The sequence below is a fragment of the Curtobacterium sp. MCPF17_003 genome (genome assembly GCF_003224385.1).
GTDB classification, from domain to species: domain Bacteria; phylum Actinomycetota; class Actinomycetes; order Actinomycetales; family Microbacteriaceae; genus Curtobacterium; species Curtobacterium flaccumfaciens.
This window is the reverse complement of record NZ_QKLC01000021.1, coordinates 1-49959: the sequence shown is the minus strand read 5'-3', so window position 1 is coordinate 49959 and position 49959 is coordinate 1. Positions and strand designations below refer to the sequence as shown.

Here is a 49959-nt window from a genome sequence, read left to right as displayed (position 1 = left end):
GGGTCGGGTCGGGGGCATCGGTCGGGTCCGTTGCGCCGCCGGCGTCCGCCTTGCCGCCGGCGTCCGCCTTGCCGCCGGCGTCCGTCTTGCCGCCGGCGTCCGTCTTGCCGCCGGCGTCCGTCTTGCCGCCGGCGTCCGTCGGGTCTGTCCGGTCCGTCGGGTCCGTCGCGTCCGCCGCCGGACTGGAGGCCCGGATCGCGTCCGCCTCGTCGGTCACGATCGTGCCCGCCTCGATCCGCACGGTGTGCGCCGCCAGCTTCGGGGGCACGTCACCGAACACAGCGGCCGTGATGAGCACCTGCTCGTAGTCGGCGACGGCGTTCGCCAGCCGTTCCCGGCGTGATTCGTCGAGCTCGGCGAACACGTCGTCGAGGATGATGATCGGGTCGCCCAGGTTCGACTCCGCACGCAGGATCGAAGCACTCGCGAGCTGGATCGCCAGCGCGAAGGACCAGGATTCGCCGTGACTGGCGTACCCACGGGCTGGTAACCCGTTGAGCTGGAACAGAACATCGTCCCGGTGCGGTCCCACGAGGGTGAGTCCACGGTCGAGTTCGTCCCGGCGACGTCGCTCGAGCGCGGCGGCGAAGGCCTCGGCCGCCGACGCCACCGTGACGGGCTCGTCGGGGGTCCCGAGGACGGGATCGGTGGCCGCCGCGGACTCGGGGTCGCCACCGCGGATCGACAGGACACCGGTGATCGAGGCGTCGTGGTGCTCGCCGGCGACGGTCGCGTAGGCCTCGGCCACGAAGGGTGCGAGCCGCCGGGTCAGGTGGTCACGGGCCGCGACGATCTCGGCGCCGAGTCCGACGAGCCGGTCGTCCCAGACGTCGAGCGTCGACAGGGCGTTCGCCTTCGCACCGGTGGCACGGGCCGACTTCAGCAGGGTGTTCCGCTGCCGGAGCGTGCGGTCGTAGTCGGCGAGCACGCCCTGCATCCGCGGTGCGATCTGGCCGAGCAGCTCGTCGAGCATCCGGCGTCGCCCGGCCGGTTCACCGCGGACGAGCGCCAGGTCCTCCGGAGCGAAGAGCACGCTCGTGCAGTAGCGCGGTAGCTCGCGCGGCTTGATCGCCGACCGGTTGACCTGCGCACGGTTCGCACCGGTGCGGTTGATCTGCACCTCGGCGAGGATGCTGCGTTCCTCGTGGGCGAGCCGTGCCCGGACGATCGCGGCGTCGCACCCCTGACGCACCAGGGCCGCGTCGGTGGGGACGCGGTGCGAGCCGAGCGTGGACAGGTACCCGATCGCCTCGACCAGGTTGGTCTTGCCCTGGCCGTTGCGCCCGACGAACAGGTTCGGCCCGCGTGCGAGGTCGACATCCGCCTCCCGGTAGTTCCGGAAGTCGGTCAGTTGGAGATGGTCGACGTGCACGCGGGCCGAGTCCGGGTTCCCCCGGGAAGTCCTAGGACTTCTTGACGGCGTGACCGCCGAACTGGTTGCGGAGCGCCGCGACGGCCTTCATCGTCGGCGAGGCGCTGCCCTGGCGCGAGACGAAGCGCGCGAAGATCGACGCCGAGAGCGCCGGCATCGGCACGGCGAGCTCGATGCCCTCTTCCAGCGTCCAGCGGCCCTCGCCCGAGTCCTCGACGTAGCCCTCGAGCTCGTCGAGCTTCGGGTCCTCGTTCAGCGCGAGCACCATCAGGTCGAGCAGCCAGGACCGGACGACCGTTCCACGCTGCCACCCGGCGAACACGGCGGGGACGTCGGTGATCAGGTCCTTGGCCTCGAGGAGCTCGTAGCCCTCGCCGTACGCCTGCATGATCGCGTACTCGATGCCGTTGTGGACCATCTTCGCGTAGTGGCCGGCGCCGATCGGGCCGGCGTGCGAGAAGCCTTCTTCGCGGGGGCCCTCGGGGCGCAGGGCATCGAAGACGGGCATCGCGAACTCGACGTCCGCAGCGTCACCGCCGACCATGAGGCCGTAGCCGTTGTCCTTGCCCCAGACGCCACCGGAGACGCCGACGTCCATGTAGCGGATGCCGCGCGCACCGAGCTGCTCGGCGTGCGTGGTGTCGTCCAGCCACTTCGAGTTGCCACCGTCGATGACCAGGTCACCCTCGCCGAGGACGCCGGCCAGGTCGGTGATCACGTCGTCGGTGATCTTGCCGTGCGGGACCATGACCCACACGAGACGCTTGCCCTCCGGGAGGGCAGCGGCGAGGGCGCCGAGGTCGGCGACGTCCGAGACGGCGGGGTTGGCGTCGTACCCGGTGACCTCGATACCTGCGTTGCGGAGACGGGCACGCATGTTGTTGCCCATGCGACCAAGGCCGACAAGACCGATGTGCATGATTTCCTCTTCTGTTCGTCGTCGCGCTGATGCTGCCGGTGGTGTGCGCCAGCGCAGGTTGCCTGTTGCGCCTATCGCAGCAGCAGGTTCGGCTGCAGCAGGTACCGGTATCCATCGGTCGCTGCGGCCTCTTGCGAAGTCTGGCCGGTGATCAGCACCGGGCCCGGCTTGTTGGGGTTCTCCGTCTTGGTGAAGGAGATGCGGACGAACTCGGAGTGCACCGCGTTCAGTCCGTCCAGGAGGAAGGCGGGCTTCAACGAGACCACCGTTTCCTCGCCGGTCAACAACGCACTGATCGACTCTGACGCCTGCGCTTGTTCGGATCCGATCGCCTCGAGCGTGAGCCCGTCGACCGTGAAGGAGAACCGGAGCGCCGCTTCGCGCTCCAGGACGAGGGAGACCCGTCGGACCGCCTCGACGAGCTCCGCGGTGTTGATCACCGCGTGGTCGTTGACGGTCTCGGGGAAGAGGCGGCGGACCGGCGGGTAGTTGCCCTTGATGAGCAACGACGTCACGGTCTTGTCGTCGGCGTGGAACGCGATGAGCTCGCGGTCGGAGTTGCCGCTGATCGACACCGACACCGTGGACGCCGAACCGAACGTGCGGCCGACCTCCTGCAGGGTGCGGGCCGGGACCAGTGCGTGCAGGGGGTCCGAGCCGACTCGGCCGGAGTCCCACGCGATGGTGCGGACGGCGACGCGGTAGCGGTCCGTCGCGATGAGGGAGAGGTCGTTGTCGCCGACCTCGAGCTGCACGCCGGTGATGACGGGGGTGACGTCGTCGCGGCTGGCGGCGACGGCCACCTGCGACACCGCTTCGGAGAACGCGTCGCCGGGGATCACACCGGTCTGCGGGCCGATCTCCGGCAGCGTCGGGTACTCCTCGACCGGCATGGACAGCAGCGTGAAGTGCGCCGACCCGCAGGAGACGGAGATCCTGGCGTCCTCGGTGGTGAACGACACGGGGGCGTTCGGCAACCGGCTCGCGATGTCGTTCAGCAGTCGACCGGAGACCAGGACGGTGCCGGGCTCGTCGATCTGGGCCGAGATGGACGTCTGCGCCGACACCTCGTAGTCGAACGACGAGAGCGTCAGACGATCTCCGTCGGCGTGGATCAGGACGCCCGAGAGGATCGGGAGGGTCGTGCGCTGCGGGAGGAGCTTCACTGCGAAGGAGACGGCTTCGGAGAAGACGTCCCGGTTGACCTCGAACTTCACAGCTGGAACCCCTGTCGATCGGCTTGGACTGTCCGGCCGCCCCATTCTGGCACAGGCGGACGGGGGCCGGATTTCTTGTCATCCCGCCGTCCACAAGGTTGTCCCGCAGAGATTGATCGTTAACCAGGAGTAATGGTGTTAACGCCTGTGCACACTGTGGATAACCCTGTGCATCCCGCTCCGCAGTAGGGAACTACACGCTTGTGACTTGTGAGCGGCGTGTGAGCGTTAACGGGATGAATGAATCTCATCTATCCACTTCCATCCCCAGTCTCCACAGGTGACCCCCCACCTGTGTACAACCGGGCGGCGTGTCCTCCACAGTTATCCACAGGCTATCCACACTGTGAGAACTCCGGCCCATGGAACCGTCTCAGATGGTGGATGGGGCGGGGAACGGGCCGATCTCAGCGGTAGCGGCGGTCCTGCTTGATGCGGCTGGTGAGCTCGGTGACCTGGTTGTAGATCGACCGACGCTCCTTCATCAGCTCGGTGATCTTCTTGTTCGCGTACATCACCGTGGTGTGGTCGCGGTTGCCGAACAGCTGCCCGATCTTGGGCAGGGACAGGCTCGTCAGCTCACGGCACAGGTACATCGCGATCTGTCGTGCCGTGGCGATCGCCTGGGAGCGGGACGACCCGTACAGGTCGTCGACGGAGAGCTTGAAGTACTCCGCGGTGTGGTTGATGATGTCCGTCGGCGCGACGACGTTGTCCTCGTCGAGGGTGATCAGGTCCTTGAGGACCGTCTGCACGAGGGCCATGTCCACGGCCGTCCGGTTGAGGCTCGCGAACGCGGTGACGCGGATCAGGGTGCCCTCGAGCTCGCGGATGTTGCTCGACACCTTCGACGCCATGAACTCGAGGATGTCGTCGGGCACCTGCAGGTGGTCGGACTGTGCCTTCTTGCGGAGGATCGCGATGCGCGTCTCGAGCTCGGGCGCCTGCACGTCGGTGATCAGGCCCCACTCGAAGCGCGATCGCATCCGGTCCTCGAAGCCGGTCAGGTGCTTCGGCGCGACGTCCGACGTGATGACGACCTGCTTGTTGTGGTCGTGCAGCGTGTTGAACGTGTGGAAGAAGGCCTCCTGCGTGGAGTCCTTCCCCTGCAGGAACTGGATGTCGTCGATCAGCAGGATGTCGATGTCGCGGTACCGTTGCTGGAACTGGTTCGAGCGGTTGTTCGCGATCGAGTTGATGAAGTCGTTGGTGAACTCCTCGCTCGACACGTACCGGACGCGGATCCCCGGGTAGAGGCTCTCGGCGTAGTGCCCGATGGCGTGGAGCAGGTGGGTCTTCCCCAGCCCGGAGTCCCCGTAGATGAAGAGCGGGTTGTAGGCCTTGGCCGGTGCCTCGGCGACGGCGACCGCTGCGGCGTGGGCAAACCGGTTCGACGACCCGATGACGAAGTTGTCGAAGTTGTACTTCGGGTTGAGCCGCGACTCGGGGCGCCCGCTGGTGCCGGGAGAGTCGATCTGGCTCGGCACGAACGGCGCCTCGATGTACTGGCGCGGCGCGGCACTCTGCTCGACGGCTTCCTGCACGGGCTCGGCGTACTCGGGGACGTTCGGGTCCACGCGTGGCTCCGATGCCATGTCGGGGTTCACCGTGATGGCGAAGTTCGCGACCGAGTCGTCACCGATGCGGGCGACCGCCTCGGTGATCGGGATGCGGATGCGCTGTTCGAGCATGCCCCGGGTCAGGTCGTTCGGCACCTCGAGGTACAGGGTGCCGGCGAGCACGCCCTTCGGCTCGACCAGGTTGAGGAACCCGTGGAGCTGCGGCGTGATGCGGGGGTCCTCGGCGAGGAGTCCGAGTACGGATGACCAGAGGTCCTCGACGGGGTCGGCCGGCAACGTCATGTCGCGCTCGTCTCCAGGGGTCGTGTCGTGCGTTCGCTGCCGGACGAGGGTGCGTCCTGCGGGGTCGGACATGCCGTGGCGTCCTCGGTGACCGCACTCGGGACCAGGTCGTCGCCGGCGGATCGTCGGTGGCTCCGGGGGCTTCGTCGACGCCTCGTTGCCGCGGAGGTTCCCACAGGGTTGTCCACAGTGTTGTCCACGACCACCTCGAGCCGTCTGACAGGAGTACTTCCCTGTCGTACCGGCCATCGGGGGGATCGATCACACCACTGTAAAGGACCGGACCGAGTCCCACCGAACGGAAGTTGTCCCCAATGTGGAGAATGGGCTCGAGGGACGTCAGACCCGGCGGCGACGGTGCGACCGCTCCAGGCGGGGTTTGACCTGCTCGCCGCTGTCACGTACCGTTAACCAGTTGACTGCGGCCCTTTGGTCGCGCCCATCTGCGTCGTTCGACACCCGGACGGCTACACATACGTGACGGCTCGCCGCGAGCAGCCGTGTGGAGAACATCATGAGCAAGCGCACCTTCCAGCCGAACAACCGCCGCCGCGCCAAGAAGCACGGCTTCCGCCTCCGCATGCGGACGCGTGCCGGCCGCGCCATCCTGTCGGCGCGTCGCGCCAAGGGCCGTACCGAGCTCTCGGCCTGATCAGGTTCATCGCCTGATCCGGTCCTCGGTCTGACCCCGGCGTCGCAGTGTTGGCCAGCGCCAACCGCATCGTGCGCGGGGATGACTACCGGAACGTCGTGCGTCGTGGTCGCAAGAGCGCCACGGCGCACGTCGTCGTGTCCGTGGTCCGTCAGCCGGCAGATCGCAACGGACCGACGCGGTTCGGCTTCATCGTCGCGAAGACGGTGGGGAACGCCGTGACCCGGAACCTGATCAGGCGGCGACTCAAGGCGATCGCGCACGATCTGCTCGTCGAGTGCCCGCAGGGCTTCGACGTGGTGGTCCGTGTACTGCCAGCCGCATCGCAGGCCGGATGGCCTACCCTGCTCGAAGACGTCACGCGCTCCTTCGCGCGCGGGGTGGAGAAGGCAGCATGAACCGCACTCTGTGGACCCGGCTTGCCTGGGTCATCGCGTTGCTCCCACGCAACGCGTGCGTCGTCGTGCTCCGGGCCTACCGTGCGGTGATCTCCCCGCTGTACGGCAACGTCTGCCGCTACCACCCGTCGTGCTCCCGGTACGCCCTCGAAGCGATCCAGCAGTACGGCGTCGTGCGCGGATCCGCCATGGGCGCCTGGCGCATCGCCCGTTGCAACCCCTGGGCTGCTGGCGGCATCGACGACGTCAAGGAACGCCGTCACCCGTTCGTCGTCAACCGGTTCGGGTTCGTCCTCGCGCCGATCCCGCAGCAGCCGCACCCCGCGGTCGGAACGGCCCGGCCGGTCCTGCTCCCCCAGCGCACTCGAAAGGCGTAGCCGTCCCCATGGTGATCATCAACACGATCCTCTGGCCACTCAAATGGGTGGTCTCGGCCATCCTCGTCGGCTTCCACTGGATCTTCGAGAGCCTCGGCATGGACCCGAGCGAGGGCATCACGTGGGTGCTCTCGATCATCTTCCTCACGTTCGTCGTCCGCGCAGCGTTGATCCCGATCTTCGTCCGGCAGATCAAGTCCCAGCGCCGCATGCTCGAGGTCGCGCCGCAGCTGAAGAAGATCCAGGACAAGTACAAGGGCAAGAAGGACCAGTTCTCGCGTGAGGCCATGAGCCGCGAGACGATGGCGCTCTACAAGGAGACCGGGACCAACCCGCTCAGCTCCTGCCTGCCCCTGCTGCTGCAGATGCCGATCTTCTTCTCGCTGTACTCGGTGCTGCACGAGGCCCAGATCAACAAGACGGGCATCGGCCTGCTGACGAACGACCTCGCGGCGTCGTTCGGCAACGCGGCCCTGTTCGGCGCTCCCCTGCACGAGACGTTCACGAACGCCTCCGGGTGGGAGGTCCGTGCGATCGCGGGCTTCATGATCGTCGTGATGACGGCGTCGCAGTTCATCACGCAGCTGCAGCTCGTCGCCAAGAACATGTCGCCGGAGACCAAGGAGTCTCCGATGTACCGCCAGCAGAAGATGATGCTGTACATCCTCCCGCTGGTCTTCGTGATCTCGGGTCTGAGCTTCCCCCTCGGCGTCATGTTCTACTGGCTGGCCTCGAACGTCTGGACGATGGCGCAGCAGTACTTCGTCATCCGCAGCATGCCGACGCCCGGCTCCGAAGCAGCACTGGCTCGTGAAGCCCGCCTGGCCAAGAAGGCACAGCGTCGCGGGACCGCCACCCCGGTCCTCGCCGAGGCCGGTGCCGGCGCCGGTGCGACGGAGATCGAGCCCGTGCGCGTCACCACCCAGCGTCAGCAGCCGGTCGGCAAGCAGCGCCAGAAGAAGAACGGGAAGAAGTAAGTGACCGAGCAGGACACCGCAGCCGCCGTCGAGACGACGGACACCGAGACCGAGGACGCCCGCGACGAAGCGGACATCGCGGCGGACTACATCGAGGAGCTCCTCGACATCTGCGACCTCGACGGCGACATCGAGATCGAAGAACGCGCCGGTCGGGTGTACCTGTCGGTCACCGACGACGGTGAGGCACTCCGCGTGCTGTCGAAGCCCGACACCGTGACGGCGTTGCAGGAGCTCACCCGGATCGCCGTGCAGGCTGAGACCGGCGAGTTCAGCCGGCTCATCCTCGACGTCGGTGGCTCGCGGGATGCCCGTGCTGACGAGCTGCAGCGGCTCGTGGACACCGCTGTCGAGCGCATCGAAGCCGGTTCGTCGTCGGCTGCGCTCCCCCCGATGTCGTCCTACGAGCGAAAGCTCGTCCACGACCTGGTCGCTGAGAAGGGCTTCCACTCGGAGTCCGAGGGTGAGGGTCGGGACCGCCACACGGTCGTCACCCGATGACGGACACACCCGTCCCGACGGAAGCAGCACCGGTCCTCGAGGCTGAGCCCGCGGCGGCTGCAGCACTCTTCGGTGACCAGATCGAGGTTGCGCGCTCGTTCACGAACGAACTTGCGCGACGGGGTGAGGAGCTGGGCCTGATCGGCCCGCTCGAGCTTCCGCGCCTTTGGACGCGACACATCCTCAATTCCGCGTTGCTGGCACCGCTCCTGGAGGCCCGTGGTCGCGTCGCCGACGTCGGCTCGGGGGCAGGGTTGCCGGGTCTCGTGCTCGCGATCGCCCGTCCGGACGTCGAGTTCGTCCTCATCGAACCGATGGAGCGCCGAACGGACTGGCTTCGCAACGAGTCCGACCGGCTCGGCCTGCAGAACGTCGCGGTGCTCCGCGGCCGTGCTGAGGACGTGGCTGACGACGTCGTCGTCGACCAGGTCACCGCACGGGCCGTCAGTGCGCTGTCGAAGCTCATTCCCCTCACTGTGCCCCTGGTCCGCTCCGGCGGGCAGCTCATCCTGATGAAGGGTGCACGCGTCGACGAAGAAATCGAGAAGGCCCGAAAGGTCATCCTCCGGAAGCGCCTCTCCGATGTCGAGGTGCTCGAGCTCGGAGAAGGTGTGGTCGACGAGACCACCCGTGTCTTCCGGGCTACAGTTGACTGACGCTGCGGCTCGGGCCGGGTCATCCGGCCGCCAGTGGCTCCGCGTTCCACGTGAAACATCGAACCGGGGAAGAGGCACTCGTTGAGTTCATCGACCGACTACGACGCGTCGACACCGCTCGCTCGCGAGATCGCCGACCTGAACCGGCGCCGACGTGCGATCGCCACGCAACAGTTCCCGCTGCCTTCTGAGACACGGATCATCACCGTCTCGAACCAGAAGGGTGGCGTCGGCAAGACGACGACGACGGTCAACCTGGCAGCGGGTCTCGCACATGGTGGAGCTCGTGTGCTGGTGATCGACCTGGACCCGCAGGGCAACGCCTCGACGGCGCTCGGCGTGGACCACCAGGCGGAGGTCGCGAGCATCTACGACGTGATCGTCGATGAGGCACCGATGGCCGACACCGTGCAGACCTCCCCCGAGTCGGACACGCTCTGGTGCGTGCCGGCAACGATTCACCTCGCCGGCGCCGAGATCGAACTCGTGTCACTGGTGGCCCGTGAACAGCGGCTCCGGACGGCGCTCGACATGTACCTTCAGTCCCTGGATGAGCCGTACCACTACGTCTTCATCGACTGCCCGCCGTCGTTGGGTCTGCTGACCATCAACGCGTTCGTTGCCGCACAAGAGGTACTCATCCCGATCCAGTGCGAGTACTACGCGCTCGAGGGTCTGAGCCAGCTGCTGCGGAACATCGAACTGATCGAGCGGCACCTCAACCCGAACCTCCGTGTCTCGACGATCCTGCTGACCATGTACGACAGCCGGACGAACCTGTCGAACCAGGTGGCGAACGACGTCCGTGAGCACTTCGGTGACCAGGTGCTCAAGGCCATGATTCCCCGCTCCGTCCGCGTGAGCGAAGCACCGAGCTACGGCCAGAGCGTCGTCGCCTACGACGTGAACTCCACCGGGTCGCTGTCCTACCTGGAAGCGGCCGCCGAGATCGCAGCACGAGGAGCGAAGCACTGATGGCACCGAAGCGAACCGGACTCGGCCGAGGCATCGGCGCCCTGATCCCGACCGCAACCGATCAGCAGGACCGTCCCGTCGACGTGTTCTTCCCGACCGGTGGCTCGCCGGCATCCGCTCCGACGGCCGACGAGTTGGTGGCCGTACCGGGAGCCCGACTCGCGAACCTCAATCCGCTCGACGTGATCCCGAACGCGCAGCAGCCGCGAAAGGAGTTCCGCGAGGAGGAGCTCCAGGAGCTCGTCCACTCGATCCGTGAGATCGGCGTGCTGCAGCCCATCGTCGTCCGGCCCATCCCCGGCGCTACGGGTACCGAGCCGCAGTACGAGCTCATCATGGGTGAGCGTCGTCTGCGTGCCACGAAGGAACTCGGCCTGAGCACGATCCCGGCGATCGTGAAGGACACCCCCGACGACGCGATGCTGCGCGACGCTCTGTTGGAGAACCTCCACCGGGCGCAGCTCAACCCCCTCGAGGAGGCCTCTGCGTACCAGCAGCTCCTCGCGGACTTCGGGATCACCCAGGAACAGCTCGGACAGCGCATCGGCCGATCGCGCCCGCAGATCACGAACACGATCCGACTCCTGCGGCTCCCCTCCCCCGTGCAACGGCGGGTCGCTGCAGGCGTGCTCTCTGCCGGACATGCTCGTGCCATCCTCGCCGCTCCGGACGCGGAGGCGATGGAGTACCTGGCCGAGAAGATCGTCAACGAGGACCTGTCCGTCCGTGCTGCTGAGGCGATCGCCCAGCAGCTCTCCGCCAAGACTCCGCCGGCGAAGCCGAAGGCCGAGCCGTCCAAGCGCCAGGCGCACTTCAACGATCTCGCTGAGCGGCTCGGCGATCGCCTGAACACGCGGGTGAAGATCGCGGTCGGCGCTCGCAAGAGTTCCGTCACGATCGACTTCGCGAACGGCGATGACCTCAACCGGATCCTCGGGGAGCTCGGCGTGCAGGACCTCGAGGGCTGAACCTATCGCTGTGCGCCCCTGTGCGCCCGTTTGAGCCCCTGTAACGGCCAGGCCGGGTGCGAACGTGGGCCGGTCGTTTCGGTGGCTCCAGCGAGTCCGCAGCTCGACCGGGCGGGGTTGCAACAGCCGCGATCGCAGTCTGCCTCAGGTGAGATGGTGGAACAGCGGTTCGGCCTTCGTGCCAGTGGTCCGAGGGACGTTCTACCGGGCTGTTGATCCGAGGTTCCGCGACTTCGCTGTAGCGGGATCACGGTCGTCGGGCCGGTACTCGAGCGCGCACCAGCCCACGTTGTACCGCAGCTCCTCAGTTGTCGGAGTCCGTGCCGCGATGATCATCCAAAATGACGTCCGGCCTGAGGCGGTGGAGATCGTCGCGATCGACCTCGAGGCGTCCGGCATCGTCGCCCTGCGCGATGTGAACGCCTTGGAGGCAGTCGGCATCGACTTCGAGGACGCCTTGGCGCCTTGGCAGGCCATCGCCGAGTCCGGGGGGACACCTCGCTCGTGGACGGTGCGTGATCGCCTCATCGAGGGCGGTGCGATCGGTTTGGTCGACCCGTCGCGGAAGAGCCCGGGCCTCTGGCACCTGGTGCTGTGTCGGTGGAACGTGGCGGAGACGCACCGCGAGTCCGTCTGCTCGATGGACACTGCCTCGGCGGGTGAAGCGACGTTCCACGTGGAACATCGAAGCTCGCCCACCGAGCAGGCGGGACACGAGGTGCCGGTGTTCCACGTGGAACATCGGCAGCCGGGGTCAGGCGCGGTGGTCCCGGATGGCCTGCTCAGCGAGCTCGGCGTAGGTCCAGCCGAGGTCGAAACCGGACGCGGACAGCGCCTGCGGGAGCAATGACGTCTCGGTGAGCCCGGGGAGCACGTTGGCCTCGAGGAACCAGGGCGTCCCGGCCCCGTCGATGATCAGGTCGACGCGTGACAGGTGCCGGAGTCCCAGTGCTGCGTGCGCGGCGACCGCTGCCTCCGCGGCTGCTCCGGCGAACTCGTCCGAGAGTCGCGCGGGCGTGTAGAAGGTCGTCTCCCCCGCGTTGTAGCGCGCCTCGAACCCGTAGATGCCGTTCCGCGGCACGATCTCCACGGCGGAGAGCGCAACAGGGCCGTCTCCGGTGTCGATGATCCCCACGGCGACCTCGGTGCCGCGGATGAGCTGCTCGACCACGACGTCGTCGCAGTACGTGTACGCCGTCACCATGGCCCGGGGCAGGTCCTTGACGTCGTCGACCAGGGTCACGCCCTGTGCGCTTCCGCCTCGAGCCGGCTTCACGGCGAGCGGCACCGGGTGCTCGGTCGCGATGGCCTCGAGGACTCCGACGGCACCGAGCTCGCGGAAGACGTCGTGGGAGAGCGTCACCGAACGAGGGGTGCGGACGCCGGCGCGGGCGACCAGAGCTGACGCCGTGGGCTTGTCCCATGCCAACCGAGCCGACGTCGAACGTGAGCCGACGAACGGGATGTCCACGGCCTCCAGGATGCCCCGCAGGGCCCCGTCCTCACCGGAGGCGCCGTGCAGTGCCGGCCACACGACGTCCGGGCGTGATTCGGTGAGAGCCGGCAGGAGCATCGCGTCAGCGTCACGCAGGTCGACCTGCCAGCCGTAGCCGGTCAGTGAGTCGGCGACCCGACGGCCGGAGCGGAGGGAGACGTCGCGCTCGTGCGAGATGCCTCCGGCTACGACGACGACGTGACGACGGGTGAGCTCGGCCATGCGGGGTCCTCCGATGTGGAACTGCGGTGCTGTGCGAGCAGCACTGAGGAAAAGCGCTGATCAGGAGATGTTCGGCGGCGGTGCGCTGACGGAAGACGTCTGTCGGACCACGGTGTTCGGGCGGGTCGCCGGGCCGAACGTCTCGATCAGTTCGAGTTCGTCGTTGACGACGTTGGCCAGACGCTTGACACCCACCCGGATCTGCTCCGGCGTGGGGTAGCAGAACGACAGACGGATGTGTCCGCCTCCGCGTCCGTCGGCGTAGAAGGCCGTCCCCGGGGTGTACGCCACGAGCTCCTTGACGGCGCGCGGCAGCATGCCCTTGGAGTCGAGCGACTCGGGCAGGGTCAGCCACACGAAGAAGCCACCGTTCGGCTTCGTCCAGGACAGGTCGGGCAGGAACTCCCCCAGCGCGGACAGCATGGCGTCACGGCGCTCGGCGTAGATGCCCCGGAACGTGTCGACCTGACCCTTCCAGTCCGCGGCGTCGAGGTACGCGTTCACGACGTACTGGCCGAAGGAGTTCGGCGCGAGTACGGCCGACTCGTTGGCGAGCACGAGCTTCTCGCGGATGGCGTGCGGCGCGAGGGCCCAGCCGACGCGGAAGCCGGGTGCGAGGGTCTTCGAGAAGGAGCCGAGGTACACCACGCCCTCTTCGTCGATCGATCGGATCGCCTGCGGTGCCGGCTCGTCGAACCACAGGAGCCCGTACGGGTTGTCCTCGAGCACGAGGATGTTGTTCGACCGGCAGATGTCGAGCACCTCGATGCGGCGCTCACGGCTCATCGTGACGCCGGCCGGGTTGTGGAAGTTCGGGATCGTGTAGAGGAACTTGATCCGCTTGCCCTGGGTGCGGAGGTTCGCGATCGCCTCGCGCAGCGCCTCGGGGACGAGACCGAACTCGTCCGTCGTCACGTGCACCGTCTCGGCCTGGTACGACCGGAAGACGCCGATCGCGCCGACGTACGACGGCGACTCGGCGAGCACGACGTCGCCCGGATCGATGAACAGCCGTGTGACGAGGTCGAGGGCGTGCTGCGAGCCCGTGGTGACCACGACGTCCTCGGCGCTGGCACGGATGCCCTCGAGGCTCATGACGTCCACGATGTGCTCACGGAGGGACCGCAGACCCTGTCCGCCGCCGTACTGGAGCGCCATGGCGGCGTCCTCGTTCATGACACGGTCCAGGGAGCCCGTGACGAGCTCTCTGGGCAGCGCTGAGACGAACGGCATGCCGCCGGCCAGCGAGACCACTTCGGGGCGCGAGGCGACGGCGAACAGGGCTCGGACCTCGGAGGCGCTCAGCCCGGCGGTGCGCTGGGCGTAGGAGTCGTACCAGGGGTCGAGGCTGTTGCCGTTCGTCATCGAGTGCTCCGTTCAGTGGGACATTCCCGCCACACTACGACATCAGCCCGGGGAACCAGGGTTCGGCGACGGAGCCGATCGTCATCCGGTGGCTCCGGACGAGAACGGCCCCGCCCTCCGGGGAGGGCGGGGCCGTTCGGGTGGGGCGACCTACGCGAGGAACTCGGCGAGGTCGGCCTCGAGCGCGGGCTTCGGCTTGGCGCCGATGACGGTCTTGACGACCTCGCCGCCCTTGAAGACCTTCATCGCCGGGATCGACGTGATCTGGTAGTTCATGGCCGACTGGGGGTTGTCGTCCACGTTGAGCTTCACGATCTCGATCTTGCCGGCGTGCTCTTCGGCGATCTGGTCGAGGATCGGCGAGACCGCGCGACACGGGCCACACCACTCGGCCCAGAAGTCGACGAGGATCGTCTTGTCGGACTTGAGGACCTCGTCCGAGAAGGTGGCGTCGGTGACAGCCTTGGCGTTGGACATGTGTGCTCCTTCGAGAAGTCGTTCAGGGGGTACAACGGCGATGCCGTCGTGGTATTCCGAGGCGGGTCAGGCCCGTGCGGCGATGACGTCGACCATGGCGGGCTCGGTCGGACCGACGCCCTCGGCCTCGTCCGTCAGTGCGTCGTCGAGCTCGGCGAGGTACTTCTCGGCGTCGAGCGCGGCGACCGTGCCCGAACCCGCAGCCGTGATGGCCTGACGGTAGGTCGGGTCGATGACGTCACCGGCGGCGAAGACACCCGGCAGGTTGGTCTTCGACGAGCGGCCCTGGACGGCGATCGTGCCCTCGGGCGCGATGTCGATCTGGCCGTGGATCAGGTGCGTGCGCGGGTCGTTGCCGATCGCGATGAACAGGCCGTCCAGCGCGAGCTCGGACTCCTCGCCCGTCACGGTGTCCTTGAGCGTGACGCCCTCGACCGCGGAGTCACCGGTGATGCCGGTGACTTCCTTGTTCCACGCGAACTCGATCTTCGGGTCGTTCATCGCACGGTCCTGCATGATCTTCGACGCACGCAGGGAGTCCTTGCGGTGGATGACCGTCACCTTGTCGGCGAAGCGGGTGAGGAACGTCGCCTCTTCCATCGCGGAGTCGCCACCGCCGACGACGGCGATGTTCTTCTGTCGGAAGAAGAAGCCGTCGCAGGTCGCGCACCACGAGACACCGTGGCCGGACAGGCGCTCTTCGTCGGGGAGGCCGAGGTGACGGTAGGCCGAGCCGGTGGCGTAGATCACCGCGAGGGCCTCGTACGTCTCGCCGGAACCGACCGTGACCTTCTTGACCTTGCCGGTGAGGTCGACGGAGACGGCGTCGTCGTACAGGACCTCGGCGCCGAACTTCTCGGCCTGTTCCTGCATCTTGATCATGAGGTCGGGGCCCTGGATCCCCTCGGGGAAGCCGGGGAAGTTCTCGACCTCGGTCGTCTTGGTGAGTTCACCGCCCGTCTCGACACTGGAGGCGACGATGAGCGGCTTGAGCTCTGCGCGCGCTGCGTAGATGCCGGCGGTGAACCCGGCCGGGCCGGAACCGATGATGATGAGCTGGCGCATGCCTGATTGCCCTTCCGTTGCGTCTGACCGGGTCAACCCATCGTACCGGCGAGGCATTCCACACGGCCCGTGAGCGTGCGGCGTCCGGCAGGGATCAGCGGCCGAGCTTGCTGCGGAGCATCCGGACGGCGTTGCCGATCTCACCGTTCTTCGCGACGACGAGGGCTCCGAAGTACACGGCCACCATCACGGCGCCGGTGAGGATGATCGTGATGAGGGCACCGGTGCGGTCGGACATCGCGAACCCGGCCTCTGAGAACGCGCCGAAGAAGTTCACGACGAGGAGCCCGACGACGCCCGAGATCAGCGCGGCGATCACGAACTGGACGTGCGACCGGGTGATGACCGGTCCCTCGATGCTGCCGAGCCGCTTGCGGACGAGCACGAGTGCGACGATCGTCTGCGCCGACCCCGCGATGGTGGTGCAGGCGGCGACCCCGATGCCGATGACCGAGGTGGGGAACGTCGACACCGCCAGGGCTCCGATGACGAACAGCACCGACTGGATGCACTGCATCAGGAACGGCGTCCGGTGGTCGTGCATCGCCCAGAAGACCCGCTGGATCACGAACAGCATGCTGAACAGGACGAGTCCGGGCATGTAGGCGACGAGCACGGCGCCGACCTGCAGGGCGCTTTCGAACGTGCCCTCGTACAGGCGGCCGAACGGGACGGCGACGACGATCAGCGCGACCGAGGCGAAGACGGTGAAGAGCCCGACGATGCGCAGGGACAGCGACAGGTTGCGGCGGACGGCGTCGAGGTCGCCACGTTCGGCGTCGTGGCTCATGCGGGTGAAGTACGCCGTCGCGATGGAGACCGTGATGATCGAGTGCGGGAGCATGAAGATGAGCCACGCGTTGCCGAGCACGGCGTTGCCGGGCCCGTCGTCCTGACCCTTCCAGGCGACCGCAGACTGCACGATCCCGGCGATCTGGGTCACGAGGATCATCGCGAAGAGCCAGCCGGCGGCGGTGCCCGTGGACTTGAGACCGACCCCGCGCCAGCGGAAGTCCGGTCGGAACGACAGGCCGGCGCGCTTCCAGAAGAACGGCAGGAACGCCGCCTGGGCGAAGACGCCGAGGGACGCGCTGCCCGCGAGGACCGCGATCTTGACCGGCGTCCACTCACCGACGTCACTGTGCCCGCTGCCGAACAGCGCGATGAAGACGATGAGGCCGGCGATCGCGATGACGTTGTTCAGCAGTGGTGCCCACGTGAACGGCCCGAAGACCTGCTTCGCGTTGAGGACCTCGCCGAGCAGGGAGTACATCGCGTAGAAGAGGATCTGCGGGAGGCACCAGAAGGCGAAGGCGATGGCGAGGTCGGTGGCGGCCGGACCTCGGCTGTCGGACGACGTCGTGTACAGCCGCACGAGGAGCGGCGCGAGTGCCGTCGCCACGATCGTGATGACGATGAAGACGGAACCACCGAGCGTCACGATCTTGTTGACGTACGCCTGCCCGCCGTCCGTGCCGGTCTTCATCGCGCGGACGATCTGCGGGATGAGCACGGCCGACAGCAGACCGCCCGCGATGAGCGCGTAGATGTTGTTCGGCAGCTGGTTCGCGACGGCGAAGGCGTTGGCCGAGGGGCTCGCATTCTGCCCGATCGCGTACGCCAGCACGAAGGTCTTCGCGAAGCCGAGGATGCGGCTCACCATCGTGCCGGCGGCGAGCATCGCGCTCGCCCGGCCGAGGCTGCGCTCGGCGACCGGCTCGGCGTCGACGTCGGGCTGGGGCTGGCTGGCGCTGATGGTCGGCTCCTCGGGGTCGCGGTCGTCCGCGACGGTGTTGCGTGCGGCGTCGGACGGGAGGCCCGGCTCGGCTCCGGCGCGCGCGATGGCGTCCTGCAGGGGGCCCTGGTCCACCGCCGCGGTCGGCGCTGCGGTTGCCGCCCCGGCAGTGGACGCGGCCGCGCTGGGAGTGGGGGCCGCTCCGGAGGGGTGATCCGTGCCTCCAGGCCGGGTGGTGGCCGCCTGCGCGCCCCCGACCGTCGGCTGGACCGCCAGGGGGCGGTTCGGGTCGTCGTCGTCCTCGTCGTCGAGCTCGCCGTTGCGGCGGCGGATGCGCTTGCGGATGCTGCGGAAGATGCCGAAGCCGAAGATGCCGATCAGGGCGATCGCCGCGACCGCGGTGATGACCGTCTCCCACTGGGCCTGCACGTTCAGCTCGACGGTCGCGGGCTGGGCCACGGCGACGCCGGTCGGACTCGAGAGCGACATCGTCAGCTCGACCTTGCCGTTCGCGACCGACTGCACGGGGACGGTGGCGCGGGTGGAGGAGTCGGGCTGGATCTCGACGACGATGTCGTTGCGGACGACCCGCAGCGCCGAGTTGGACGGCTGCACGGACAGGTGCACCGTGACCGGGTAGTCGGAGCTGTTGCGGATGGACACCGGCAGGGACGACCGGTCGCCGAGCAGGGTGAGGCTGCTCGAGTCGACGATGCCGACCTCGGTGGTGCTCTTCGCCCAGGCGGCCGTGCGGGCGTCGACCGCGGCGGCGAACCCCTGGTCGTCGTCGCGCCACGCGTTCGAGGCGAGCGCGAGCAGACGGAGCCGGGCCGGGGCGGTGAGCTGGTTCGGGTCGCCGAGGACCGTCGCGAACGCGGAGAGCCCCTGTTCTCCGCGCACGAGTCGCCGGAGCTGGTCGATGCGGGCCTCGCCTGTGGACGCGCTGGCGAGCGTGAGCGATCCGGCGACGGCCTCCGAAGCGGTGGAGAGGTCGGCCGGGGCGACCCAGGCGGTGCTCTCGAGGGCGTCCAGCGCCTGGCTGAGCCGCGTGGAGTCGGACGGCCACTCGCGCCCGAGGGTCAGCAGGATCGGGCCCGTGGCGGTGGCGGCTCGGGCCGAGGTGGCCAACGTCGCGGTGAGCTCGGACATCGCCGACGAGAAGGTCTGCCGGTCGGTGGCGGCCGCGGCTCGGCGGAGCATCGACGACATCGACTGGTCGGAGACGAGCACGTGGTCGTCGCCGATCTTCTCGGACGCCGTGATGGTGGTGTCCGCGCCGGCCGAGGTGTTGCCGCTCGAGACGATGGTGGTCTTCGTGCCGGCACGCTCGAGCGCGGGCAGGTCGGCGGAGGACACGGTTCCCTCGGTCGGCCAGGCGATCGAGTCCATCGAGTACGGGAAGTCGAGCAGGGACTCCGTGGTCGGCAGGGTCTCCTGCGCCTGGTCGGCAGCGTCGCCGGTCGTGGCGCCGTCGCTCGAGGCCTCGGTGGGCGCCGGGGACGAGGTCTGCCCCGGCGTGGCCGTCGGTGTCGGGGCCGGGGTCTCGGCGCCGGGGAAGTTCTCGGACTCGACGGACTGGTCGAGGGAGATCGGCGACAGGATGCCGTCGGATCCGGCCTGACGGAGGCCGGTGACGTCAGCGTCGGCGTAGGGCAGCGCGAAGGTCTCGTTGCGCAGTGCTTCGAGACGCTGCAGCCAGGTGGTCGCGCTCGACGGTGCGTTGTCGCCGAGGATCCGGATCGAGGCGATGATCCGAGGGTCGACGGCCACGGCGACGTTGTGGTCCTCGGCCGCGTCGAGCTGCTGCGTGAGGGTGCCGTCCACCGAGGTCGCGGCGGCCAGCACCGGGGCGGTGAGGACGCCGTCGGTCGACTTGGGCACCGTGACCGGCATCGCGACGGAGACGCTGACCGGGGCCTGTTCGAAGTCCGGGTACCAGGTGATCGCGGAGCGGTCGACGGCGAAGGCGTCGCCCGCCGTGTACTCGGCAGCGATGCGGCGGGCGCCGAACGAGGAGTACCCGCCGAGCGCGACGTTGCCGGAGACGATGTCGACCGAGTCGATGGTGATCGAACGGTGCGCCGGGATCGCCGGGATGTCCACCGAGTCCATCGGGGCGCCGAGGTAACCGGTTGTGGTGGTGTCGCTGAGCCAGCTCGCCAGGACATCGCGCGTGCTCACCGAGCGGAAGATGTCGAACTCCGCGGTGCCGGCCGGCAGGGCCGTGTCGGTGTCGTTCGTGACGGTGACCGACAGGGTGAGGTCCTGGTCGCGCTCGACGACGCCGCGGTTCGCCGGGGCGATCGAGATGGTCGCCTTGCCTGCGTCGGCGGCGGCCGGGTCGGCGACGTGGCTCTTGGCCGCGGACACCGTGGCGGCCGAGGCGTGATCGGTGGTGACGGGCGCGACGACCAGGCCGAGCGCGACGAGGGTCGACGCGGCTGCGGCGAGCGTGGTGCGGAGCATCTGCATACGGGGAGCGGGCCACGGGGTCGGTTCGGGCCGAGCACGAGTGTATGAGGCGCGACCATGAACAGGTCCCGTGCGCGCGCGGCTCGTGGAGAACTCGGGCCTCGATCTGGGAGGATGAGCACCGTCATGCAGTCCGTTGCCCAGGCCGTCGAACGACTCGACGCACTCGCCACCACCGAGCCCGTCGACCTCCTCGCTCGGGCCTTCGCCGACGCCGGACACGAACTCGCCCTCGTCGGCGGCCCCGTCCGTGACGCGTTCCTCGGCCGTCCGGTGACCGATCTGGACTTCACCACCGACGCGCGGCCGGACGACATCCTGCGGATCGTCGAACCCATCGCGAGCGCCACCTGGGACGTCGGTCGCCAGTTCGGCACCATAGCCGCACGGGTCGCCGGCGAGCAGGTCGAGATCACCACGTACCGCAGCGACGTCTACGACGGCGAGACCCGCAAGCCCGAGGTCGCGTTCGGCGACACCATCGAGGACGACCTGCTCCGTCGCGACTTCACCGTCAACGCGATGGCCCTGCGACTGCCGGCTCGCGAGCTCGTCGACGTGCACGGCGGCGTCGAGGACCTGCTCGCCGCACGGCTCCGGACGCCCCAGACCGCGGTCGTCTCGTTCCGCGACGACCCCCTGCGGATGATGCGCGCCGCACGGTTCACCTCACAGCTCGGTTTCACCGTCGACGACGACGTGCGGGCCGCGATGCAGGAGCTCGTCGCGTCGATCGACATCGTGTCCGCCGAGCGGGTCCGCGACGAGCTCGTCAAGCTGCTCAACACGGACGACCCGGTCCCCGGCCTCCGGCTGCTCGTCGACACCGGGCTCGCCGAGCGGTTCCTGCCGGAGCTGCCCGAGATGCGGCTCGAGGTCGACGAGCACCACCACCACAAGGACGTCTACGAGCACTCGCTCACCGTGCTCGAGCAGGCCATCGGGTACGAGGCCGAACGGCACGCCGGCGATCCCCCGGACACCGTGCTCCGGCTCGCGGCGCTGCTGCACGACATCGGCAAGCCCGCGACGCGCAAGCTCGAGCCCGGCGGCGCCGTGAGCTTCCACCACCACGACCTGGTCGGTTCGAAGATGGCGAAGAAGCGACTCCGTGCGCTCCGCTTCGACAACGACACCATCGCCGCGGTGTCCCGCCTGATCGAGCTGCACCTGCGCTTCTTCGGGTACACCGAGGGCGCCTGGACCGACTCCGCCGTCCGCCGTTACGTCCGTGACGCCGGACCCCAGCTCGAACGGCTGCACGAGCTCACCCGGTCGGACGTCACCACCCGCAACCGCCGCAAGGCCGACCGGCTGGCGTTCGCCTACGACGACCTCGAGGACCGCATCAAGACCCTCTCCGAGCAGGAGGAGCTGGAGTCGATCCGTCCGGACCTGACCGGCGACGACATCATGCGGATCCTCGACATCCCGCCGGGGCGTGCCGTGGGCGAGGCCTACCGGTTCCTGCTCGAGGCCCGGATGGACGAAGGACCCCTCGGGCCGGAGACGGCCGAGGAGCGCCTGCGCGAGTGGTGGGGCGCCCGAGGCGACACCGGCGCCTGAGACAACAGCGCCTGAGACGCGACCGCCTGACGGGCGGAACCGCTGTCCACAGGCCGGTGGCGCGCCTCCAGGCAGTCCGGTAGGCTACCCAGGTTGCCCCTCGCGCACCTACGTGGTCTGGGGCACATGCATCAACCCTCCTGCCCCGGGAACCGCCCGGGGCCGCTGAGACCAGAGGAGGTGGGTTCCGCATGCACCAGTACGAACTGATGGCGATCCTCGACCCCGAGATCGATGAGCGCACCGTCGCTCCCAGCCTGGACAAGTTCCTGGCCGTGATCCGCAACGCGGGTGGCACCGTCGACAACGTGGACGTCTGGGGCCGTCGCCGGCTCGCTTACGAGATCGCGAAGAAGTCCGAGGGCATCTACGCCGTCGTCGACTTCACGTCGACGTCCGAGGCCGCCAAGGAGCTCGACCGTCAGCTCGGTCTCTCCGAGGCCGTGCTCCGCACGAAGGTCCTCCGCGCTGAAGAGGGCATCGCGCAGGTCGCCGCCCAGAAGCAGCGTGACGAGGCTCGTGCGGCCCGCAAGGCCGCCAACGCCTCCGCAACCGCGACCGCGAGCGCCGAGTAACCCGTGGCCGGCGAAACCGTCATCACGGTGGTGGGCAACCTCACCGCGGACCCCGAGCTGCGTTACACGCAGAACGGGCTCGCCGTGGCGAACTTCACCATCGCGTCGACCCCTCGCACGTTCGACCGTCAGGCGAACGAGTGGAAGGACGGCGATGCGCTGTTCCTCCGCGCGAGTGTGTGGCGCGAGTTCGCCGAGCACGTGGCGGGGTCGCTGACGAAGGGCTCGCGCGTCATCGCGCAGGGTCGTCTGCGTCAGCGTTCCTACCAGGACCGTGAGGGCCAGCAGCGCACGAGCATCGAGCTCGAGGTCGACGAGATCGGCCCGTCGCTTCGCTACGCGACCGCACAGATCACCCGTGCAGCGGGTGGCAGTGGCGGCGGTCGTGGCCAGGTCGGCGGCGGCGGCAACGCCCCCGCGGGCAACGGCGGCGGCAACTGGAACAACAACGGTGGCGGTCAGTCGGACGCGCCCTGGTCTCCCCAGGGCGGCCAGCAGGGTGGCGGCAACGCACAGTCGAACGACGTGTGGAGCACCCCCGGCGGCAACTTCGACGACGAGACCCCGTTCTGATCCTCCCGGTTCCGACGGACACACAACTTTTCTTCTAAGGACAAATCACTATGGCTGGAAAGAGCACCGGCGACCGCCGGAAGCCTCGCGGCAAGGGCGGCAAGAACGCTGCTCCCGCGAAGTCGATCAAGGTCGGCGTCATCGACTACAAGGACGTCGCGACCCTTCGCAAGTTCATCTCGGAGCGTGGAAAGATCCGCGCCCGTCGCATCACCGGCGTCTCCGTCCAGGAGCAGCGCCTCATCGCCCGTGCCGTGAAGAACGCCCGTGAGATGGCGCTCCTCCCCTACGCCGGCTCCGGCCGCTGATCGGAGGTCGACACATGTCGAAGCTCATCCTCACCCACGAGGTCTCCGGCCTCGGTTCCGCTGGTGACGTCGTCGACGTCAAGAACGGCTACGCCCGCAACTACCTCATCCCCCAGGGCTTCGCTGTCGCGTGGTCCAAGGGCGGCGAGAAGCAGGTCGAGTCGATCCGTGCCGCGCGTACTGCGCGCGAGCTCGCCACCATCGAAGAGGCACAGGACCTCAAGATGAAGCTCGAGAACGCGACCATCACCCTGTCGGTCAAGGCCGGCAAGGACGGTCGTCTGTTCGGCTCCGTCCGTCCGGGCGACGTCGCTGACGCCGTCCAGGCGCAGGGCGTCGGCTCGCTCGACAAGCGCAAGGTCGAGGTCCCCGCGACCATCAAGACCGTCGGTGACCACGAGGCCACCGTGCGCCTGCGCGAGGACATCACTGCCGTGATCTCGCTCAAGGTCGTCGCTGCCAAGTAGCACTGACGTTCCGCTCCACGACGGGCGGGTCTCCTCCGGGAGGCCCGCCCGTCGTTGCGTTCCGGGGGCGGTCGCGCGGCTTGTCCTACGGCTGTCGCCGACATGGTCACGGGCCTGGAGGCGCGGCTCGACTCGGGCTGGCTGGTTACGGTTCAGACGGGGTCGCGCTGGCTGGGAACAGGCCGAGAACTCTCCCCACAGGAGGGGTGCTTGTCAAGTCGTTTTACACAGTGGAAACGTGTCAAATCGGAACCTTCAAGGGGTACTTGAATCCCACTTTTCCACACACGGTGTGCACCAGGAAACCCCAGGTCAAGCGGTCGAAAGTGTGTTCGCACACCGCTTTTTCCACAGGCTCGTCCACAGTTCTCCACACAGCGTTCCGGCGTGTTCCGCAGCCTCTCCACAGAGTTATCCACAGGGCCGTTTGTTGGGGATAACTCCGGGGCCGTAGCTTGGGCCAGCGACTCGGGGATGTCGGTCGCCGAGGGTAGAAACAGGGGTGCGGGTTCCCGCCGGTGGGTGCTGTCCCGCCGGTTCAGGTCCGTGTCGTCAACAGAGGAGAGCGTGTGTCGATCGCACATCTTGAGCCCGCACCGCAGGACTACGCGGAGCGCGGCATGGAACGCACCCCGCCGCACGACATGCTCGCGGAGCAGTCGACCATCGGTGGCATGCTCCTGTCGAAGGACGCCGTCGCCGACGTCATCGAGACCGCCCGCGGTGTGGACTTCTACGTCCCCAAGCACGAGGTCATCTTCGACGCGATCCTGTCGCTCTACTCGCACGGTGAACCCACCGACGTCATCGCCGTCACCGACGAGCTGACCAAGACCGGTCTGCTGTCCCGTGCCGGGGGCGCCGAGTACCTGCACAGCGTCACGAGCATGGTGCCGACCGCCGCGAACGCCGGCTACTACGCCGGCATCGTCGCCGAGAAGGCCGTGCTGCGTCGCCTGGTCGACGCCGGCACCCGCATCGTCCAGATGGGTTACGCGTCGGAGGGTGAGGTCACCGACCTCGTCAACAGCGCGCAGGCCGAGGTCTACAACGTCGCCGGTGGTGTGCAGACCGAGGACTACGTCCCGCTGACCGATGCCATCTCAGCCGCGCTCGACGAGATCGAGGCCGCCAAGGGCCGCGACGGCCAGATGACCGGCGTGCCGACCGGGTTCGCGCAGCTCGACGGCCTGACGAACGGGTTCCACCCCGGACAGCTCATCATCGTCGCCGCCCGACCCGCCCTGGGTAAGTCGACGCTCGCACTCGACCTGTGCCGTGCCGCCGCGATCAAGCACGACCAGACCGCCGCCTTCTTCTCGCTCGAGATGGGCCGCGCCGAGATCGCGATGCGTCTGCTGTCCGCCGAGACCAGCGTGCCCCTGCAGAACATGCGCAAGGGCACCGTGGACTCTCGCGACTGGACCACCATTGCGCAGACCCGCGGTCGCATCAACGACGCCCCGTTCTTCATCGACGACTCCCCCAACATGACGCTCGTCGAGATCCGTGCCAAGTGCCGTCGACTCAAGCAGCAGCACAACCTGAAGCTCGTGGTCATCGACTACCTGCAGCTGATGACCTCGGGCAAGAAGGTCGAGAGCCGCCAGCAAGAGGTCTCCGAGTTCTCGCGTGCCCTGAAGCTGATGGCCAAGGAGCTCCAGGTCCCCGTCATCGCACTGTCGCAGCTGAACCGTGGTCCGGAGCAGCGTGCCGACAAGAAGCCGGCGATCTCCGACCTTCGTGAGTCCGGCTCCATCGAGCAGGACGCCGACATGGTCATCCTGCTGCACCGCGAGTCGGCGTACGAGAAGGACAACCCGCGTCAGGGTGAGGCGGACCTGATCGTGGCGAAGCACCGTAACGGACCGACGGACACCATCACCGTGGCGTTCCACGGGATGTTCTCGCGGTTCGTTGACATGCCGCAGTAGGCGGCTTCTGTTGTCGGTGTCCCAGCTAGATGGTCTCTCCGCCTAGGAGATGGTCCCTTCCTGTGAGACTGACCATCTGCAAGGCGGACGGTGACCCGATGATCGGATGGGACTGCTGCAGGTTTGGTTGACTCCTGACAGGTAGGGGCGTTGGCTCCTGCTGGAAGGATGTGCGCCATGGTGAAGGCGTATCCGGAAGAGTTCCGCCGTGATGTGATCGCGGTCGCCCGGAAGGGTGAGACGTCGGTGCGGCAGGTCGCGAAGGACTTTGGTGTGTCCGAGTCCTGCCTGGCCCGCTGGTTGCGGCTCGCGGACCGTGATGATGGCGTCGGTGTCGCGGCGGTGCCGTCGGTGAAAGCGGTGGAGCAGGCGGAGCTGCGGGACGCGCAGAGACGGATCCGGCTCCTCGAGCAGGAGAACGAGATCCTCCGCCGGGCGGCCGCGTATCTGTCGCAGGCGCATCTCCCAAAATGATGTACCCGCTGGTCCTCGAACTCGCCGCAGACCGGATCCCGGTCGCGGTGGCCTGCCGGGTGCTGGGCTTCTCGAAGCAGGCCTTCTATCGGTGGCGTGCTGATCCGGTGACTGAGCGCGACTGGGACGACGCGCACCTGACCAACGCAGCGATCGATGCGCACCGCGACGACCCAACGTTCGGGTACCGGTTCATCGACGACCTTCATGCTGCCGGCCACCGGGTTTCGGAACGGCGGGTGTGGCGGCTGTGTTCACAGCAGCGGCTGTGGTCGCTGCACGCGAAGAAGCGTGGCCTGAACCGGAAGGCCGGGCCGCCGGTGCACGACGACCGGGTCCGGCGTGCGTTCACGGCGCCAGACCTCGACAAGCTCTGGCTGACCGATATCACTGAGCACCCGACTGGTGAGGGCAAGCTCTACCTCTGCGCGATCAAGGACGCCTGCTCGCGCCGGATCGTGGGTTACTCAATCGGCGATCGCATGCGGTCCTCGCTCGCCGTCGCGGCCCTGCGGATGGCGATCTCCCGCCGGAATCCGTCAGGGACGGTCGTCCACTCGGATCGGGGTAGTCAGTTCCGGTCGAAGAAGTTCGTCCGGGCGCTATCGGACGCCGGGCTGCTCGGATCGATGGGGCGGGTCGGCGCGTGCGCGGACAACGCTGCGATGGAATCGTTCTTCGCGCTCCTGCAGAAGAACGTCCTCAACCGGAGACGCTGGGCGACTCGGGAAGAGCTCCGGCTCGCGATCATCACCTGGATCGAAGCGACCTACCACCGGAAACGGCGGCAACGAGGTCTGGGGAAGTTGACCCCGATCGAGTACGAGACGATCATCAACCCACAGGTCGCACTCGCGGCCTAAACAAACGAGTCAACGAAACCTGCAGCAGTCCCTTCCGCGTGAACGGCACCTTCGCGCAATCGAAGAATTGGACGCGAGGCGGCGGCACCCGCTACTGCCCAACGTGCCTGCTTGAGCGGCCCGGTGTGTTCTATACCGAGTGGCGGCTGTGGTGGTGCTTCGTCTGCGAACGACACAACGCCGTCCTCCACGACTCGTGCCCCGCCTGCCATCAACCGATCGTCGAAGCATCTCCTCGCGAGACCGAGTGTCGCGACCCATCCCTGTGCTGGGCCCTCTACAGTGAGAGTGACTACTGCCGCCATCCGCTCGCACAGACATGGCGCGAGGAGCGCTGACGGCAGACTCTTCCATGCTCCTCGCTCAACGAGCGATCTCACGCCACTGGCGTCCCGGGACCTACGATAGCCCGAACATCCCCGCCGCGACGTTCCGAGGCGCCGCGATCGCGCTCCTGTCGGCGGGTCACCATGACACCATCTCCAAGCTGTCCGGCGTCGACGAATCTGAACTTCAGGGGCTGTTCGATTACAGCGTCCGCATCGGCACCTCTCCGCCCAAGGAACCCCTCGCGATGGGCGCGCTCCTCGGAGCGGCGTACCGACTCATCACGGATGACGAGCTGACGGTCGCCCCGACGATCCGACAGCTCACCTACGACCGATCGGCTCGCACCGACAAAGAAGCGCCCGCACCGTGGAGCGCCCGGAACTTCCTCGACGCCTGGCCAGGCATCGACTCGCTGAGGCGCAGCCGAGTGATCCGTAGTCTCGACAACGACCTCAGCCCAATTCAGCGCCTCGTACACGGTTCCGCAGCTTCAGCAGCCGCATGGGAAGGCTTCGAACTCATCCGCCGAGCGGGATGGGAAGCGCCCGACGCGCACCCTGAATCGTTCGTCGCCCTGATGAACGCCGCCGACTCACCCACCAGCGTCACCTGGGCGGCGTCCGCCATACCGCCGCTGCTGTGGCCATCATGGGCCGCACCCCTCGGCATCGACCCCAGAACAGATGGCATCACGCTGCAACACGCGCTCGCTGAGGCCCTCCGTATCGCCGGGACCGGGGCCCTCCCGGACTACGAGGCGATCGCCGGGATCGGCCGGAAACTGCGCCCCAGCATGCTCGGTACCCCAACGCAGACCACATCGATATTGCGCCAACTCACTGAGCTCGCCCTTGCCCTGAGAGCTACTCCGGGACCCATCGACTATCTCCAGCGGCGGCAGCTCGATACGTCACGGCTCCTGGAAAGAGCCCACTGGCAGCTCATCTGCGCATCCGTGGGTCACGACGCAGGCCGATCCCGCCGCCACCTCAACGCTCAGCGCTACGCATACATGCGCATCACCGCCACGGCACCCTCGGCATTGCCCGCCCGGCTGCGGTTCCGAGGCCACGTCCCCGACGCGGCGAACTACACCGAGTTCCTTCTCCAAATGACCGCGGAGCTCAAAGCCGCGATCGACACGTACCTCAGCGCCTGGCTTACCGTCACTGCACCACCCCACCCGTCGATGCCGGCTAACTCGCCGCTTGTCACCTGGAGTCCTCCACGCTTCGCGCACCCCGGTGCCAGCCTCGGCCATGAACTGCGCGACATCGACCTCGAAATGCTCCACGACCGCCTCAGGATGAACGCGCCTTCACTGAAGGCCCTCGCCGTCGAGCTGGGCCGGCCGGTGCGACACGTGCGGTGGGCGGTCGCGGCCTTCCCACCACCGACAGGAAATCGTTGCGCGCCGATCGACTGGCTTGAACACCTTCCGGCAGAGCAGTCCTCGCTTCGCTTGCCCTGACGCGAGTCCGAACGCACGATCAAGAAGCAGTTCCGACACCCCCCGCATCTGTCACAAGGAAGGCTCGCTTTCGACTAGCGTCAGATTGACCTCACGAATGGGCTTCGATCATGGCTGCGCCGCCGCTACTCACCTTCCTGCTCGACACCAACGCGGTGATTGCGCTGGAACCGTACGCAGGCTCCGACGACGAGCAGAGCCCGGCCCTTGCCGACCTGCTCCGCCTCGCGCGCGAACACAATCACCACGTCGTCGTCCACCCGGCTAACTTCGACGACCTCCGCGAGACCGCAGACGAGGGACACCGCAGCGCGAACCTCCGGGCGCTACGGAAGTACGAGCTGATCGGCGAGCCACCGATACCTGACGATCTGCGCGATGCGTTTGGCAGCGTCGTCGACGGGTCAAATGATCATCGAGATCTGCGACTACTCGCCGCCGCCGCTGCAGGAGCGGCAACGCACCTCGTCACGAACGACCGCCGACTCCTCCGTCGTGCTGCCCGTGCTGATCTCGAGGAACAGGTCCTTCGACCCGCAGAAGCACTAACACTTCTCCAGACCTTGTACCCGGAGGATCCGGCAGCACCGCCGCAGGTGCACCGCCGGATGGCAGCCGAACTCAGGCTCGACGAGCCGATCTTCGACTCCCTGCGACGTGACTACGCCGAATTCGATCAGTGGATCCGCAAGACAGTCGCACCCGACCCGAATCGTCGCGTCTGGACCGTCGAGGATGCTGACGGCGGCTACCGCGCGATCGCGATCGTCAAGCTCTCCGATGACCACCCGCTCGTCCCCAATCGGAAGCTGATGAAGATCTCCACCTTCAAGGTCGACGAACGAGCTGAAGGAGAGAAGCTCGGCGAGTTGCTCCTAAAGACGGTACTCGGCTGGGCCGCAACGAAGCGGGTCGAGGCCATGTTCGTCACAGTGATCAAGGACGAAGCGAAGCAACTCCTCGTTCGCTTCCTTGAAACGTTCGGGTTCGAGGAGGCTGGTCAGCTGCCCGATGAGGAGAATGAGTGGGTGTTCGAGAAGACGCTGCAGCCCGAATCCGGCACTGAGATCGATCCTCTCGCTTACCATGTGAAGTACGGGCCACCAGCGATCGCTCCACACGCGGATGTATTCGTCGTGCCGATACAACCGCACTGGTACGGCGGGCTCTTCCCGGATAGCCCCGCCGAGGAACCTGACGCAGCCGCCCTGTTCGAGATCGCCGAGCTCCTCCCGTTCGGCAACGCACTACGGAAGGCGTATCTCAGCAACTCCAAGCGACGAGCACTCCCCGCGGGAGCCGTGCTCCTCTTCTACCGGTCCGCTGGAGACAAGTCGGGCAGCGGGGCAGTGCGCGCGATCGGCGTCGTCGAACGCACTGTGCGCAGCTCGGATCCCTCCGAGGTGCTCGCCTTCGTCGGGCGACGTACGGTCTACAGCGCGGAAGAAGTCGCTGGCATGTGTCACAGTGGCGTCATCGCGGTCCTGTTCCGCCAGGACCGCTTCCTGACGGAACCGTGGACTCTCGACGAACTCATCGAGATGCGAGTGCTCAATGGTGCTCCTCAGGCGATCACGAAAGCAGCATCAGAAGAAGGACGAGCATGGGCACTGCAGCAACTGAGCGCGTAGCGGTCATGGCAATCCACCCCCGCTACGCCTACGCAATCTTGGACGGGGAGAAGCTCGTCGAATTCCGAAAGCGGAAGCTCGCCGACGACATTACTACGGTACTCATCTACGCGACAGCTCCAGTACAGCAAGTAATTGGGGAGTTTAGTCTGAAGAGAACGGATGTAGATGAGCCAGCGGCGATCTGGGCGAAGTACGGTCGGGCTGGTCTGATTGATGCGATCGACTTCGACAGCTACTACGCCAACTCCGGTCACGCTGTTGCGCTGCTGGTTGAGAAAGCGATTCGTTACGACGAGCCGCACTCCCTTTCTGCTTTAGATCGTCAATCAGTCCCTCAGAGTTTTTACTACGTGGATCGGCCCAAACAGAACTTCGAACATATATCATTGTCAGCCTGGGATGCCCATCGTTCCTCCCCGCTCCCCAAGAAGCGCGAGTCGACGAGATTGCTCGTGTCGAGCTCCCGCCGACGAGGCGGATCGGGTGAACTTGGTCGAACCGTGCGATCGCAGCTTAAGCAACAAGGTACGGAGAAAAAGTGACCGAGATTGCGACGAAGGTACTCCTCGAGTGGCGCGTTCCGGGCCTCCCGGGGAGTCAAATGACGCCCATCCAGGCGGTAGCTGGTCAGCACACGACCATCGTGGGCGCAAACGGCTCTGGTAAGTCTTCTCTCGGTTTCTGGCTAAGTAACCACAGTGACTCTGTCAAAGTCTCGAGGGTCATTGCCCATCGCAAGCTCTGGTTTCAAGCCGCCGGCCCTGCGATCACAGCAGCTGATCGAGTCACTTACCAAACGAATATCGACTACTGGTCGTCCACGCCTGACTCACGCTACGTCGACAACGCTGACGCACAGCGCACCAATATTGTTCTCTTCGATGTGCTGGGGGCGGTGAACGCCTATAACGCTCGCGCTACTGAGCTCTTCGTCAATGGGGCGTCGACTGAAGTCGTCTCTCAAGAGCTAGGCAAGCCTCCGCTGGCCAGGTTGAACGACATACTAATTGCCTCTGGTCTTGCAGTAGTTCTTGAGGTCAATCCCGAGGCACAGACGTTCGACGTTGTGAATATCTCCGGTGCGCGGTACCCAATTTTTCAGATGTCCGATGGTGAAAAGAGTGCCGTACTTCTGGCATGCGAAGTCCTTGTCGCGCGGAAGTCATCTATCCAAATCATCGATGAACCGGAGCGCCATTTGCATCGATCGGTGTCATCTGGTCTGATCAGGGCGATTCTAAACGAGCGGACAGACTGTCATTTTGTCGTGGTCACGCACGATCTAGAACTAGCTGATGCGCTGTCCGTGCATCCCGGAAATACCTTCAGTTTGGCCAAAACCGAGTGGACGGCCGGAGATGCAACGGGCTGGGATCTGCGTAGGATCGAAGCTGATGAGGCGTTACCGGACGCTGCAAGGAGGGCGATCCTCGGTGGCCGTAAGGATATTTTATTTACGGAAGGCGTCGCCTCGAGCCTAGATGCCGAGCTCTATCGTGCACTCCTGCCAAATTGGGAGATTCAGCCATCTGGCGGTGCGGATCAGGTAGTGCGGAACGTCAGAGGGTTAGGGGATAATCCTTCATTGCATTGGGTCAACGCGCGCGGCCTCGTTGACGGAGACGCGCGCTCAGATGAAGAACGGGCGTCGCTGGCAAAGAGGGGCATCGTCGCCCTAGGAGTCAGCGAGGTAGAGAACGTTTACTTCTTGCCTGCTCTTATAGATGCTGTAGCGCGGTCGCATGCCGCGACCCTTGGGAAAGATCCTGAAGAGACCAGTTCCTCTGCTCTTGGGGCAGCGTTGCAAGCGCTCACCGCGGAAGGGACTTTAGAACGTCTCGCTAAGAAGCTGGCTGTAGCCGCTATACGTCGCCGTGCTGTGGATTCTATCCCGGACGACCTCGATACTGGTGAATCCTTTGTCGAGATTAGATTCGAGTCTCCCTATCCGGAAATACTCGCTGAGTTGGAAGCGGCCGCAGACCGCGAGGACCTAGATCGGCTCGTTTGCCTCCTACCAGTGCGAGATACCTCGCTTCGCTCCCAAGTTGCGCGGTCTCTCGGATTCCTGTCCCCGGCCGATTATCAGGGCGCCGCTCGTGTGGCGCTGAGAGACAACGCAGCGTTAGCTGGCGAGATACGTCGGGTTATCGGCGTGGACGCTATTGGACCCTAGTATCCGATTCACACCTGATACTTAGTCTGATCAGTTCAAGCCTCCACGGACCACTTTCCGGCGGAACGTACCAAGCACCTCAGATTCGTCCGCTCGTACGGGAGTAGCGGTCGTCCTGAGAGCGAGCGTTGAGAGTCAACTTCGACAGTGAGGTGTTCAACTCGGATCGATCGATAAATCTTCGCGGCCTGTACAGGGCCTCCTACGGAGGTCCACGCCGGATCGATCGTTTGGAGATACAGGTACTCCAGGGGATGATAGTCCAAGGCTCCGGCGATGCTTCCGCTGTTGTATGCCTTCGCTAATGAGCCAGTGAGGCCAGTGGCTCCATCTCCTATCGCTAGGTACTGCCTCCCTCGGCCGGCCGCTTTGATGCTTCCGGGCAGCCGTTTTGATACCGCGTTAGCAGTGAAACGCCAATTCTTCCGGTCGAACGAATACCGATAAATAAAAAAGTCGTTCAAGGTCCAAGACCAACCTGCGAGGAGAAACTCACAGCCTGGCGGCTCCTTCGAAGCTGTTCCTGTCGCTTGAGCAAGGACGGTATTTAGTACTCGCTCAAGGTGACCAGCAAATTGAGGAAGATCCAAGGTCTTCAAGGCGGAGCCTTCGTAAGAGCGAGTCGTGGCGACAGCTTGTAGTACTAGAGGTAGCGCGCGCCAAGTGTCGCCAGCGAACGCGAATACCGCGTCCGAGCGGCCAATATCAAAGATTTTGGCGCATGCGTCCCATGCTTCTCCTCCGCTCAGTCGGCTATCGCTGGCGACTATGAGTTCGGAAAGTTCCCCTGCTTGGCGTTCCCAAGCGACGACCGTCGTCATGTGCTGAGGCTATCGTTTCTCGCTGCTAAGCTCCAGACTCCTTCAAGGTCTGTAGGTGCAACTATGGCTAGCAAGGGGTGGCCGCAGCAGCGGTGGCTTCCGTCGTGCGTGATGTCTGGTCGCCTGCTCGCGTAAATGGCGACATGGACGCAGTCTTCTCTGCAAAGGGCAGAAACGTGACCACCAAAGATGCCACTGGACAGACAGACCGTCAGCGAGGCGGGGTTGACGGATGAACTACTGGCGGGCGGTTGGCTGGTCGGGCTGATACGGACCAACTGTCTCATCGTTCGACATCCGTCGTGTGAAGAGGGCGGCGAAACTGTCCGGAAGTGACACGAAGTGTCTGTTTCGTCCCCTGTTTGTCCGTGACGCTGTGCTGGTGTTGTCGGTTCTAGGATTCGACCGAGCGCCGTGGAACAGAGCGAGCGCCTCAACGAACAACCTTTTCCCACCTCGCCTGCCGCACGCGTCCACGACGTGGCGAAGGCACTCGGTCCATTGAAGAGCCGCGGCGCTCCCTTGCGATGTCGGCGCGGCGTGGGACAGTGACGAGGAAGCGTTCCGCACCCGACGGGACGGCGCCCTGGGGGACAACATGATCACGCGTGTACGCATCCGCGGCTACCGGAAGTTCCGCGATCTTGATTTCCGGCCACACGCAGCCTTCAACGTCTTGGTCGGGAACAACCAGTCGGGTAAATCCACGCTCCTAGAAGCGATCGGTCTCGCCGTCACGGGCCGCGTCAACGGGCGCTCCGCTGCCGAAGAGCTGAATCCGTTCTGGTTCAACCGCACCGACGTTGCGGCCTACCTCGCCGCGAGCGCCGAAGGTGCCCATCTGCCGCCGCCGGAGATCAGTATCGAGGTGACGCTCCGCGACGATCCCGCCTTCGCTGCTCTCGTCGGAGCTGACGACCTCAACGCACCGGTCGGGCACGCCCCCGGCCTTCGATTTCGAGTGCGGCTGAACGAGGAGTACCGGAAAGAGTTCGACGCCTACGTGGCCGACAGGGACACCCAGCTCGTCCCGACCGACTACTACACCGTCGACTGGCGCTCGTTTCAGAACGTGCCGCTGCTGCAGCGGCCGCGGGCACTGAAACTCGCCGTCATCGACGCGCGGACCGTCCGCTCAGGCGCCGGCGTCGACTACCACCTCCGACAGGTCATCGGCGATCACATCAGCAGCGACGAACGCACCACCGTCTCCGCCGCGTACCGCCGCGTTAAGGAAACCCTCGCCGCCAAGCACCTCGCAGGCGTCAACACTGAACTCGCCGGCGGCGACGAACTCCTCGACCGCGGCCACGTCTCCCTCGCTATGGACCATTCCTCGCGAACGTCGTGGGACAACAGCGTGGTGCCCCACGTGGACGACGTCCCGTTCGCATTGGCGGGGCAAGGGCAGCAGGCCGTGGCGAAGATCGTCCTCGCGATGCGCCGTCACGCGGAAGCCGCCGGCGCCGTCATGGTCGAGGAGCCGGAAAACCACCTATCCCACGCAAACCTCAACGTGCTCCTCGACCGTGTGAACACGCTCGCGCATGCCGACCAGCAGGTCTTCATCACGACCCACAGTTCGTTCGTCCTGAACCGGCTGGGCGTCGATCGGCTTCGACTCGTCTCTGACGGCACCGTGCAACCCTTCGAAGCGTTGCCGTCGGACACGGTGCAGTACTTCCGGCGGCTCCCCGGGTTCGACACGCTACGACTCGTCCTTGCGAACCGGCTCGTCCTCGTCGAGGGACCTTCCGACGAGGTGCTCTTCGAGCGGTTCTACCGCGACCGGTGGCATCATCGGCCCATCGAGGACGGCATCGACGTGTTCTCCATGCGTGGCTTATCGCAGCGCCGTTTCCTGGAACTCGCGAAGCTGTCCGGGAAGCAGTGCGTGATCCTCAGCGACAACGACGGCAAGTCCGAGGAACAGATCGGCAAGGCGCGGGCTGACCTCGGTGATCTCCTCGACGACCGTCGGAAGCTGCTGTTCGGCGCCGTTGAGGAGGGACGAACCCTCGAACCACAGATCGTGCACGCCAACGATGAGGAAGTACTCCGCTCCGTGCTCGGCATCACTGATGCGGCTGGCGTCACCACCTGGATGGGCAACAACAAGACCGACGCTGCACTGCGGATCGCCGATTCCCCGATCCAACTGAAACCACCGTCGTACTTCGTCGACGCGATGGAGTTCATCCGTGAGCGGCGGTGATCTCGTCCTCGCGGTCGCAGGATCGCGAAAGACGCAAGGCATCATCGACGCGTGCACCGCTGCCCCTGCTGGCGCGAGGATCCTCGTCGTCACCTACACCGTCACCAACCAGATTGAACTGCGGCGCCGGCTCGCGCAATCGAACCTCGCCGCGGACGTGGACGTGGTCGGCTGGTTCACGTTCCTGCTCCAGAACGTCCTCCACCCGTACCTGCCGTTCATGTTCCCCGGGCAGCAGATCACTGGGATGGACAACGAAAGCCCCTATCAGCGCGGTGTGTCTGCGGAAGCACGGAACCGATACTTCACCCCAACCGGGCTCGTACGCCGAGTCCACCTGCCCCACCTCGCTGCGCTCCTGATCGAACGGGCGAGAGAGTTGCCGCTGCGACGGCTCGAAGGCGCCTACGACCACATCTACATCGACGAGGTGCAAGACCTCACCGGTCATGACCTCGACCTCCTCGAGGCGCTGCTGCGCTGCACTGTCCCGCTGACGATGGTGGGCGACGTGCGTCAGGCGGTGCTGTCCACGAACCGAGAGGAACGGAAGCACCCGCAGTACAAGAACATGCAGATTTGGCACTGGTTCCGGCTGAAGGAGCGGCAGGGGCTGCTGCGGATCACGCATCGTGAACAGACGTGGCGATGCCATCCCGCCGTCGCGTTGTTCGCCGACTCCCTCTTCGATGGCACATGGGACTTCCCGGCGACCGTGTCGAAGAACCAGCACCGCACAGACCACGACGGGATCTTCCTCGTTCACACCGACCACGTGCACGCGTACGTTCAGGAGTTCGCCCCGCAGCCGCTTCGCTGGGACAAACGCGCACTGAAGTCCCACGACCACCTCGACTTCCTGACCTTCGGAAACGCGAAGGGGCTGACCCGGTATCGGGTCCTCATTGTCCCCACGGCGAAGATGCGACTGCTGCTACAGAAGGGCACCCCGTTGGAGGATCTCACCGCAGCGAAGCTCTACGTCGGCGTCACTCGTGCAGAACAAAGCGTGGCGTTCGTCCTCGACGACCCCGGGAACGCCGCACACCCGTACTGGGCACCCACCGACGCAGCGGCGGAACCGGTCACCGGGTCCGAGTGAAGGGCTCCTTCCACGAGGACCGGGCACCGAAGAGATTCGCCCGGAGGTCGAAGTATCCAAGTGGAAGCGCCACCTGCCGCTCGTCGAACAACGCGGTCCGCACCACACCTCGAGCAGGTCGGTCAACACGCAGCGGATAGTGCAGATGGAGACGGAGCCCCCTCGCTTCATCTGGACCGAATCCTAGGGCGTCGGAGCTCCGGCACGCCTGGCGGTCAAGGCGCATTGGGCGCCTGAAGTGACGCAGTCGTTCGTTACGGTGAGGTGGGCACGAGAGAGGGCACACTTCGAAGATGAGCGCGAAAGATGATCGCCACCAAGCGCTTCTTGCTGCGTTGCAGCGGCAGCAGACCTCGAGCGTTGCCGAGCTTGCTCGCGCACTCGACGTGACCGAGATGACGGTTCGCCGAGACCTCGAGGCCCTCGAGCAAGACGGACTCGTCGAACGATTCCACGGCGGCGCCCGCCTGACGCCGAGTGCGAGCTTCGAGCCGCCGTTCGTCCTGCGCGAGCGGATGAACGCGTCGCAGAAGCGTGCCGTCGCAGCCGCTGCCGCAGGCTTGGTCCATGACGGTGAGACCGTCGTTCTTGATGGTGGGTCGACCGGGCTCGCCCTTGCCGCCGAGCTGTCCACCCGGCGAGTGACCGTCTGCCCCCTCAGTCTGCGCGTAGCTTGGGCCTTCGAACGGTCCACGAGCGTCACCCTGCTGCTCCCGCCCGGTGTTGCCCGTCGCGGGGAACTCAGTCTTACCGGATCCGAGACGATCGACTACCTCGGACGGCACCACTTCGATCGTTACCTCCTGACGGCGAGTGGCTTCACCATCGCCGAGGGCTTCACGGAGTGGAACGCCGAGGACGCAGCGGTCAAGCGCGCTGCGCTTGCCAGCGCCGCGACGTGCGTTGCGGCAGTGGATGCCGGCAAGTTCGGGCGCCTCGCGTTCGCCGACGTGTGCGCGGTCGCCAAGCCGGACTGCGTCGTCACGAGCGCAGACCTGCCCGGTGACGCCTTGGCCGCTCTCGAACAAGCCAGTCGGTCCGTTCTCATCGCGTCGTAGCCGCGCTCCGTGAGCTCTGGAACACAGTCGTAACCAGGCGGAAACACCGAAGCGAACATTCGGCCGGTCTAATGAACACTTCCGATGTTCGAACTAACGCTCGATCTGTGCTAGCTTCTCTCGCACCGGCAACGACGCCCACCCGATGGAGACCTTCATGACCACCAGCGACGCTCAACGAGTTACGGCCGGCACGGACCCGGCTCCCAACACCATCTCGACCGATCTCGGTACCGGTTCGATCGGCCTCGGCGGAGCGCTGATGCAAGCCATCGCGCAGATCTCGCCGACGCTCGGCATCTTCTACACGATCGCGTTCACGACCTCGCAGGCCGGCCGAGCCGCCCCGCTGACCTACCTCGCGGCCTTCTTGATCTGCCTCGTGCTCGCAGCGCCCATGGTCGGGCTCGCACGGCACCTGCCTTCCGCGGGCGGCTTCTACACCTACGTCTCCGCCGGCATCGGGCCGAAGTCCGGCTTCATCGTCGGCTGGCTGTACGGCCTGTCCGTCGCGATCGTCCCCGCCGCACTCGCCGCGTTCACCGGCTCCGTCCTCGAGAGCGAACTCTCCGGCAAGTACGGCTTCGGCGTCCCCTGGTGGGTGTACTCGGCAGTGATCCTCGTGATCTGCTTCGCCTGCGCCTACCGAGGAATCACCATCTCGGTCCGATTCCTCGTCGTCATGACCTGCTTCGAGATGGTCGTCGGCCTCGGGCTGGCAGTGACCGGCCTGTTCTCGCCCGGCCCCGGCGGGGTCAACGTCTCCGGCTTCAACCCGACGAGCATCCCGAGCTCCTCCGGCTTCTTCCTCGCCGTCGTGCTCTCGATCTTCGCCTTCACCGGGTTCGAAAGCGCAGCCGCAGTCGGCGAGGAATCCCGCGATCCCAAGCGCATCATCCCGAAAGCCATCATCGGATCCCTCATCCTCATCGGCGTCTTCTACGTCGTCACCGCGTGGGGACTGCAGATCGGCTGGGGCACCGACAAGCTCGACTCCCTGGCAACGTCAGCGACCGCTCCCGCCTTCGTTCTCTCTGACCGGCTGTGGGCGGGCGGCTCGATCATCGTCCTCATCGCCCTGGTGAACTCCGGCCTCGGCGTGTGCATCGCCTGCACGACCAGCGCGACCCGCACCCTCTACGGCATCGCCCGCACCGACGCTCTCCCCAAGGCGCTGACCATCGTGCACGAGAAGTACCGCACCCCGCTCGTCGCCGTCGTGCTGCAGTCCGCGGTCGCACTCATCATCTGCCTCGGCGTCGGAATCCCGCTCGGACCGGTGAACCTGTTCAACATGCTCGGCACCACGGGCACGTTCGTCTACATCCCGATCTTCATCATGATGAACATCGCCGCCTTCCTCTTCTTCCGGAAGCGTGTACCCGGCGAGTTCAGCATCTGGGCGCACGTCATCGCCCCGATCATCTCCACCGCCGCGCTGATCCTCATCGGGTACAACAGCATCGTTCCGCTGCCCGCGTCCCCGATCCTGTTCGCCCCGTTCATCGCCGCCGCCTACGTCATCAGCGGCCTCGTGATCCTCTTCGCCCGCAACCTCCGCCCCGGCAAGCGCGGCTGGATGGAACACGCCGGCGAACTCCCCGACATCGACTGAGCCACCTTCGCAACGAATCAGGACCGCCATGAGCACCGCACTCCCCACCCCGACACTCCCTGAACGCGTCGACACCCTCGTCATCGGCGCTGGTACCGGAGGCGCCGCCTTCACCGCCGCCCTCGCCGGCAACAGCGACGAGCAGATCCTCCTCGTCGAAGCAGGACCCGACTACGGCCCCCGGGCCGACGGCAACTGGCCCGAGGACGTCCTCGACGCCCGCACCATCCCGCTCTCCCACGACTACGACATCACCACCCACAACACCTCCGGCGACGGTGTCCTCGACCTCCCGCGCGCACGGGTCGTCGGCGGCTGCTCGTCACACAACGGTTGCACCGTCTCGATCAGCGCCGCCGCCGACTACGACGGCTGGGCAGCCGAGGGCAACCCCGGCTGGGAAGCAGCGTCCGTGGTCCCGATCCTCGAGACGGTGCGAGACCGCTTCAAGTCCCGCCGGTACACGATGACGGAACTCACCGAACCGCAGCGCGCATTCGTCAACGCCGGAACCGCAGCAGGGCTGCCCTTCGCCGACGACCTCGACGACATCGCCGCCGGGGAAGGCATCGGACCGATGCCGGTAAACATCGTCGACGGTGTCCGCTACAACGCCGCCTTCGCGTTCCTCGACGCCGTCCGCGACCGGCCCGGACTCACCATCGCAGGGCTCACCGCCGTCGAGCGCATCGACGTCCAGGATGGCGTCGCCGTCGGCGCCTGGCTCACGACGGACGCCGGATCCCACTACGTCAGCGCAGGACGAGTCGTCGTCGCGGCCGGCGCCTACCACTCCCCGGCCATCCTCCTGAAGTCGGGCGTGGGGCCCGCCTCCGAGCTCGACGAACTCGGCGTCCCGGTCACTGCCGACGTCGCCGGCGTCGGCAAGCACCTCCTCGACCATTCGTGCGTCGCGGTCGACTTCGCCGGCCGTCCTGGTCTCGTCGCCGACCTCGAGAAGCTCGGGTGGTTCCCCGACGAGCAGACCGTCGGACGTGCACGATCCAGCCGATGCGACGACGGGCCGTACGACATCCACGTGTTCATGGTCGCCGGCAGCAACTCCGGACACCCTGGCTTGCCGCCCATCTCGCTCTACGGTGGGGCGATGCGGGCGAAGTCGGAAGGCGTCGTCACCCTGAACAAGGATCTCGACATCAGCAAGCCGATCGTCGATCACCGGTACGGCACCGACCCCGAGGGCTACGACCGGCAGGTCCTCGCAGAGTCGCTCGAGCTGCTCCACCGGATGACCGAACAGCCTGAACTCGCCGCCGTCCTCGGAGAACCGGTGCCCCGCGGCCACGCGCCGCTGGACGACATCGTCAACTACTGCCACCCCGCCGGCAGCTGCAAGATGGGCCCCGCCTCCGACCCGCAGGCTGTCGTCGACGCCGACGGGAAGGTCCACGGCGTCGACGGCCTCTACGTCGCAGACGCGTCGATCATGCCGTCCATCACCCGCGGCAACATCAACCTCCCCACCGCCATGATCGGCGCCAACATCGCCGTGAAGATGCTCGGCATCGAAACCAGCCACGTCTTCGACGTGCTCGCCCCGAGCGCGTGAAAGGAACACCCATGACCACCGCCACCACCCCGTTCGAAGCCGACATCCTCGACCAGCCCGCCGCCCTGCACCGCATCGCGGAAGCTGCTCTGCCCGAACAGCTCGCCGAGCTCACGGCGCGGCCCTGGAGCCGCATCGTGCTGACCGGCATGGGCAGCTCCCACTTCGCCGGCATCCCCACCTGGCGAGCCCTGACCGCATCCGGCAAGACCGCGTGGGCCGTCGATGCCGGACAGCTCCTGGACACACCAGAGCTCCTCACCGACGACACGCTGCTCGTCGCGACATCCCAGTCGGGTGCCAGCGGTGAAGTCGTCGAGCTCCTCGACCGCATCGACGGCGGACAGCGCCCCGGCGCCGTCATCGGCATCGCTGCCGACGAGAACAGCCCCCTCGCGCAGCGCGCAGACCTGTTCCTCCCGCTCCACAGCGGTCCGGAAGCGACCGTCAGCACGAAGAGCTACCTCAACACCCTCGTCGCCCACGAAGCGTTCATCGCCGCCGCCACCGGGGGCGACGTCCACGCTGCTCAGCGGGAGGCGGCTCGCATTGCTGACACCGTGCAGCACGTCATCGACACCACGCCGACCGCCGCCATCGCCGTGACCGCCCTCAGCGCCGACCGCCCCCGGTTCGCGACGGTCGGCAACCGTGACAACGCCGCCACCGCGCTGTTCGCCGGGCTCATCACCAAGGAGTCCTCGAAGGTTGCCGCAGAAGGCCACATCGGCGGGCAGTTCCGCCACGGCCCCTTCGAACTCGCCGGCCCCGGCTTCACCGGCGTGCTCTACGGTGCACGCTCCGCCGACACCGACGGCAGCGTTCGACGCCTCGCCACAGACCTCGTCGCAACCGGCGCGCAGGTGGTCCTCGTCGGCGACCTCGAGATTGATGGCGCCATCACGCTGGCCGCACCGGCCTCCTCGCGGCTGGAAGGCCTCGCAACCGGAGCTGTCGTTGCGCAGTTGCTCGCCGTGGACCTCGCCCGCGAGAACGGGGTCGAGCCCGGAGCGTTCGCATTCGGCAGCAAAGTCACGACGGCGCTCTGATCAGCGACCGATGAGCACCTCAACGGCCCGCATCGGCCTCGACATCGGTGGCACAGCGACCCGCATCGCGCTCGTCGCCGCCACCGATGTCGTCGACGCCGTCACCATCAGCACCCCGACCTCCCACACCACCGCTGTCACGGAGCTGCGGACGGCCATCGAGTCGCTGCTGCAGCGTGCGGCGCGCCCGATCGCCGGGATCGGTATCGGAGCGAGCGGGCCCATCGATCGTGATGGAGTCATCCGGAACGAGGACACGTTGCCAGCGCTCACCGGGATCGATCTGCCGAACGCGCTGGGTGCAGCGTTCGGTGTGCCGGTCGTCGTGGACAATGACGCGGTCACTGCCGCGCTGGCGGAGTACCGGGTCGGTGCCGGGACCGGTGCTGCAGCGATGCTCCTGCTCACGTTGGGTACGGGTGTCGGGGTGGCCGTCGTCCGCCGCGGAGCGATCCTTCGTGGCGGTGACGGCCTCCACGCCGAAGCCGGCCACATCACCGTCCCCAACGGACCAGCACCCTGCTACTGCGGTCGCGCGACGTGCCTCGAGCAGACCGCCTCACGGTCCGGTCTGCAGCGTCGAGCTCGCGCCGCGACAGGGGTTCCAGACCTGCAGGAACTCCGACGCTCGGCCACCACCGACGCTGCAGCTCGCCGCGTGCTCGAGGACTACGGCACCCGCGTCGGCGAGGGCATCATCGAGCTCGCGACCCAGTACCGACCCGACCGAGTCGTCCTCGGTGGCAGCGCCGCCACACTGCTGCCCGCCTTCGCGGATGCGATGCAGCAGACGGTTTCCGCCATGACGTCCGCACCCGTCCCGGAGATCACCGGCACGGCGCTCGATGACCTCGGCGGCGCCATCGGCGCCGCGCTGCTGACCGCAACGGAGGAACAGTCGTGAGCGGGCTGCACGCAGTGCTGCGGTGACGGTTTCGAGCTGATCGGGTCCGACATGGAGACGACCGCCGCGGCGATCAGCGCGAAGGGTGTCCCCGGCAGTACAGACGACATCAGTCGAGTGCTGACCGAACACGTCGCAGCCGCGCTGCGCAGTGAGATCCAGTGGCGGCCAGGAGCCGTTGCCCTCGTCGAGGTTCTGCACGACGCGGACGTCCAACAGGCGATCGTCACGACCTCGCCGATGAACATCGTCGAGGTCGTCGCGGCCGCCCTGCCCGCCGGTGCCATCAGCGTCCTGGTCACCGAGGAGAGCGTCAGCCGCGGCAAGCCCGACCCAGAGCCGTACCTGCTCGCCGCCCGGCGCCTCGGGGTCGAGATCCGCCGGTGCGTCGCGGTCGAAGACTCACCCACCGGGCTGCAGGCGGCAGTGCGCAGCGGCGCAGCCGTCCTCGCCGTTCCGTGCGACGTGCCCATCGAGCTCGCCCCTGCCTGGTCTCGCTCGGACAGCCTCGAAGGGCTGACTCTGGCGGACCTCCACGGCCTGGTGAAACCTTCCGCCCGATGACTGCTTGCGCCACTCAACGAGATAAGACGTTCCTGGCCTAGGGGAGTCTGCTTCAGTGCTAGCGCCGTGCAGTGCGGGCGTCGGTCTCGACCAACGAGTTAGGACCCCAGCACTCGCCAGCGAGCCGAGAGCGGCCCTCCAGGCAGCCGCCGGTGGGTCAAGCAGGGCGAGCGGTGCGCATTCGGGTTGGGTGCCGCTCGCCCGTGGGGCGCGCGAGCGGCTCGGCTGCTGGATCAAGCCTTCGCGCGTCCGGTGGACCATCGTCGACTGAGACTGCTTCGCGCGAGACACCGGCGTCTGCGGTGCCATGCTGACGGGGTGATTCTGCTGACCGAAGCCGCGCGCGGTGCTTGGATTGTCGAGCGCGCCGGCCGATGGGCGACTGTCGGCGGAGTCGCTGGCGTGGGCTTCGAGGCGTACGCGAGGCTGCTGCACCCGGTGGATGCGCACCGTACCGATCGGAACACGGTCGACGAGTGGGGTAATCCCGTCGACGTTGAGCACACGCGTTGGCGGTGGGCTGAGGTCGCGCGTCGCAACGGCCGGGTGATGCATCCCCTGGTGCAGTGGTGGCGCATCACTGACGAAGAGCAGACCAGGGACTGGTCGGATGGGTGGAGTGTCGGTCAGTCCGACGACGGGTGGTTCGATCCGGAGGATCTCGCGGTCCTGACCACGCACCTGCGAGCCGCGACACAGACCCCGGACGACCTGGTCATCGGAGCGTGGGAAGGCACCGGCAACCCGTACTGGGCCGAGGGAGGTCGGAACGCGCTCGCGCGCGCTCGCATGCAGATGCACTGGCCAGGTCGGGACATGTGTTTGTTCAGCTCGAGCCTGGGCGAGCTTGCGGAACCGACGTGGGCGCAGCGCACCGTGTTTGGATGGGAATGTAGCCGCTACGGCCAGGAGGGTCCTTACACGTCGCTGATCTGGCCCGATGATCACGCCTGGGTCGTCGCGTCGGAGGAAGACTGGGACTCGACGATCGTCGCCGGCCCACGCGAACTCGTCGCCAGCATCCTCGCGGACGACCGCTTCGAGGCCTTCGAGGTGCACGAAGATGACGACCTGAGCTGGGACGGCGATCTCCTCAACCCCCGCCGACACCAGGGCACTAAGACGACCAGACGCCCGATGAGGGATCGGCTACTGAGACCGTCTGCGTGCTCTCGCGTCCCGGCTCCGGGTCAGCAATGATCGTGGCATCACCGCAGAATGGCTGACACCGAGATCGTCATCACCGCGACGATGGCGTTCCCGACTTCGACCGTGTCTCTTCCCCTTCCGGCACCACTTCACGGGGTCGCCGAACGCACGGCCGGTAAGGCATGATCGCCAAGTGCTGAACGTGAACCAGCGGCTGACGGCCGCGCTTCTCACCGCTACGGGTGCTGCGCTCCTGCTCACCAGCTGCAGCCACAAAGACGCTCTGCCAGAGGACTACGGGCAGGCGTGGATGTCACAGATGTCGTCGCGGTACGCCGGCGACTACGGCGGAGGCGGGGGCCGACTCGTCCTCGGCGACGACAACCCGAAGAAGGCGACCGCCAGCGTCGCGTTGGAGCAGGACCTCGAAGGCCCGTATGACGTCCTCGCGGTTTGCCGGTCCACGAAGACCGTCCACGTCACCATCCACGCGTTCACCGCCACACCGGATGGCAGCGGCGAATCACTCGACACGAAGGAACGCCTCGGGGAAGCCGACGTCAACTGCGGCGCAACCACCCGAATCCCCATCGACGTCCCGAAGGACCGGGATGGCATCGCCCTCGACGCGTCCACCAACGACCGGTCCGAACGGGTACTGTTCGACACTTTTATCGTCACCCGAGGAGCCAAGGCGTAACCCGCGGAAATTCAGTCCACGCGCGGATCTGCTGGCGGCATAGCCCGGGTATGACCGTCACGACTTCGTCCACAACCTCCCCGCAGCCTCGCGAGGCTCGGCTGATCCATCCGCGAGGCGATCCTCGAGCGGGCACCTGACTCGTCAGCACCTGATGAGTCAGACGACCAGCGTTACTGCTGCAACGAGGCCTCCGAGAAAGAATCCGAATCCGATGAACCGCGTCAGCTCCGGAGTGATCTGGCGTCCCCAAAACTCGCCTTCGACCTTCCTCGCAAAGCGGGCGATCGGGTTCGGGAAAAGCACGAGGGCACAGCCCCAGGCGATACAGATCACCGCTCCGACCGCAAGGAAGAGGACACCCACGTCCCGGACGGTACCGGATAACTGGCCGAGATGAGCGCTCGGCGTTTCGGCAGAGGATCAGCTAGTGAGACGTGCGCTTTCGTGAGCCGCCGGCGGACAGCATCGATGCCATCGCCGGTGGCCACAGCGCTTCAGCCGCGGGCCCCATGGTTCCACCAGCATCTTGCTCTGGCGAAGCGTGCTGACCTCGATTTCTTCTGCATGAGGTTCCCCTTCAGACCGATGGCTCCCCGTGAGACCAGCGCTTCGAAGCCAACCAAGGGTCAGAGGCAGGGGCAAGAACCCTTCGAGCGCTCGAAGCTCACCATCCGGTAGCACGCCATTTCGGCTGTGATGACCCGCGGTCCACGCGAGCGCGCGCGACCGCCAAGCCTTGCTCTGCCGACGCGAGGAGCACCGGGTCGGCTGTCCGTCGGAGTTCGACGGCACGCTGGAAGTCCTCGACTGCACGTTCCGTTTCACCGTTAGCGAGGAGGGCCTTGCCGCGGTGCTGTCGCATCACGGCCTCAAGTGCCGTACCCACGCACTCTGCGACGAGCACGTCGTACTCGCTCACGGCATGAGCGGTGTCCCCGAGGTCGCGATGGCAATCGGCAGCAAGCGCCCGTACTCGTGGAGTCTGCCGGAGCACCTCGAGCACATGAAGGGCAGCGCCGGCGTTCCCGGTCCACAGCAATTCGATCGGCTCGGCGAGGGGATCCTCAGTGAGGCCGGCTCGGAGGGCCTCCAGGTCGTGACGACGGGGCGGAGGTCATCAGCTCTGATGATCCAACCGGGTCCGCCAGCGACATCGTCCTCCACGTGTTCAGGGTAGGTGCACGTTGCTAACGCCCACTCCACACATCGACGTGTTAGGTTGTGCACAATATAATGGAGCACAACGTGAAACTGACCAGCTGGATCGACCTCGTCGCCGGTGGCCTGCTCACCGGGCACGGCTTCGCCACGGTTCGCCGCACCCCGCCGCGCGCACGAGCCCAGCAGATGCAGCGCCGGGGCTTCGAGCCGGGCGTCCCGCACGCACTCGGCATCCCGGCTCTGGAACTCCTGTCCGGGCTCGGACTCGCCACTGCCGCGGTCCGCGGTGCACCCGGGAGCGACCTGATCGGTACCGGCTCGGCCATCGGAGCGACCGCCCTCGGCGGGACCCGGTTCGTGATCGACCTCGAAGACCGGCAGGTGACGACCACGACCGGTGCTGCCGGGGCACTCGCACTCGTCGGCGGGCTGCGACTGGCCGCCTCGACCCGCGGCCGTCCGGTCGCCCGGATCCTCACGCTCGGTGCCGCCGCTGCCGCGATCACGTTCGAGGCCGCCCGCCGCCGCCGAGTCCTCCGCAGCCGCAGCCGCAGCCACTGACCTCGGCTCCCCACTCCACCGAACCCCACCACGACCGTGAAAGGCACCACCCCGATGGCAACCCGCACCCCCGCAGTCCGCTCCACCCGCCCCCGGACCATCGTCCGCATCCTGTTCGGCGCGATGCTCACCTGGGCCGGCATCAGCCACCTGACGGTGGCACGCGAGGAGTTTCAGGCGCAGGTGCCGAAGTTCGTGCCGCTGCCGACCGACGTCACGGTGATCGCCTCCGGCGTGGTGGAGATCTCGCTCGGCGCTGCGCTGATGCTCCTGGCACGGCGACAGGTGACGGTCGGGTGGGTCGTCGCGGTGTTCTTCCTGGCGGTCTTCCCCGGCAACATCGCGCAGTGGATGCACCACCGCGACGGGTTCGGCCTGGACACCGACACCAAGCGCTTCGTCCGCCTGCTGTTCCAGCCCGTGCTCATCGCCGTCTCGCTGTGGGCGACGAACGCGCTGCGCAAGCGCCGCTGACCGACGCTGCACTCGCGCCGCCGCGACCATGGGGCAGAATCGGCCCCATGAGTGGGGACGACATGGACCAGCCGCGCGTGACCGCGGTGAGCAAGGACGCCGAGCACCGGTTCAGCAAGCCGTTGGTCGACGCGGTGACGCTCGTGGCGGGGTGGGGCATCGAGGGTGATGCCCATGCCGGCACGACCGTGCAGCACCGCTCCCGGGTCGCCCGTGACCCCTCGCAGCCGAACCTGCGCCAGGTCCACCTGCTGCACGCCGAGCTGTTCGACGAGGTCGCCGAGGCCGGGTTCAGCGTCGAGCCGGGCCAGATGGGCGAGAACGTCACGACGAGCGGCATCGACCTGCTCGGGTTGCCGGAGGGAACGGTGCTGCACCTCGGTGACGATGCCTCCGTCAAGGTCACCGGGCTGCGGAACCCGTGCCAGCAGATCAACGGCTTCGAGTCGGGGCTCCTGCGTGCCGTGCTCGGTCGCGCCGAGGACGGCACGGTCGAACGCAAGGGCGGCGTGATGAGCGTCGTGCTCACCGGCGGAACGGTCCGGCCGGGCGATCGCATCCGAGTCGAGCTCCCCGCCGGCGAACGACGACCGCTCCAGCCCGTCTGATGACGCAGCCCGTGCGACGCGTCCTGGTACTCGGTGGAACCGGCTGGCTCGGACGGACGATCGTCGACGAGCTGTTGGCCGAGGGTGCCGACGTCACCTGCCTCGCCCGGGGCACGACCGGCAGTGTCCCCGAGGGAGCACGCTTCGTCCAGGCGGATCGAGCCCTGGCGGGCGCGTACGAACAGGCCATCGGCGACTGGGACGAAGTGATCGAGCTCGCCCACGCCCCCGAACTCGTCGCCCCGGCGCTCGACGCCCTCGCCGACCGGGCCGCGCACTGGACCCTGGTGTCGACGGTCTCGGTGTACGCGGACAACGACGAACCGCGCGCCGACGAGTCCGCCCGGCTGGTGGAGCCGAAGGACCCGTCCGCGTACGCCGACGCGAAGGTCCTCGCCGAGCGCATGACGCGGCTCCGGCTCGGGTCACGGCTGCTCATCGCACGCCCGGGGTTGATCGTCGGGCCCGGCGACCCGAGTGACCGGTTCGGGTACTGGCCGGCACGCTTCGATCGCGGTGGGCCGGTGCTGGTGCCGACGACGGCGGAGCGGTTCGTCCAGGTGATCGACGTCGCGGACCTCGCGGCCTGGCTCGTCCGGGCCGGGCGCGACGGGTTCGTAGGCACGGTCAACGCCGTCGGTGCTCCGGTGCCGATGCAGGACTTCTTCCGGTGCGTGGCGGAGGTCACCGGGTTCGACGACGAGCTGGTCGTGGTCGACGACGACGTCCTGCTTGCGCACGACGTGGCCTACTGGGCTGGACCGCGATCGCTCCCCCTGTGGATCCCGGTGTCGGAGGTCGGGTTCGCGCAGCGCTCCGCGGTGGCGTTCACGGACGCCGGCGGGGTGACCCGACCCCTCCGGGACACCGTCGTGCGGGTGCTCGAGGACGAGCGTGCCCGCGGGACGGATCGCCAACGCCGTGCCGGCCTCACCTCGACAGAGGAACGGGCGATCCACACCAGGTAGACGCACGATCCCCACGAGCGAGATCAGGACGCGGCGGCAGCCTGCTCGTACAGACTCGTCGCCAGGTCGTTGAGCACCTCGTGCAGCTCCCCGTTGTGCGCCCCGTCGACGGCCCGGAGCATCGCGGCGTACCGCTCCCGGTAGTCCGCCACGACGTCGTCGCCCGGGGGCAGCAGCCGCAGCAGGGAGCCTCGACGGTCGGACGGGTTCGGTGCGCGTTCGAGCAGGCCGGCGGTGCTCATCCGGTCGATCATGTTCGTCACGGCGCCCGAGGTCAGCCCGAGGTACCCGGCGACCTCGGTCGGCGTGGAGTACCCGGTGTCACTGATGAGCACCAGGGCACGGAGGGCGTTCTCGTGCACGCCGGCACGGGCGCTCAGCTGACTCACCAGACTCGCGTTCGCGCGCACGACGGCGGTGAACGCGGCCATGAGGTCAGCCGCTTCGTCGTCGCTTCGTACTGCTGCCACGAGGGCCTGCTTCCGTGTCGGGTACCGGGGGGACAAGAGCCGTCCCCCGCACTGGGGTAAGTATACGAGTGGTCAACTTGGTGAACCAGTGACTATCTTAACCATTGAAGCAAAACAGCCCGAAGGTCTTGCTTCCCCCAACTTCCTGAAACCACCACCGAACGAAGAGGTACCCCGTGTCCACCAAGCTCCGCACCTCCGCACTGAAGCGGGTCCGCTTCGCCCCCGTGGCGCTCCTCGCGGGTATCTTCGCCGCCGTCCTGCTCTCCCTCTCGCTCACCGGCACCCTCTCCGGGTTCGCGGCGAGCATCACCAACAGCAGCAACACCGCCGCCAGCGGCACGCTGATCATGCAGGAGCAGAACGCCGGCGCGACCGTCACCTGCCTCAGCACGGACGGCGGATCGGTCTCGACGAACTCGGCGACCTGCTCGACGATCAACAAGTTCGGTGGCAGCACGACGATGACCCCGGGCAACACGGTCAACACCGCGATCTCGATCAAGAACACGGGCACCGCGAACGCCAGCACCTTCACGCTCAACCCGGGCGCCACCTGCACCCAGTCGGCGAACGGTTCGGCCAACGGCACCGCGACCGACCTGTGCGCCAAGATGAACCTCGTCATCACCTCCGGCTCGACCACCGTGTTCAGCGGCACCCTCGCCAGCTTCAAGGGTGCGGCGGCGTCGGCCTTCACGATGCCGCAGGCTCCGGCCGCCGGCGCGACCGTCCCCTTCAACTTCGCGGTGACCCTCGACTCCTCGGCCGGCAACACCTACCAGGGCCTCGCCGCCTCGGTCCCGATGACCTGGACCTTCACGGCCTGATCTGGCCCGAAGCGGCCCGAACCGGCCTGATCCGGCCTGATCCTGTCTCTTATACACATCT

The 49959-nt window shown here is 66.8% G+C and carries 47 protein-coding genes and 1 pseudogene; 36 read left to right on the top strand and 12 right to left on the bottom strand.

What is annotated here, in order from left to right:
- Nucleotides 1-205: 205 nt before the first annotated feature.
- The 4 genes and pseudogenes from recF to dnaA all read right to left on the bottom strand — a co-directional run.
- Nucleotides 206-1372: pseudogene (gene recF / locus DEJ30_RS16140) on the bottom strand (DNA replication/repair protein RecF); the annotation flags it as partial.
- Between the two features lie 31 nt (nt 1373-1403).
- Nucleotides 1404-2291, bottom strand: coding sequence for a phosphogluconate dehydrogenase (NAD(+)-dependent, decarboxylating) (gnd, locus tag DEJ30_RS16135; protein ID WP_071248639.1), 888 nt, complete (start codon nt 2289-2291; stop codon nt 1404-1406).
- Between the two features lie 71 nt (nt 2292-2362).
- Nucleotides 2363-3508, bottom strand: a complete 1146-nt coding sequence (gene dnaN / locus DEJ30_RS16130; protein ID WP_110862702.1) for a DNA polymerase III subunit beta — start codon at nt 3506-3508, stop codon at nt 2363-2365.
- A gap of 407 nt (nt 3509-3915) precedes the next feature.
- A complete protein-coding gene (dnaA, locus tag DEJ30_RS16125) occupies nt 3916-5370 on the bottom strand; it encodes a chromosomal replication initiator protein DnaA (RefSeq protein ID WP_110862706.1) in 1455 nt (484 codons plus the stop codon).
- 514 nt (nt 5371-5884) lie between these two features.
- On the opposite strand from dnaA, the gene rpmH reads away from it, so the two are divergent.
- The 9 genes from rpmH to DEJ30_RS16080 all read left to right on the top strand — a co-directional run bounded on the left by rpmH (nt 5885) and on the right by DEJ30_RS16080 (nt 11724).
- Complete coding sequence (rpmH, locus tag DEJ30_RS16120; protein WP_022889115.1) at nt 5885-6022, top strand: 50S ribosomal protein L34; 138 nt, start codon at nt 5885-5887, stop codon at nt 6020-6022.
- A gap of 47 nt (nt 6023-6069) precedes the next feature.
- Nucleotides 6070-6420, top strand: a complete 351-nt coding sequence (gene rnpA / locus DEJ30_RS16115; protein WP_027466914.1) for a ribonuclease P protein component — start codon at nt 6070-6072, stop codon at nt 6418-6420.
- Nucleotides 6417-6797, top strand: a complete 381-nt coding sequence (gene yidD / locus DEJ30_RS16110; RefSeq protein ID WP_110862701.1) for a membrane protein insertion efficiency factor YidD — start codon at nt 6417-6419, stop codon at nt 6795-6797. Before rnpA ends, yidD begins: the two co-directional genes overlap by 4 nt.
- Nucleotides 6798-6805: 8 nt before the next feature.
- Complete coding sequence (gene yidC / locus DEJ30_RS16105) at nt 6806-7774, top strand: membrane protein insertase YidC (RefSeq protein WP_110862700.1); 969 nt, start codon at nt 6806-6808, stop codon at nt 7772-7774.
- Nucleotides 7775-8275 (top strand): R3H domain-containing nucleic acid-binding protein, encoded by a 501-nt coding sequence (locus DEJ30_RS16100; RefSeq protein ID WP_110862699.1) that lies wholly within the window; start codon nt 7775-7777, stop codon nt 8273-8275. It abuts the gene before it with no gap.
- Nucleotides 8272-8931 (top strand): 16S rRNA (guanine(527)-N(7))-methyltransferase RsmG, encoded by a 660-nt coding sequence (gene rsmG / locus DEJ30_RS16095; protein ID WP_110862698.1) that lies wholly within the window; start codon nt 8272-8274, stop codon nt 8929-8931. Before DEJ30_RS16100 ends, rsmG begins: the two co-directional genes overlap by 4 nt.
- 81 nt (nt 8932-9012) lie before the next feature.
- Nucleotides 9013-9906, top strand: coding sequence for a ParA family protein (locus DEJ30_RS16090; RefSeq protein WP_309146776.1), 894 nt, complete (start codon nt 9013-9015; stop codon nt 9904-9906).
- Complete coding sequence (locus DEJ30_RS16085; RefSeq protein ID WP_110862696.1) at nt 9906-10874, top strand: ParB/RepB/Spo0J family partition protein; 969 nt, start codon at nt 9906-9908, stop codon at nt 10872-10874. Before DEJ30_RS16090 ends, DEJ30_RS16085 begins: the two co-directional genes overlap by 1 nt.
- A 64-nt stretch (nt 10875-10938) precedes the next feature.
- Nucleotides 10939-11724, top strand: coding sequence for an RES domain-containing protein (locus DEJ30_RS16080; protein ID WP_309146775.1), 786 nt, complete (start codon nt 10939-10941; stop codon nt 11722-11724).
- On the opposite strand, the gene DEJ30_RS16075 is transcribed toward DEJ30_RS16080, so the two are convergent.
- The 5 genes from DEJ30_RS16075 to DEJ30_RS18400 form a co-directional block, all read right to left on the bottom strand.
- Entirely contained in the window at nt 11629-12591 is a 963-nt protein-coding gene (locus DEJ30_RS16075; protein ID WP_110862694.1) for a D-alanine--D-alanine ligase, read from the bottom strand. The two genes, DEJ30_RS16080 and DEJ30_RS16075, sit on opposite strands and share 96 nt — an antisense overlap.
- A 60-nt stretch (nt 12592-12651) precedes the next feature.
- The gene (locus DEJ30_RS16070; protein ID WP_110862693.1) at nt 12652-13956 is read right to left on the bottom strand and encodes a PLP-dependent aminotransferase family protein; all 1305 of its coding nucleotides are present in this window, start codon (nt 13954-13956) and stop codon (nt 12652-12654) included.
- Nucleotides 13957-14106: 150 nt separating this feature from the next.
- Entirely contained in the window at nt 14107-14433 is a 327-nt protein-coding gene (gene trxA / locus DEJ30_RS16065) for a thioredoxin (RefSeq protein ID WP_017887828.1), read from the bottom strand.
- A gap of 66 nt (nt 14434-14499) precedes the next feature.
- A complete protein-coding gene (trxB, locus tag DEJ30_RS16060) occupies nt 14500-15498 on the bottom strand; it encodes a thioredoxin-disulfide reductase (protein ID WP_110862692.1) in 999 nt (332 codons plus the stop codon).
- A gap of 94 nt (nt 15499-15592) precedes the next feature.
- Nucleotides 15593-19705, bottom strand: a complete 4113-nt coding sequence (locus DEJ30_RS18400) for a DUF6049 family protein (protein WP_220032973.1) — start codon at nt 19703-19705, stop codon at nt 15593-15595.
- A 126-nt stretch (nt 19706-19831) separates the two neighbouring features.
- Here DEJ30_RS18400 and DEJ30_RS16050 point away from each other — a divergent pair, with 126 nt between their 5' ends.
- The 22 genes from DEJ30_RS16050 (at nt 19832) to DEJ30_RS15945 (ending at nt 44823) form a co-directional block, all read left to right on the top strand.
- On the top strand, nt 19832-21271 hold the full coding sequence (locus tag DEJ30_RS16050; RefSeq protein WP_110862704.1) for a CCA tRNA nucleotidyltransferase: 1440 nt from the start codon (nt 19832-19834) through the stop codon (nt 21269-21271).
- A 191-nt stretch (nt 21272-21462) separates the two neighbouring features.
- Nucleotides 21463-21846: a 30S ribosomal protein S6 gene (gene rpsF, locus DEJ30_RS16045; RefSeq protein ID WP_110862691.1), complete on the top strand. Its 384-nt coding sequence runs from the start codon at nt 21463-21465 to the stop codon at nt 21844-21846.
- A gap of 3 nt (nt 21847-21849) precedes the next feature.
- Nucleotides 21850-22419, top strand: a complete 570-nt coding sequence (locus tag DEJ30_RS16040) for a single-stranded DNA-binding protein (protein WP_110862690.1) — start codon at nt 21850-21852, stop codon at nt 22417-22419.
- A 50-nt stretch (nt 22420-22469) separates the two neighbouring features.
- Nucleotides 22470-22727 carry a 30S ribosomal protein S18 gene (gene rpsR, locus DEJ30_RS16035; RefSeq protein ID WP_017887834.1) on the top strand — a complete coding sequence of 86 codons (258 nt, stop codon included), beginning with the start codon at nt 22470-22472 and terminating at the stop codon, nt 22725-22727.
- A gap of 14 nt (nt 22728-22741) precedes the next feature.
- On the top strand, nt 22742-23194 hold the full coding sequence (rplI, locus tag DEJ30_RS16030) for a 50S ribosomal protein L9 (RefSeq protein ID WP_027466901.1): 453 nt from the start codon (nt 22742-22744) through the stop codon (nt 23192-23194).
- Nucleotides 23195-23763: 569 nt separating this feature from the next.
- Complete coding sequence (gene dnaB / locus DEJ30_RS16025; RefSeq protein ID WP_031260130.1) at nt 23764-25128, top strand: replicative DNA helicase; 1365 nt, start codon at nt 23764-23766, stop codon at nt 25126-25128.
- A 177-nt stretch (nt 25129-25305) separates the two neighbouring features.
- A protein-coding gene (locus tag DEJ30_RS16020; RefSeq protein WP_110862689.1) for an IS3 family transposase occupies nt 25306-26465 on the top strand; the annotation gives its coding sequence in 2 pieces (ribosomal slippage) (nt 25306-25585 and nt 25585-26465; 1161 coding nt in all).
- Nucleotides 26466-26503: 38 nt separating this feature from the next.
- Complete coding sequence (locus DEJ30_RS18685; protein ID WP_181420183.1) at nt 26504-26803, top strand: TniQ family protein; 300 nt, start codon at nt 26504-26506, stop codon at nt 26801-26803.
- Nucleotides 26804-26817: 14 nt separating this feature from the next.
- Nucleotides 26818-28266: a hypothetical protein gene (locus DEJ30_RS16010; RefSeq protein WP_110862688.1), complete on the top strand. Its 1449-nt coding sequence runs from the start codon at nt 26818-26820 to the stop codon at nt 28264-28266.
- A 110-nt stretch (nt 28267-28376) separates the two neighbouring features.
- A complete protein-coding gene (locus DEJ30_RS16000) occupies nt 28377-29897 on the top strand; it encodes a hypothetical protein (RefSeq protein ID WP_146238628.1) in 1521 nt (506 codons plus the stop codon).
- Nucleotides 29870-30442 carry an ASCH domain protein gene (locus DEJ30_RS17960; protein ID WP_146238627.1) on the top strand — a complete coding sequence of 191 codons (573 nt, stop codon included), beginning with the start codon at nt 29870-29872 and terminating at the stop codon, nt 30440-30442. The genes DEJ30_RS16000 and DEJ30_RS17960 overlap by 28 nt, the downstream gene beginning before the upstream one ends.
- A gap of 59 nt (nt 30443-30501) precedes the next feature.
- Complete coding sequence (locus DEJ30_RS15995) at nt 30502-32076, top strand: AAA family ATPase (protein WP_146238626.1); 1575 nt, start codon at nt 30502-30504, stop codon at nt 32074-32076.
- Between the two features lie 1419 nt (nt 32077-33495).
- Nucleotides 33496-35112 carry an ATP-dependent endonuclease gene (locus DEJ30_RS15990; protein WP_110862684.1) on the top strand — a complete coding sequence of 539 codons (1617 nt, stop codon included), beginning with the start codon at nt 33496-33498 and terminating at the stop codon, nt 35110-35112.
- Nucleotides 35099-36214, top strand: coding sequence for a UvrD-helicase domain-containing protein (locus DEJ30_RS15985; RefSeq protein WP_110862683.1), 1116 nt, complete (start codon nt 35099-35101; stop codon nt 36212-36214). The genes DEJ30_RS15990 and DEJ30_RS15985 overlap by 14 nt, the downstream gene beginning before the upstream one ends.
- A 293-nt stretch (nt 36215-36507) precedes the next feature.
- The gene (locus DEJ30_RS15980; protein ID WP_110862682.1) at nt 36508-37272 is read left to right on the top strand and encodes a DeoR/GlpR family DNA-binding transcription regulator; all 765 of its coding nucleotides are present in this window, start codon (nt 36508-36510) and stop codon (nt 37270-37272) included.
- Nucleotides 37273-37429: 157 nt separating this feature from the next.
- Nucleotides 37430-38887: an APC family permease gene (locus DEJ30_RS15975; protein ID WP_181420182.1), complete on the top strand. Its 1458-nt coding sequence runs from the start codon at nt 37430-37432 to the stop codon at nt 38885-38887.
- A gap of 28 nt (nt 38888-38915) precedes the next feature.
- The gene (locus DEJ30_RS15970) at nt 38916-40457 is read left to right on the top strand and encodes a GMC family oxidoreductase (protein WP_110862680.1); all 1542 of its coding nucleotides are present in this window, start codon (nt 38916-38918) and stop codon (nt 40455-40457) included.
- A gap of 11 nt (nt 40458-40468) precedes the next feature.
- Complete coding sequence (locus DEJ30_RS15965) at nt 40469-41506, top strand: SIS domain-containing protein (RefSeq protein WP_110862679.1); 1038 nt, start codon at nt 40469-40471, stop codon at nt 41504-41506.
- A 10-nt stretch (nt 41507-41516) separates the two neighbouring features.
- Complete coding sequence (locus DEJ30_RS15960) at nt 41517-42410, top strand: ROK family protein (RefSeq protein ID WP_181420181.1); 894 nt, start codon at nt 41517-41519, stop codon at nt 42408-42410.
- A gap of 51 nt (nt 42411-42461) precedes the next feature.
- A complete protein-coding gene (locus tag DEJ30_RS15955) occupies nt 42462-42974 on the top strand; it encodes an HAD family phosphatase (RefSeq protein WP_110862677.1) in 513 nt (170 codons plus the stop codon).
- Nucleotides 42975-43292: 318 nt separating this feature from the next.
- The gene (locus DEJ30_RS15950) at nt 43293-44174 is read left to right on the top strand and encodes a hypothetical protein (RefSeq protein ID WP_146238625.1); all 882 of its coding nucleotides are present in this window, start codon (nt 43293-43295) and stop codon (nt 44172-44174) included.
- A 142-nt stretch (nt 44175-44316) separates the two neighbouring features.
- A complete protein-coding gene (locus DEJ30_RS15945) occupies nt 44317-44823 on the top strand; it encodes a hypothetical protein (protein ID WP_110862675.1) in 507 nt (168 codons plus the stop codon).
- Nucleotides 44824-44982: 159 nt separating this feature from the next.
- Here the strand turns inward: DEJ30_RS15945 and DEJ30_RS15940 are convergent, their stop codons facing one another.
- Both DEJ30_RS15940 and DEJ30_RS17955 read right to left on the bottom strand, forming a co-directional pair.
- Nucleotides 44983-45189: a hypothetical protein gene (locus DEJ30_RS15940; RefSeq protein WP_110862674.1), complete on the bottom strand. Its 207-nt coding sequence runs from the start codon at nt 45187-45189 to the stop codon at nt 44983-44985.
- 301 nt (nt 45190-45490) lie between these two features.
- A complete protein-coding gene (locus DEJ30_RS17955) occupies nt 45491-45745 on the bottom strand; it encodes a tetratricopeptide repeat protein (protein WP_146238624.1) in 255 nt (84 codons plus the stop codon).
- A gap of 326 nt (nt 45746-46071) precedes the next feature.
- Here DEJ30_RS17955 and DEJ30_RS15930 point away from each other — a divergent pair, with 326 nt between their 5' ends.
- From DEJ30_RS15930 to DEJ30_RS15915, 4 genes are read left to right on the top strand one after another with little or no spacing between them, the layout of a single operon-like run.
- Nucleotides 46072-46548, top strand: coding sequence for a hypothetical protein (locus tag DEJ30_RS15930; protein ID WP_146238623.1), 477 nt, complete (start codon nt 46072-46074; stop codon nt 46546-46548).
- Between the two features lie 54 nt (nt 46549-46602).
- A complete protein-coding gene (locus DEJ30_RS15925; protein ID WP_027466888.1) occupies nt 46603-47022 on the top strand; it encodes a MauE/DoxX family redox-associated membrane protein in 420 nt (139 codons plus the stop codon).
- Between the two features lie 47 nt (nt 47023-47069).
- A complete protein-coding gene (locus DEJ30_RS15920) occupies nt 47070-47630 on the top strand; it encodes an MOSC domain-containing protein (protein WP_110862671.1) in 561 nt (186 codons plus the stop codon).
- Nucleotides 47630-48598, top strand: coding sequence for an NAD-dependent epimerase/dehydratase family protein (locus DEJ30_RS15915; RefSeq protein WP_110862670.1), 969 nt, complete (start codon nt 47630-47632; stop codon nt 48596-48598). Before DEJ30_RS15920 ends, DEJ30_RS15915 begins: the two co-directional genes overlap by 1 nt.
- A gap of 23 nt (nt 48599-48621) precedes the next feature.
- Here the strand turns inward: DEJ30_RS15915 and DEJ30_RS15910 are convergent, their stop codons facing one another.
- Nucleotides 48622-49068 carry a MarR family winged helix-turn-helix transcriptional regulator gene (locus DEJ30_RS15910; RefSeq protein WP_146238622.1) on the bottom strand — a complete coding sequence of 149 codons (447 nt, stop codon included), beginning with the start codon at nt 49066-49068 and terminating at the stop codon, nt 48622-48624.
- 176 nt (nt 49069-49244) lie between these two features.
- On the opposite strand from DEJ30_RS15910, the gene DEJ30_RS15905 reads away from it, so the two are divergent.
- Nucleotides 49245-49898 carry a hypothetical protein gene (locus DEJ30_RS15905; RefSeq protein ID WP_110862668.1) on the top strand — a complete coding sequence of 218 codons (654 nt, stop codon included), beginning with the start codon at nt 49245-49247 and terminating at the stop codon, nt 49896-49898.
- Nucleotides 49899-49959 lie beyond the last annotated feature (61 nt).

What these genes read in the sequence shown, in the direction of transcription:
- gnd (WP_071248639.1), bottom strand. Translation starts at nt 2,291, where the DNA reads ATGCACATCGGTCTTGTCGGCCTTGGTCGCATGGGCAACAACATGCGT.
- dnaA (WP_110862706.1), bottom strand. Translation starts at nt 5,370, where the DNA reads ATGACGTTGCCGGCCGACCCCGTCGAGGACCTCTGGTCATCCGTACTC.
- rpmH (WP_022889115.1), top strand. Translation starts at nt 5,885, where the DNA reads ATGAGCAAGCGCACCTTCCAGCCGAACAACCGCCGCCGCGCCAAGAAG.
- yidD (WP_110862701.1), top strand. Translation starts at nt 6,417, where the DNA reads ATGAACCGCACTCTGTGGACCCGGCTTGCCTGGGTCATCGCGTTGCTC.
- yidC (WP_110862700.1), top strand. Translation starts at nt 6,806, where the DNA reads ATGGTGATCATCAACACGATCCTCTGGCCACTCAAATGGGTGGTCTCG.
- rsmG (WP_110862698.1), top strand. Translation starts at nt 8,272, where the DNA reads ATGACGGACACACCCGTCCCGACGGAAGCAGCACCGGTCCTCGAGGCT.
- DEJ30_RS16085 (WP_110862696.1), top strand. Translation starts at nt 9,906, where the DNA reads ATGGCACCGAAGCGAACCGGACTCGGCCGAGGCATCGGCGCCCTGATC.
- DEJ30_RS16075 (WP_110862694.1), bottom strand. Translation starts at nt 12,591, where the DNA reads ATGGCCGAGCTCACCCGTCGTCACGTCGTCGTCGTAGCCGGAGGCATC.
- DEJ30_RS16070 (WP_110862693.1), bottom strand. Translation starts at nt 13,956, where the DNA reads ATGACGAACGGCAACAGCCTCGACCCCTGGTACGACTCCTACGCCCAG.
- trxA (WP_017887828.1), bottom strand. Translation starts at nt 14,433, where the DNA reads ATGTCCAACGCCAAGGCTGTCACCGACGCCACCTTCTCGGACGAGGTC.
- trxB (WP_110862692.1), bottom strand. Translation starts at nt 15,498, where the DNA reads ATGCGCCAGCTCATCATCATCGGTTCCGGCCCGGCCGGGTTCACCGCC.
- DEJ30_RS18400 (WP_220032973.1), bottom strand. Translation starts at nt 19,705, where the DNA reads ATGCAGATGCTCCGCACCACGCTCGCCGCAGCCGCGTCGACCCTCGTC.
- DEJ30_RS16050 (WP_110862704.1), top strand. Translation starts at nt 19,832, where the DNA reads ATGCAGTCCGTTGCCCAGGCCGTCGAACGACTCGACGCACTCGCCACC.
- rpsF (WP_110862691.1), top strand. Translation starts at nt 21,463, where the DNA reads ATGCACCAGTACGAACTGATGGCGATCCTCGACCCCGAGATCGATGAG.
- rpsR (WP_017887834.1), top strand. Translation starts at nt 22,470, where the DNA reads ATGGCTGGAAAGAGCACCGGCGACCGCCGGAAGCCTCGCGGCAAGGGC.
- rplI (WP_027466901.1), top strand. Translation starts at nt 22,742, where the DNA reads ATGTCGAAGCTCATCCTCACCCACGAGGTCTCCGGCCTCGGTTCCGCT.
- DEJ30_RS16010 (WP_110862688.1), top strand. Translation starts at nt 26,818, where the DNA reads ATGCTCCTCGCTCAACGAGCGATCTCACGCCACTGGCGTCCCGGGACC.
- DEJ30_RS16000 (WP_146238628.1), top strand. Translation starts at nt 28,377, where the DNA reads ATGGCTGCGCCGCCGCTACTCACCTTCCTGCTCGACACCAACGCGGTG.
- DEJ30_RS17960 (WP_146238627.1), top strand. Translation starts at nt 29,870, where the DNA reads ATGGGCACTGCAGCAACTGAGCGCGTAGCGGTCATGGCAATCCACCCC.
- DEJ30_RS15995 (WP_146238626.1), top strand. Translation starts at nt 30,502, where the DNA reads ATGACGCCCATCCAGGCGGTAGCTGGTCAGCACACGACCATCGTGGGC.
- DEJ30_RS15990 (WP_110862684.1), top strand. Translation starts at nt 33,496, where the DNA reads ATGATCACGCGTGTACGCATCCGCGGCTACCGGAAGTTCCGCGATCTT.
- DEJ30_RS15980 (WP_110862682.1), top strand. Translation starts at nt 36,508, where the DNA reads ATGAGCGCGAAAGATGATCGCCACCAAGCGCTTCTTGCTGCGTTGCAG.
- DEJ30_RS15975 (WP_181420182.1), top strand. Translation starts at nt 37,430, where the DNA reads ATGACCACCAGCGACGCTCAACGAGTTACGGCCGGCACGGACCCGGCT.
- DEJ30_RS15970 (WP_110862680.1), top strand. Translation starts at nt 38,916, where the DNA reads ATGAGCACCGCACTCCCCACCCCGACACTCCCTGAACGCGTCGACACC.
- DEJ30_RS15965 (WP_110862679.1), top strand. Translation starts at nt 40,469, where the DNA reads ATGACCACCGCCACCACCCCGTTCGAAGCCGACATCCTCGACCAGCCC.
- DEJ30_RS15960 (WP_181420181.1), top strand. Translation starts at nt 41,517, where the DNA reads ATGAGCACCTCAACGGCCCGCATCGGCCTCGACATCGGTGGCACAGCG.
- DEJ30_RS15955 (WP_110862677.1), top strand. Translation starts at nt 42,462, where the DNA reads ATGGAGACGACCGCCGCGGCGATCAGCGCGAAGGGTGTCCCCGGCAGT.
- DEJ30_RS15925 (WP_027466888.1), top strand. Translation starts at nt 46,603, where the DNA reads ATGGCAACCCGCACCCCCGCAGTCCGCTCCACCCGCCCCCGGACCATC.
- DEJ30_RS15920 (WP_110862671.1), top strand. Translation starts at nt 47,070, where the DNA reads ATGAGTGGGGACGACATGGACCAGCCGCGCGTGACCGCGGTGAGCAAG.
- DEJ30_RS15915 (WP_110862670.1), top strand. Translation starts at nt 47,630, where the DNA reads ATGACGCAGCCCGTGCGACGCGTCCTGGTACTCGGTGGAACCGGCTGG.